Raw genomic sequence first — 56890 nt, forward strand, 5'->3', positions numbered from 1 at the left:
GAGGTTACGCATGTCCCGCACCTCTGATCCGTCCGATCCGCCCCGCGCGAAGGAGAGTTCCGCGGCCGGTCCGCTCGTGGACGCGCCGGACGGTCCGCACGGCCCGAGCAGCCCGCACGACGAGGAGCAGCGGCTGCGCGAGCTCGGCTACCGGCCGGTCCTGGCCCGCCGCATGGGCGGCTTCGGCAACTTCGCGATCAGCTTCTCGGTGATCTCGATCCTGTCCGGCTGCATGACGCTGTACGGCTTCGGCCTGGGCACCGGCGGGCCCGCCGTGATGCTGTGGGGCTGGGCCGGAGTGGGCCTGTTCGTGCTGTGCGTGGGGCTCGCGCTGGCCGAGGTCACCAGCGCGTATCCGACGTCCGGCGCGCTGTACTACATGGCCGACCGGCTCGGCGGCCGCCGCTGGGGCTGGTACACGGGCTGGCTGAATCTGCTCGGTCTGCTCGGTGCGATCGCCGGCATCGACTACGGCGCCGCCCTGTTCGCCGGGGCCTTCGCCAACCTCCAGTGGGGCTTCGAGCCGACGCCCGGCAAGACCATGCTGATCTTCATCGCGATCCTGCTGCTGCACGCCGTGCTGAACCTGTTCGGGGTCCGACTGGTCAGCGTGCTCAACTCGATCAGTGTCTGGTGGCACCTGGCGGGCGTCGCCCTGATCGTCGGCGCGCTGGCGATCGTCCCCGACCACCACCAGTCGCCGTCCTTCGTGTTCACCAAGTTCGTCAACGACACCGGCTGGGACAACCCCCTGTACGCGGCCGCGCTCGGTCTGCTGCTGGCCCAGTACACCTTCTGCGGCTACGACGCCTCGGCCCATCTGTCGGAGGAGACCTCCAACGCCTCGGTGTCGGCGGCCCGCGGCATCGTCCGCTCCATCTGGGTGTCGTGGATCGCGGGCTTCGTGCTGCTGGCCGGTCTCACCTTCGCCATCCAGGACTACGACGCCACGCGCAACAGCGCGACCGGGGTGCCGCCCGCGCAGATCCTGCTCGACGGCCTCGGCACGGACGGTGCGAGCGCGCTGCTCGTCGTCGTGATCATCGCCCAGCTGTTCTGCGGGAACGCCGAGGTCGCCGCCGCCAGCCGGATGGTGTTCGCGTTCAGCCGCGACGGCGCGCTGCCCGGGTCCGACGTCTGGCGCCGGGTCAGCAGCCGCACCCAGACCCCGGTCGCCGCCGTGTGGCTGTCGGTGGGGGTCGCCGCCCTGTTGGCGCTGCCGTCGCTGTACTCGGCGACCGCGTACGGCGCGGTCACGGCCATCAACGTCATCGGCATCACCCCCGCGTACGCGATACCGGTGCTGCTGCGGCTGCGCGCGGGCGACCGGTTCCGGCCGGGTCCCTGGCACCTGGGCCGGTGGAGCAAGCCGATCGGCTGGATCGCGGTGGTGTGGGTGGCCGGTGTGACGGTGCTGTTCTGCCTGCCGCAGGCGTCGCCGGTGACGGTGGACACGATGAACTACGCCTGCGTGGCCCTCGCCGTCGTCCTGGTCCTCGCCACCGTGTGGTGGTTCGTCGCCCGCCGCTCGTACGGCACGCCCACGACCGCCGCGTACGGCTCCGACCGGGAACAGGCCGAACTGGCCGAGGGGATCGTCTGAGGCCTTCCGGTCATACGGTCCGGCAGCCGCCGAAATCGGCCTGAGCTGCACGGGCTTGCGCCGGGTCCGGTACGAACTGACCCACCGGATACGGCAGGATGAGCGGTCGCGCCGTCCGCGCGAAAGACGCGGACGGCGCGTTCGCGCTCCCCGGAATCGAGCAGGTGACTACGTGACGAGACTTCACATCCGGCCGTCGGCGGCGGCTCACGCCGCAGATCGTCCCTCCGGAGGTGAGCGGTGAACCGCGCGGTGACGCTCGACGACCTGATGCTGGCCGGCATCGCCCTGGCGGCGGGTCTGCTGGGGGCCTTCATCTCCCGCACGCTGCTGAACTGGCTGGCCAAGCACGCCAAGCGCACCCGCTGGAGCGGCGACGACGTGATGGTGGACGCCCTGCGGACGGTGGTGCCGTGGGCCTCGCTCGCGGGCGGCGCGGCCGCCGCGGCCGCGGTGCTGCCGCTGACCCACACCGTGCAGCGGCACGTCAACCAGTGCCTGACCGTGCTGCTCATCTTCGTGGTGACGCTGTCGGCGGCGCGGGTGATCGCCGGACTGGTGCACACCGTCACCCAGTCCCGCTCCGGTGTCGCCGGATCGGCCACGATCTTCGTCAACATCACCCGGGTGCTGGTGCTGGCGATCGGCTTCCTGGTCGTGCTCCAGACGCTGGGCATCTCGATCGCACCGATGCTCACCGCCCTGGGTGTCGGCGGTCTGGCGGTGGCGCTCGCCCTCCAGGACACCCTGGCCAACCTCTTCGCCGGCATCCACATCCTCGCCTCCAAGACCGTCCAGCCCGGTGACTACATCCGGCTGACCAGCGGCGAGGAGGGATACGTCGTCGACATCAACTGGCGTCAGACGACCGTGCGCCAGCTCTCCAACAACCTGGTCGTCATCCCCAACGGACAGTTGGCGAAGACGAACATGACCAACTACACCCGGCCCGAACAGCACCAGACCGTGCTGGTGCAGGCCGGCGTCGCCTACGACAGCGATCTGGAACACGTCGAGCGGGTGACCATCGAGGTGGTCGCCGAGGTGATGACCGGGGTCGTCGGCGCCCTGCCCGACCACGAGCCCGCGGTGCGTTTCCACACCTTCGGCGACTCGCGCATCGGTTTCACGGTGATCCTCGGCGTCGGCGAGTTCAGCGACCAGTACCGGATCAAGCACGAGTTCATCAAGCGCCTGCACCGCCGCTACCGCGAGGAGGGCATCCGGATCCCGGCGCCGACGCGGACGGTGGCGTTGCAGCAGGGGTCGGTGGTGATACCGCAGCAGCGCAACCACGAGGTCGTGCAGGGGGAGGTCCCCCTGCACGACTGAGAGCTCGGAGCTCCATGAGCTCGGAGCTCCAGGCCTCAGAGAGTGGCCGAGTTGTCGTGGTGCCCGGCGGTCCGCTGCCGCGGGACGGCGAGGGACGAGGCCACCGGCGTGACCGTCCAGTCGGGGTGGTTCGGCATCCGCGGGGTGACGGTGCCGTAGAGCCAGTCCCGCAGGAAGCCGGTCAGGTCCTGCCCCGAGACCTCCGAGGCGACGGCGATGTAGTTCTCCGTCGTCGCCACGGAGTTGCGGTACCGGGCCAGGAAGGCGTGCTCGATCGCGTGGAAGACGTCCTCGCCGACCAGCTCGCGCAGCGCGTACAGCACCAGCACGCCGCCCACGTAGCGCTGGTTGTCGAAGAGGTTGGCCGCGTTCGGCGCGGCGACCGGGCCGGAGTCGTGGCGCCACTGGTCGCCGAGCGCGTAGGTCGCCTTCATCCGGGCCTCCAGGGTGGTCAGCCCCAGCGAGTCCGGCCAGCCGCGCTCGTAGCGGTACAGCAGGCCGTAGAAGTCGGCGTGGCCCTCGTTCAGCCACAGGTCCGCCCAGGTGGCCGGGGAGACGAGGTTGCCGAAGTAGGAGTGGACCAGCTCGTGCATCATGTGCGAGCCGATCTTGGACTCCGGCTGGAGCAGGTAGTTCGGCTTGTACAGCGTGAGGGTCTGGGTCTCCAGGCCGGTGAAGTCGAAGGCCGCCGGGTCGTCGGAGTTGCAGGGCAGCAGACCGTACGTCTCGAAGGGGTAGGCGCCCAGCCGGGCCTCCAGCCACTCCACCAGGCCCGGGGTGAGGGCGAGGGCGGGCTCCAGGGCCTCCGCCCGCGCGGTCGGCACGACGTCCCGCAGCGGCAGCCCGTGCGGTCCCTGCCGCTCCTTGACCACGTAGTCGCCGACGGTGATCTGCACCAGTTCGGTGGCCATCGGCGAGCCGGAGCGGTAGGTGGTCGCGGTGCGCCCGTCGGCCAGGTTCTCGGTGCACACCAGCCGGCCGCTCGCCACACCCTTCAGACCGGCGGGGACGGTGACGCGGAAGGTGAAGTCCGCCTTGTCCGACGGGTGGTCGTTGCAGGGGAAGACGGTGTGCGCCAGGTTGGGCTGGCCGGCCACCGCGAACCCGTCCGGGGTGACGACCCAGCCGGTGAGCGGCTGCGCGATGCGGCGCGGATCGGCGGAGTACGCCACGCGGACCGTGACGGGGGCGCCCTTGGGCAGCGGCCGGGCGGGCGTGATCCGCAGCTTGTGCTCCACCTGCTCGAACACCGCCTCGCGGCCGTCGACCTGGACGGTGCGTATGTCCAGGCCGAAGCAGTCCAGGGAGAAGCGGGTCAGCGCCTGGGTGGCGCGCAGTTCCAGGGCGGCCGTGGCGTCGACCAGCCGGGTGGTGGCGTCGTAGGCGAAGTCGAGGTGGTACGCGTGGACGCGGTAGCCGTCGTTGCCGAGGGTCGGGTAGACGGGGTCGCCGAGCGTCTCGGCTCCGGGCGTGCCGGGCGCGCCCGGCGCCCCCGGAGCCGCGTGGGCGCCGCCGCCCACGGTCAGCGCCACGGCGGTGCCGAACAGTGCGGCCGCCGGGGCCGTCACTCGGGTGCGATATCTCATGGTCAGCCTTCATTCGGGCGGCCGGGTGGTCGGCCCGGCCGTCGTGGGGATTCGGAAGACGATCTACTTCCAGGACCACACATTCGGCCGCTTCGGTTGCACGCCGGGACACGGAAGACGCCGGACCCCTGTCGAGCCGAGGCCGCTCACGAGATATCTTGATGTCGAGCAATGTTGCAGACGTGGAGCGGAGCACCGGTGACTGACTCGACCATCATCTACACACACACTGACGAGGCCCCGGCCCTGGCGACGTATTCCTTCCTGCCGGTGGTCCAGGCGTACGCCTCGCAGGCGGGCGTCACCGTGGAGACCCGGGACATCTCGCTGGCCGGGCGCATCATCGCCGTGTTCCCGGAGTACCTGACCGAGGACCAGCGCATCCCGGACGCGCTGGCGGAGCTCGGTGAGCTGGCCAAGACGCCCGAGGCCAACATCATCAAGCTGCCGAACATCTCGGCGTCGATCCCGCAGCTCAAGGCCGCGGTCGCCGAGCTCCAGGCGCAGGGCTACGCGCTGCCGGACTACCCGGACGACCCCAAGACCGACGAGGAGCGGGAGATCCAGGCCCGCTTCGACAAGGTCAAGGGCTCCGCCGTGAATCCGGTCCTGCGCGAGGGCAACTCCGACCGCCGTGCCCCGGCCTCGGTCAAGAACTACGCCAAGACCCACCCGCACCGCATGGGCGCCTGGTCGGCCGACTCGAAGACGAACGTCGCCACCATGGGTGTCGACGACTTCCGCTCCACCGAGAAGTCCGCCGTGATCGCCGAGGCGGGCACGCTGCGCATCGAGCTGGCCGGCGACGACGGCACCACCACCGTGCTGCGCGAGTCGGTACCGGTCCTCGCGGGCGAGGTCGTCGACGCCTCCGTCATGCACGTGGCCCCGCTGCGCGAGTTCCTCACCGCGCAGATCGCCAAGGCCAAGGCCGACGGCGTGCTGTTCTCCGTGCACCTCAAGGCCACGATGATGAAGGTCTCCGACCCGATCGTCTTCGGTCACGTGGTGCGCGCCTTCTTCCCGAAGACCTTCGCGCGCTACGGCGAGACGTTCGCCGCGGCCGGCCTGACCCCGAACGACGGTCTGGGCGGCATCTACAAGGGCCTGGAGTCCCTGCCCGAGGGCGCCGAGATCAAGGCGTCCTTCGACGCCGAGCTCGCCGAGGGCCCGGCGCTGGCCATGGTCGACTCCGACAAGGGCATCACCAACCTGCACGTGCCGTCCGACGTGATCGTCGACGCCTCGATGCCCGCCATGATCCGCACCTCCGGCCACATGTGGGGCCCGGACGGCCAGGAGGCCGACACCCTCGCGGTGCTGCCGGACTCCTCGTACGCCGGTGTCTACCAGGCCGTGATCGAGGACTGCCGCGCCCACGGCGCCTACGACCCGTCGACGATGGGCTCGGTCCCGAACGTCGGTCTGATGGCGCAGAAGGCCGAGGAGTACGGCAGCCACGACAAGACCTTCGAGATCCGGACCACCGGCACGGTCCGCCTGGTGGACCAGGCCGGCAACGTGGTGATCGAACAGACGGTCTCCGCCGGCGACATCTTCCGCGCCTGCCAGACCAAGGACGCGCCCATCAAGGACTGGGTGAAGCTCGCCGTCACCCGCGCCCGCGCCACCGGCAGCCCGGCCGTGTTCTGGCTGGACGAGACCCGCGCGCACGACGCCAACCTGATCGCCAAGGTCCAGGCGTACCTGCCGGAGCACGACACCGAGGGCCTGGACATCCGGATCCTCAGCCCGATCGAGGCGACCAAGCTGTCGGTGGAGCGCATCCGCCGCGGCGAGGACACCATCTCCGTCACCGGCAACGTGCTGCGCGACTACCTCACCGACCTGTTCCCGATCCTGGAGCTGGGCACCAGCGCCAAGATGCTGTCGGTCGTCCCGCTGATGGCGGGCGGCGGCCTGTTCGAGACGGGCGCCGGCGGCTCCGCGCCGAAGCACGTCCAGCAGCTGGTCAAGGAGAACTACCTGCGCTGGGACTCGCTGGGTGAGTTCTTCGCGCTGGTGCCGTCCCTGGAGCAGTACGCGACGGCCACCGGCAACACCCGCGCCCGGGTCCTCGCCGACACCCTCGACCGCGCCACGGCGACCTTCCTCAACGAGGACAAGTCCCCGACCCGTCGCGTCGGCGGCATCGACAACCGCGGCAGCCACTTCTTCCTGTCCCTGTACTGGGCGCAGGAGCTGGCCGCGCAGACCGACGACGCCGACCTGGCGAAGGCCTTCGCCGCGCTGGCCGAGTCCCTCGCCGCCGACGAGCAGAAGATCGTCGACGAGCTGAACGCCGTCCAGGGCAAGCCGGCCGACATCGGCGGCTACTACCAGCCCGACCCGGCCAAGGCCGCCGCGGTGATGCGCCCGTCCGCCACCTGGAACGCGGCGCTCGCGTCCATCGGCTGACGCGCCGGGCCCCCCGGGCCCGCCGTCGTCTGATCCGCAGTACCTGACTCCGCCCCGGCCGGCCTCGCGCCCGGCCGGGGCGGAGTCGTGTCCGAGGCCGCCGTGCCCGGCCGGGGCGCGGCCGGGGCGTCCCGCGCACCCGCCCCGTCGCGGTCGCGGTCGCGGTCGCGGCGGACTACCAGTCCCTGGTCCCGATGAGTTCCTCGACGTCCGCGTCCGGGAAGCCGTAGGCGTCGGCGACGAACCAGAAGTCCTCGGCTATCACCTCGCGCGCCACCGTCTCGATCTCGCTGTCGGCCGCCTCGAAGGCCGCCTGAAGGTCGTTGAACTCCTCGGTGGCTGCCTGGGTCAGGACGTAGAGCGCGTCCAGGTCGGCGGGGCGCTCGGCCTCGACGCGCTCGCACAGCCGCAGCAGGACCGCCCGGCCCAGGTCCACCACATGGTCTGGGTAGTAGTCCGAGCGGTACAGCCCGCGCAGGAACGGATGCGCGCTCACGCGCTGGTTGCTGATCGGCATGCTGCTGCCCGCCCTCTCCCGGCGTCCGATGTGACACCTTGATCGTGCACCACACCACTGACAACACCCCTGGAGCCGCCGTATGCCGCCCGCCGCACCGTCCTTCGAGCTGCTGCCCGGTGCCGACGAGTCGCCCGTGATCCTGCATGTGCCGCACTCCGCGCGGGAGATACCGGCCGCGGTGCGCGCCGGGATCCTGCTCGACGACCCGGCGCTGGAACGGGAGCTGGACCACATCACCGACGCGCACACCGCGCGGATCGCCGCCGAGGCGGCCCGGGCGTCCGCGGTGGCGCCCTGGCGGTTCGTCAACCGGCTGTCCCGGCTGGTGATCGACCCGGAGCGCTTCCCCGACGAGCGGGAGGAGATGCTCGCCGTGGGGATGGGCGCGGTGTACACCCGCACCACGCACCGGGAGGCGCTGCGGGCCCCGGACACCGACCCGGGGCCCCTGGTCGAGCGCTACTTCCGGCCGTACGCGCGGGCCATGACGGAGGCGGTGGCGGACCGGCTGGCCGTGACCGGGCGGGCCGTGATCGTCGACGTGCACTCCTACCCGGCCGAGCCGCTCCCCTACGAGCTGCACGGCGAGGGTCCGCGGCCGCCGGTCTGCCTGGGCACCGACCCCTTCCACACCCCGCCCGCGCTGCTGGCCGCCGCGCGGGAGGCCTTCTCCGGGTGCGGGGAGACGGGGCTGGACAGCCCGTTCGCCGGGACGTACGTACCGCTGGAGTTCTACGGCAAGGACGCCCGGGTGAGCGCCCTCATGGTGGAGATCCGCCGGGACACGTACATGACCGAGCCGGGCGGCCCGGCGGGGCCGGGGCTGCCCCGGCTCGCCGAGGCGCTGGCCGCCCTGGTCGACGCCGTCCCCCGCTGACCCGCGTCCCGACCGGGACGGACGGCCCCGCCCGGCCGTCCCGGGTCTCCGGGTCCGCGGGTCTCAGGCGCGCAGCCACTCCGTGACGACCACCTCTGCGCCGGTCCGCAGCCGCAGCGCGAAGGGACCGGCGGGCGGCGCGTCGCAGGTGAAGCGGCCCAGGTCGTCCGCGGTGAGCGGAGCGGCCGTGCGCGGGCCGCTGAGCACCTCGATCCGGGCCGTCTGCGGCGGCAGCACCTGCCCCATCAGGCCCTCGGAGGTCACCTCCACGTCCACGCTCAGCTCACCCGTGCGGAACGTCAGCATCCGCGGCGGGTCCATCACTCCCCTGACCGGAATGGCGTCGGTCAGCGAGTCGAAGGTCAGCTCGGCGATCCGGGCGTCGAGGTCGCGCAGCGCGAACGCCTCCATCGCGATCCGGTACAGCTCCCCCGGCACCGGGTCCAGGACGGCGGCGGCCCGGCGGAGTTCGTCCTCCAGCCGGTCGCAGTCCGGCCCGTCGTCGACCCCGTCCGCCGGGCGGTGGTCCGGTTCCTCGTCCGGCCCCCCGTCCTCGAACCCGTCCTCGTCGAAGTCGTGCCCGTCCAGGCCGTTCAAGCCGTTCATGTCGCCCATGTTCACAGCGCTCCCCGTGCGTCGAGTCGGGCCCGCAGCCGGCGCAGACAGCGCTGGCGCAACGGTCCGATGCTGCCGACGGCGATGCCCAGTGCCGCGGACACCTCCTGATAACTGGGTGGCTGCGCGGCCATCAGGACGCGCAGCAACTGCCTGCAGCGTTCGCCGAGTTCCTCGAACTCCTGCCAGACGTGCCGGATGCGCTCGCTCTCGGCGGCGGCCTCCTCGGAGTCGAGCACGGACTGCTCCGGCGTACGGTCCTCGCTGACCCGGTCGAGCAGTTGCGGATCGTCGGTCGGCATCAGCCGCTTCGAGCTCCTGATGACCTTCAGGCTCTCGTGCCGTGTCGTGCTCGCCAGCCAGGAACCGGCCTTGTGCGGTTCCCGGATCCGCCCCAGGTTCTGGGCGAACCGGAACCACACGGTCTGGTACACCTCGTGTCCGTCGGCGTCCGAGAGCCGGTGGGCTCGCACCACCGACCACACCAGGGGGCTGAGCCCCTCCACGAGCGCTTTCCAGGCCGCCGCGTCACCGTCGACGGCGGACCGGACGAGCGCGCCGACATCTGTACGATCCACGGCCCCACCCCTCGTGTACGGCAAGTCATCGTACGCCGTGGAAGGGGCGCCTCCGGCCCTCATGCGGGAGGCGCGAGCTGCACGACCGGCACCGGACGCCAGGTGGGCGGCCGCAGCGCCGGTACGTGTGCCCCGCGCACCTCGGCGAACCCGGTGTTCGCCGCGAGGAGCTGCCTGCGGGCCGCGCGCGGGTCGGACTCCTTGTGGGCGCTCATGTGGGAGGCGATCAGTCCGGCGGTGACCGGGGTGGCGAAGGAGGTGCCGCTCCAGTGCGCGAACCCCTCGAACATCACCTGGTCGGCCTTGCCGGGTGAGGTCTCCCGTTCCTCGCTCAACAGGCCGGTGTGGCGCGGTGACTGGCAGGTGCAGACGTAGGTGAAGCCGTACCGGCAGGCGTCGTACGTGGAGTGCCGGTACACGTACGGGACGGGTGCGTCGAAGCCGGTGAGGGAACTGGTGAGGCGCTCGCCGGGGGCGTAGACCTGCACCCAGGAACCGTGGTTGGTGAAGCAGGCGCCGAACTCGCCGTCCCCGCGCAGCGCTCCGACCGACAGCACGGTGTCCGCGTACTCGGGCAGGGAGGCGTAGGCGGCGGGCCAGAACGGGGCGGCGCTGGAGTTGTTGCCGGCCGCCGCGACCAACAGGGTCGGCTGGTCGCGCAGTTCGCGCATGAAGGCGTCCACGCCGAGCAGGCCGTCGGTGCGGCCGTTGCTGGTGCCGGCCGAGAGGCTGATGATGTCGGGCCAGCCGTCGCGGTCGACGGCCGCGAAGAGCGCGTCGCCGAAGTCGGACTCCAGGATGGCGCCCGCGTCGTTGAGCGTGTTCCGCACGGTGACGTCGGTGTTGGGCGCGACCGCGGCGACCAGGCCGGCGATGAACGTGCCGTGGCCCACGTACTGCTGGAGGACGCCCTGCTCGTCGGTCTCCCGGAGCTGTGGGTCTCCGTCGGTGTGGGCGAGCAGCGGGTAGGACCGGTGGTCGTGCATCAGGCCGGTGTCGATCACCAGCACGCCGACCGCGCTCCCCTGGTCGTACGTCCCCTCGGCCGGCGCGGGGTTGGGTGTCTGGGTGAGCGGGGCGGGCACGGGCTCGTCGCCGGGGCAGGCGTTGACGGCGATGGACACGACGTGGTTGCGGCTGACCAGCCGGCGGCCCGCGCGCCCCTCCGCCTCGCGCAGGGCGCGCAGGGCGCCCGCGACGGCGCGGTCGGCGCGCCGGTCGCCGTGTCCGGGGTCGCCGACCTGGATCCGGGTGATGCCGGAGCGGTTGGTGTCCGGGCCCGCGCGGCGCACGTGGTCGGCGACGAGACCGGTGGTGCCGGTGAAGTGCGTGCGCACGGTGTCCTCGACGAGGCGTGCCTCCTCGCCGTCGCGGGCGAGCACGACGCCCTTCTCGTAGATGAACTCGGCGGAGTCGTCCGGCCCCATCGCGAGGGGGACATCGGGGATCGAGCGCTGGATCTGGTCGAACTGCTCGTGGAATCGCTGCGGTGCCATGCGTGTCCTCCCACAGAGGTGGTGGTCTTCAATCAGAGTCGTGCGGTCGTTGATTGATACAGCGTCAAACGCCCGTTTCATGGTTCAAGGGGCTGCGGAGCACTACCATCCGTTGCGTGACAGCGGGAAGCGACTCGGTTCTCGAACTGCTGCCCATGGTGTTCGCCGCTCCCAACGACGCGGTGGCGCGGGCGGAGGGAGTACTCGGCACCGATCCGCCGCCGCTGCACGCCTCTGTCGCCCACCAGGTGATCGGCATCTGGCAGCGGGACTGGGGCGACATGCGGATCGCCCTGCGGCATCTGCGGCGTGCCCGGGACCTGGCGGCGCGCGCGGAGTCGGCCGAGCGGGAGGCGGACGTGCTGGGCACGCTCGGGGTGGCGCTCGTGCACGCGGGCCGTACCCGGCAGGGCCTGGCCGCCTTCGAGCGGGGGGTGGGGCGCGGCAGCGGACACACCCGGGCCCGGGTGCTGTACCGGCGGGCCTACGCCTGGTGGGTGCTGGGTCATCATCGTGAGGCGCTGGAGGACGTACGCAAGGCGATCCCGGTGCTGCGGCAGGCGGACGACGTCATCTGGACGGCGCGCGCGCTGACCCTGCGCGCCACCGTGCACCTGGCGCTGGGCGCGGTGGAGCGGGCGGACGCGGACTTCACGGCCGCCGAGGCGCTGTGGGACACCACCGGCCAGGAGCACGACAAGGCCGACGCGGTGGAGAGCCGGGGCCTGGCCGCGTTCCGCTCCGGGGACGTGCCCGTCGCGCTGCGGCTCCTCGACGAGGCCGAGGAGCGGTACGCGAAGCTCGGCACCCCGACGTTCATGCTCAACATCCGGCGCTGCGAGGTGCTGATGGCCGCCGGGCTGGCGCCGGAGGCGCTGGCCGAGGCGGACGCGGCGATCGGGGTGCTGGACGGGATCGGCGGGCAGTCCACGCGCAAGGCGGAACTGCTGCTCGGGGCCGCCCGGGCCGCCCGGCTGTCGGGCGACCCGCACACCGCGATCGCCCGCGCGGACCTGGCGGTACGGCTGTTCGCGGCGCAGCGGCGCGGCTGGTGGGAGACGCACGCCCGGCTGGTGCTGATCGAGGCGCGAGTGGCCGCCGGGCGCGGTTCGGGGCGGCTGGTCGCGGACGCGGCGGCGGTCGCGGACCGGCTGGCCGCCTTCGGCGCGCCGGCCGCGCCGGAGGCGTCGCTGCTGGCGGGCCGGATCGCGCTCGGTCTGGGCTGGACGGCGGACGCCGAACGGCATCTGGCCGTCGCGGCGCGCGGTCGGCACAGCGGGCCGCCGCTGGCGCGGGTGACGGGCTGGGCGGCGCAGGCGCTGAGCGCCCGTGCGGCCGGTTCCGGCCGGGGGGTGCTGGAGGCCTGCCGGCGCGGCCTGGACGTGCTCGACGACCACCGGATGACGCTGGGCGCCTCGGAGTTGCGGGCCCGCGCCACCGAGCAGGGCGCGGAGCTGGCGGCGCTCGCGCAACAGGCGAGCCTGGCCCGGGGCGGGCCGCGGCGGCTGCTGGAGTGGAGCGAGCGCTGGCGGGCCACCGTGCTGTCCGCGCCACCCACCCGGCCGCCCGCCGATCCGGCGCTGCTGAGCGGGATGACCGCCTACCGGGAGATCGCGGCGCGGGCCGAGGAGGCGCGCCGGGACGGGCGTCCGGTGCCCGCCCTGGAGCGGGAGCAGCGGCGGCTGGAGCGCGAGGTGCGCTCGCGGACCCTGCACATCCGGGGCGCGGACCCCGGCGGCGGCGACCGGTTCGAGCCGGACCGGCTGCTGCGACGGCTGGGCGACGACGTACGGCTGCTCGAACTCGCCGTGGTGGACGGGCGGGTGCATGTGCTGCTGTGCGCCCGGGGCCGGGTGCGGCGGTGGGCGGCCGGGCTGCTCGTGGACGCGGAGCGGGAGGCCGAGTACATCCAGGCGGGGCTGCGGCGGCTGGCGCATCCGGGGGCGGAGGGCCGGCTGCCGGTGGTGGAGGCGGCCGGGGCCCGGCTGGAGGAGCTGCTGTTCGGGCCCGCGGCGGGGCAGTTGGGCAGCGGGCCGGTGGTGGTCGTGCCGCCGGGCCGGCTGCACCGGGTGCCGTGGGCGTTGCTGCCGTCGCTGCGCGAGCGGGTGCTGAACGTGTCGCCGTCGGCGAGCAGCTGGCTGCGGGCCCGGGAGACCGCACCGCCGCCGGGCGGGCGTCATGTGCTGGTGCGGGGCCCGGGGTTGGCCACCGGCGGTGCCGAGGTGCCCGAACTGGTCGACCGGTACGGCACACCGGTCGTGCTGGAGCACGCCGACGCGCGGGTGCCACGGGTGCTGGAGGAGCTGGACGGTGCCGCGCTGGCGCACATCGCGGCGCACGGCACCTTCCGGGCGGACTCCCCGCTGTTCTCGTCGCTGCGGATGGCCGACGGGCCGCTCATCGTGCACGACTTCGAGCGCCTGGACCGCAGCCCGTACCGGATCATCCTGTCCAGCTGTGACACCGCACGGTTCGCCTCGGTCGGCGCCGACGAACTCCTCGGCCTGGTCACCGCCCTGCTGCCGCTGGGCACGGCCGGGGTGGTGGCGAGCAGCGCACCGGTCAACGACGCCGCGGTGGTGCCGCTGATGCTCGCCCTGCACAAGGGCCTCAGCACGGGCCTGAGTCTGGCCGAGGCCCTGCGCGACGCACGCGCGGCGCTGCCGGGTGACGCGCTGCACCAGGCCACGGGGTGGGCGTTCACCGCGTTCGGCGCGGCATGAACGCCCTTGTTCCCGTGGCTCCTTGGGGGATTCAGGCCGAACGGGGCTGCGGCTGCGGGCCGTCCGTGACGAGCCACGGCAGGGCGTCGCGGTCGCCGGCGCCGAGGCGGGCGTAGGCGCCGTAGAGATGGTTGCCGACCGTGCGGATGGAGAGGGTGAGCTGTTCGGCGATCTCGCGGTTGCTCAGGCCCGCCGCGGCGAGGGTGACGATCTGCCGCTGCCGGGCGGTGAGTTCGCCCAGGGCCAGTCCCGACAGGGCCGGGGTGCGGGCGCCTTGGCAGCGCCGGGCGAGTGCGGCGGCGCGAGCGCGTGAGGTGCGGGCGGCGCCCGGGGCGCGGTGGGCCCGGGCGGCCTGGGCGTGCGCCTCCGCCGCGAAGAGCAGGAAGCCGCGCTGTTCCAGGGCCCGCGCCGCGCGGTCCAGGGCGGCCGCGTCGCCGTGCGCGAGGGCTCTGGCGTGGACGGCGAGCACTCCGTCGGCGGGCAGGCGGCGGGCGGCCTCGGCCGGTGCGCCGAGCCGGACGGCCTCGTAGCGGGCGTACGGGTCACGGTCCCCGGGCACGTCGCGCAGGGCCTCGAGTGCGGCGGTGACGTCTCCGCGGGCGGCCGCCAGCCACGCCTGCGACGCCTGGTCGGCGGCGGCTTCGCTCGCGGTCGTGACATCGCCCGACTGGGCGGCGGCCAGGGCCAGTTCGCGGCGGCAGGCGAGGTCGTCCGGCGCGCCGCGCAGGCCTTCCCTGGCCCAGGCTCCGGCCTCGCGCAGACGGCCGCGCAGCCGGCAGAACCGGGCCCGTACGGCCGCGTGCCCGGGCGGCAGCGGTGCGCCCTCCGCCACCAGCCACTCCCCCACGGGGGCCGGCAGGTCCCGTACGTCCGCGTGGGCGATCCGGTGCTCCAGCGCGGCCGACTCGCTCGCCAGGGCGCGTTCCCGTTCCTGCGGGGTACGGGCCAGCCGCCCCGCCCGCAGCCGGCCGGCCGCGGCCCGCAGCACCGGGCCGTGCAGCGGGTGGGCGAGGCGGACGGCGTGCGCGGTCCCCGCGGGCCGGACGGCGCCCGCGCCGCCGGGAAGGTCGTCGGTCTCGGCACGGCCGTGGGTCTCGATCGGGTCGCCGGTCTCCATCAGGCCGTCGGTCTCGATCAGGCCGTCGGACTCGAGGCGTTCGAGGATCCGCAGGTCGAAGGTGTCGGCGGGCAGCGGGAGGGGCTCGGCGAAGGCGAGGCGGTCCAGGGTCTCGCGCTCGTCGGGGCAGGCGCGTTCCAGGAGCCGGGCGGTGCGTTCGCGGACGGCGGCGGTCACCGGTACCGGGCCGCGCCAGGCGCGCTCGCCGGTCTCCGGGGACGGAGTGAGGGCCCCCTGTGCGTGCAGCGCGCCGAGCAGTTCGCGCAGCAGTCGCAGATCGCCCCGGGACAGGCGGTGCAGCCGGTCGACGGTGAGCGGTTCGAGCGGGCCTCCGGCCCCCGCCACCAGCAACCGTGCGCTCTCCTCGGGGGGCAGTGGCGTCAGCGCGAGGCGGGGCAGCAGTTCGCCGGTCCACAGCCGGCTCACCGCGCCGGGGGCCGGGACGCCGTCGGTGGCGACGACCAGCAGCCGGGTGCGGCCGTGCACGGCCAGGTGATGGACCAGGGCGGCCGACACGTCGTCCAGCAGCTGGGCGTCGTCGACCATCAACAGCCGGGTGCCGGAAAGGAGTCGGACGGCCTGGTGCAGGGAGACGGTGTCCGGGAGCAGCGGCGCGAAGGCGGCCAGCGGAAGGTCGCGGGTCTCGGGGGTGCCGGCCACGCGGACGCAGCCGGTGCCCCGCACGGCCTCCGTGGCGAGCCGGGTCTTGCCGCAGCCCGCCGGGCCGGTCACCACGATGCCGGGGCGCCCGGCGGCCAGGGACCGCCTGACCAGCTCCAGTTCGTCCTCCCGTCCGGTGAACGGCCAGGGCGGTCCGAGGGTCTTGGCGTCCCGTTCGAAAGTCGTCACGAGGGTATGAGCGGGGATACTCACCCCTGATACAGGGCGACTTGAGTAGACCGCGACTCAGGTGTGCCGGGGTCGGTGCGCGGCAGGCTGTGCCCATGACCGCTCGCTACTGCTCCCTCGCGCAGCAGTCGGCAGCCGCCTTCCCGGCGGGGCTGACCGCCGAGCGGCTCGGCGCGCTCGTGGGCGGGCGGTCGATGTGGGTCAACGGCACGGTCGTGCACTACCACTTCTTCGACGGCGACGCCGACGGGTCCCCGATCGCCCTGCCGGGCAGCGGCGAGACCCGGTGGGTGTCGTGGGTCGGCGCCGAGGAGCAACGGGACCTGGTGCGCGAGTGCTTCCGGGAATGGCAGGACCTCGGCATCGGCGTTTCCTTCGTCGAGGTCGGCGACCGTTCGGAGGCCGAGCTGCGGATCGGATTCCAGTTCGGTGACGGGTCCTGGTCGGCCGTGGGCAAGGACGCGCTCCGCGTCGGTCTCAACGAGCGCACCATGAACTTCGGCTGGGATCTCACCGTGCCCGGGGAGCGCCCGACGGCACTGCACCAGATCGGGCACGCGCTGGGCATGGTGCACGAGCACCAGAGCCCGTTCGCCGGTCTGCACTGGGACGACGAGGCCGTGTACGCCGATCTGGCGGGCCCGCCGAACTTCTGGAGCCGGGAGACCACGTACAACAACATCCTGCGCAAACTGGACCCGGCCGAGGTGAACGGCACGGCCTGGGACCCGCTGTCGATCATGGAGTACCCGTTCCCGTCGGGGCTGGTCCTGGAGCCCGAGCAGTTCCGCGGCGGGCTGCACCCGCCCGGCGGGCTCTCCCCGCTCGACAAGGAGTTCGTGCTCCGCTGGTATCCGCCGGCCGGTCCCGGCCGGCCGCCCGCGCTGGTGCCGTTCCGTTCGGCGCCACTGCGGCTGGGCCCGGGCGAGCAGGCCGACTTCGCCGTCGAGCCGGCGGAGACGCGTACGTACACGGTGGGCACGTTCGGCGACAGCGACACCGTCGTCGTGGTGTTCGAGGAACGGGACGGGGAGCCCCGCTTCCTGGCGGGCCGGGACGACGGGGGCACCCCGCACAACGCGACGGTCCGGGCCCGTCTGGTCAAGGGCCGCCGTTATTTCGTCCGGGTCCGTCTGTACTCCGTCAGGGGGTCGGGCGAGACGGCGGTCATGTGCTGGTGAGCACAGGACCGGCCTGACCCGGACGCACGGACCGCGGTCCGGCGCCGGGGGAAAGGGGCCGGTGACGTCACCTTCGGGGGAGGGAGACGTCACCGGCCCGCCGACGTGTCGGCGCCCTCAGATCCGGTCGGTCCCGGCCGCCGCGTGGGCGGCCCAGTCCAGGATCTGGACGGCCGAACCGGCGGCCTCCAGGCCCCGGCAGTGGGCGTGGTGGCGGCGGGCGATGCCGTCGAGGTCGAGGTGGGCGCCGAAGGCCGGGTGGGCGGTCAGGCGCCGGGCGTAGGCCCACAGGGCGGGGTGGTCGACGAGCCGGTGCACGGCGGCGGCGTCCAGATGGTGGCGGTGCACGGTGTCGAGGGTCACCAGGGTCACCCACAACTCCACGTCGGCGGCGGTCGGTCGGTCGCCGGCCAGCCAGGTGCGGCCGGCCAGCCCGCGCTCCAGCGCGCCGAGCGCGGCCAGCAGGGTGTCCAGGGCGGCGGCCCGCTCGTCCTCCCCGGCTCCGGCCCGTCCGGCGTGCTGCGCGGCCTCGTCGATGCCGGACACGGACGGCCACTCGGCGGCCTCGGTGCCGCTCGGGTAGAGCGAGGGTCCGTCGCCGCCGAAGCCGCGGGCCAGGTCGCGCATGATGTCCGGGGCGTGGGTGCTGACGATCCGCCCCGACCAGTCGTCGGCGAGCACCGGCGCCAGGGCCGGTCCGGTGTAGCGGTGGGCGCTGGCCTCGTACAGCGGGCGCAGTGCGGTGTGGCCGCCGTCGGGGTCGTCGGGGACCGCCGGCAGCCAGGTCACCGGGCAGGCCTCGGAGAGGTCGAGCAGGCTGTGGGTGACGGCGATGCGCAGCCCGTCGGGACATGCGGTGGACAGGTGGAGCCGGTAGCGGCGCGGTACGGCGTAGTGGCCGCTGCGCGCGTCGCGGCCGAGGCGGCCGCGGAAGGCGGGAGCGAGGCGGGCGGAGGGCACGGCGGCGAGCGGTGTGACGGTCATGACTCTCCCCGAGAGCGATCGCGCGACGGACGCGCGGCGGAAGCGACGTCGGACGGGCGGCCCGGTGCGCTCGGACGGCAGGCCGCGGAAGGCGGGTGCCGGGGCGTGCGGGGCCGGCTCAGACGGGTCGGCCGATCGCGCTGCAGACGCGCTGGAGGTCGATGTGACGGCGGGAGGTCAGAAGGGGCGTGGGGCGAGGCGGCGAGGACGGCGAACGGCCCGCGTGCGCGGTGACCGGTCCGAGGCAGCCCATGTTTCCCTACCTATTCACTAGGATTCCTATCGGGAGTGTCGGTCCGCCGTGGGCCGTCGTCAAGGGGGCGTTCACCAGGCGGGCACGGGAAAACCCCGGGGCGCCTGGATCGCGCCCCGGGGTGTCCCGCTCGGCTCAACTGTCGAAGTCGACGGTCAGTTTCTCCGACACCGGGAAGGTCTGGCAGGTCAGGACGTAACCCGCGTCGACCTCGCCCGGTTCGAGGGCGAAGTTGCGGCGCATGTCGGCCTCGCCGTCGGTGACCAGCGCACGGCAGGTGCCGCACACCCCGCCCTTGCAGGCGAAGGGCAGGTCGGGGCGGGTCAGTTGGGCTCCGTCGAGGATGGTGCGGCGACGGGAGAGGGCCGAGGTGGTGGAGCGGCCGTCGAGGGTGAGCGTCACCTGGCTGACGGGTCCGTCGGCGGCGTCGGTGTCCTCGTCGTGCCGCACCTCGCGGACCGGTTCGTCGTCGGCGTAGAACAGCTCCTGGTGGACGCGCTCGACCGGTACGCCGAGGCCGGCCAGCACCTCCTGGGCGTCCCGGACCATGCCGTGCGGGCCGCACAGCCACCAGTGGTCGGCGCTCTCCACGTCGACGAGCGCGCCGACCAGCGCGCGCAGCCGGTCGGCGTCGAGCCGGCCCGAGAGCACCTCGGCCTCGCGCGGCTCGCGGGAGAGCACATGGGCGAGCTGGAAGCGGCTGGGGTACAGGTCCTTCAGGTCCGCCAGTTCGTCGGCGAACATCACGGACCCGGTGCGCCGGTTGCCGTAGAAGAGGGTGACCCGCGAGCGGGAGTCGGCGGCGAGGACGGACTCGGCGATGGACACCATGGGCGTGATGCCGGAACCGGCGGCGACCAGGACATGGTGGCCGGGCTCGGTGAGGTCGGGGGTGAACGCGCCGGTGGGCGCCATCACCTCGACCGTGTCGCCGGGGCGCACCTCGCGCACCAGCCAGGAGGAGAACAGACCGCCGGGCACCACGCGCACCCCGATCCGCGGCACGGAGCCGGCCGGGGAGCAGATGGAGTACGAGCGGCGCTCGTCGCGTCCGTCGATCTCGCGCCGCACGGTGAGCGACTGGCCCGGGGCGAACGCGAACTCCTCGGCGAGTTCCTCGGGGATCTCGAAGCTGACGGCGGCGGCGTCCTCGCACAGCGGCTGGACGGCGGCGACCCGCAGCGGGTGGAAGACCGGACGGCGGCGCGGACGCGGACGTACGGCCGCCGAGGCGGGGGCGGTCGGGGCCATCAGATCTCCTTGACGTACTCGAACGGCTCGCGGCAGGCGAGGCAGCGCCACAGCGCCTTGCACGACGTGGCGGAGAACCGGGAGGTCTCCTCGGTGTCCGCCGCACCGCAGCGGGGGCAGGGCACGGCCGTGCGCCGGGTCGCGGACAGCACCAGCGGCACCGGGCCGGAGGCGGCGCGCCCGGGGGCGGCGCCGGGCGGCGCGATGCCGTGCTCGGCGAGCCTGCGGCGCCCCTCTGGGGTGATCCAGTCGGTGGTCCACGGCGGGTCCAGGACGGTACGGATCTCCACCCGCGCGAATCCCGCGGCACGCAGCCGGGCGGCCACGTCGGCGCGCATCTCGGCCATCGCGGGGCAGCCCGAGTAGGTCGGCGTCAGGCTGGCGACGACCGTACCGTCCTGCGCCACCTCGACGTCGCGCAGGACGCCGAGGTCGGCCAGGGTCAGCATGGGCAGCTCCGGGTCCGGCACCTGCGCGGCGATCCGCCGGGCGCGCCGGACGTCCGTGGGCGGGGTCGCCGTGGTCACCATGTCGCCTCCGGGTGGGCCCGGGCCACGCTCTGCAACTCGGCGAGCAGCGGGGCGAGATGCTCGGTGCGGTCGCCGTCGCGCCCGGCTCCGGGCAGCGGTTGCACGTCCGGCAGCGCGAGGCCGGCGGCGTCGAGCACCTGCCCGAGCACGGCCGTCACCTCCTCGCGTACGTCCGCCGCGTCGATCCCGAACCCCGGGCCGGTGGCGAGGAGTTCGTCCACGTACGGGAAGACGTCGGCGAGGGCGGCGCGCATCCTGCGGTGCGACTCGTCCGTGCCGTCGCCGAGGCGTACGGCCCACTCGGCCGCGTACTGCCGGTGGTAGGCCAGCTCCTTGACGCCCTTCGCCGCGATCGCCGCGAGCACCGGGTCGGCGCAGCCGGCGAGCCGCTCGAACAGGGCGAGCCGCCAGGCGGACAGCACCAGCAGCCGTACGACGGAGAACGCGAAGTCCCCGTTGGGCAGTTCGGCCAGCCGTACGTTGCGGAAGGCGTCCGCGTCGCGGAAGTAGGCGTAGGCGTCCTCGCCCCGCCCGCTGCCGTCGACCTGGCCGCAGCGCGCGTACAGCAGCCGGGCCTGGCCGAGGAGGTCGAGGCCGATGTTGGCCAGCGCCACCTCCTCCTCCAGCTCGGGGGCACGGGTGGTCCACTCGGCGAGCCGCTGGGCGGACACCAGGGCGTCGTCGCCGAGCGCCAGGCAGCAGGCGGCCAGCGCGGCGGCGTCCACACCGTCCGGCACGGAGGTGTCCACGCCGTGCAGCGGGTCCTCGAATCCGGTGCCGAACGCCCAGCGGGCGTCGTCCTCGTGTCCCTCGGCGAGGGTCAGGTAGACGTGGTCGTCACTCATGCCCTGCTCCTCAGATGTGCGGGACGTCGTCGGGGATGTCGTAGAAGGTCGGGTGGCGGTAGACCTTGTCCGCGCTGGGCGCGAAGAACGGGTCCTTCTCGTCGCGGGTGGAGGCGGCGATGTGCTCGGAGCGCACCACCCAGATGCTCACCCCTTCGTTGCGCCGGGTGTAGAGGTCGCGGGCGTGGGTCAGCGCCATCCCGTCGTCGGCCGCGTGCAGCGAGCCCACGTGCACATGGTTGAGGCCGCGCTTGCCGCGTACGAACACCTCGTACAGGGGCCAGTCCTGCTGTGTCATGCCGCCGTACCTTCCTGAACCCGCTTGTTCCGCTTCGCCGCGTGGGCGGTGGCCGCCTCACGCACCCAGGCGCCCTCGTCGTGGGCGGCCCGGCGGCGCGCGATCCGCTCGGTGTTGAGCGGGCCGTCGCCCTTGATGACCCGCATCAGCTCGTCCCAGTCCGGGGTGCCGAAGTCGTGGTGGCCGCTCTCCTCGTTCCAGCGCAGGTCCGGGTCGGGCAGCGTGACGCCGAGCTTCTCGGCCTGCGGGACGGTCATGTCGACGAACCGCCGGCGCAGCTCGTCGTTGCTGTGCCGCTTGATCTTCCAGGCCATGGACTGCGCCGAGTTGGGGGAGGCGTCGTCCGGCGGCCCGAACATCATCAGGGACGGCCACCACCAGCGGTCCACCGCGTCCTGGACCATCTCGCGCTGGGCGTCGGTGCCGCGCATCATGGTCAGCAGCAGCTCGTAGCCCTGGCGCTGGTGGAAGGACTCCTCCTTGCAGATCCGCACCATGGCGCGCGCGTACGGCCCGTAGGAGCTGCGGCACAGCGGCACCTGGTTGCAGATCGCCGCGCCGTCCACGAACCAGCCGATCACCCCGACGTCGGCGAAGCTCAGGGTCGGGTAGTTGAAGATCGACGAGTACTTCTGGCGGCCCTCGATCAGCTTCTCGGTGAGGTCCGCGCGGTCCACGCCCAGGGTCTCGGCGGCGGAGTACAGGTACAGGCCGTGGCCGGCCTCGTCCTGGACCTTGGCGAACAGGATGGCCTTGCGGCGCAGCGACGGCGCGCGGGTGATCCACTCGCCCTCCGGCTGCATGCCGATGATCTCCGAGTGCGCGTGCTGCGCGATCTGCCGGACCAGCGTCCTGCGGTAGCCCTCCGGCATCCAGTCCCGGGGCTCGATCCGCTGGTCGCGCGCGATCGTCGCGTCGAAGTGCTCCTGGAGGCCCTCGGGGGCGGGCGTGGAGTCTGTCGTGGTCATCTGCACCAGCTTCCCAACCGACCATTCGTTCGGTTCCAGTGTGCCTGTTCCTTCCCGGCCGGGCAAGACCTTGACAGTCGACGGCGGTGCGGGATTACGTTGGCGGTGCGCACGCTAACCGAATGTTCGGTCGGTTCACAAGGTGGTGAGATCGTGACGCAGGCCCGTGACACGGCCCTCGGCCCGGCGGAGGAGATGTTCGCCGCGGACGAGGCCTCCCGCGGTCTCGGCATCGAGTTGCTGGAGGTCGGTACGGGAAGCGCCGTGCCGCGGATGACCGTGACCCCCGCGATGGTCAACGGGCACCGCATCGCCCACGGCGGCTATCTGTTCCTGCTGGCGGACACCGCCTTCGCCTGCGCCTGCAACAGCCACGGCCCCGTGACCGTCGCGGCCGGCGCCGACGTCGACTTCGTCGCGCCCGCGTACGAGGGGGACGTCCTCGTGGCCACGGCGACGGAGCGCACCCGGTTCGGCCGCAGCGGTCTGTACGACGTGAGCGTGCTGCGCGGTGACGAGGTGATCGCGGAGTTCCGCGGCCGCAGCCGCACCGTGCGCGGCACGCAGCCGGATCGGTCGCAGCCCGATCGATCGAGCGGCGACCGGTCGCAGCCGGTTCGATCGCAGCCGGTTGGAGCGCAGCCGGTTCGAAGCACACAGAGCAAGGAGTCGCGATGAGCAGCGCAAGCGGACTGACGGGCCCCGCGGCCCCGGGCGGCGGACGGCTCGGGGACCCGGTCCCCGGCGAGCTGCTCGACGACGGCGAGCGCCTGACCCGCGAGCAGCTGCGCGAACTCCAGCTGGAGCGGCTGCGCGCGACGCTCCGGCACGCCTACGACAATGTCGAGCTGTACCGCAGGAAGTTCGACGACGCGGGCGTCAAGCCCGACGACTGCCGCAGCCTGGCGGACCTGTCCCGGTTCCCCTTCACCACCAAGGCCGACCTGCGGGACACCTACCCCTTCGGCATGTTCGCCGTGCCCATGTCGGAAGTACGCCGGGTGCACGCCTCCAGCGGCACCACCGGACGCCCCACGGTCGTCGGCTACACCGAGAACGACCTCTCCGTCTGGGCGGACGTCGTCGCCCGCTCGATCCGCGCCGCGGGCGGCCGCCCCGGCCACAAGGTCCACGTCTCCTACGGCTACGGCCTGTTCACCGGCGGTCTCGGCGCGCACTACGGCGCCGAACGCGCCGGCTGCACGGTGATCCCCGCCTCCGGCGGCATGACCGCGCGCCAGGTGCAGATCATCCAGGACTTCGAGCCCGAGATCATCATGGTCACGCCGTCGTACATGCTCACCCTGCTCGACGAGTTCGAGCGGCAGGGCCTGGACCCGCGCGACAGCTCGCTGAAGGTCGGCATCTTCGGCGCCGAGCCGTGGACGGAGGAGATGCGCCGCGAGATCGAGGAGCGCCTGGACATCCACGCGGTGGACATCTACGGGCTGTCCGAGGTGATGGGCCCGGGTGTCGCGCAGGAGTGCGTGGAGACCAAGGACGGGCTGCACGTCTGGGAGGACCACTTCTTCCCCGAGGTCGTCGACCCGATCACCGACGAGGTCATGGCCGAGGGCGACAGCGGCGAACTCGTCTTCACCTCCCTCACCAAGGAGGCGCTGCCGATCATCCGCTACCGCACCCGGGACCTGACCCGGCTGCTGCCCGGCACCGCCCGGCCCGCCTTCCGCCGGATCGAGAAGATAACCGGCCGCTGCGACGACATGATCATCCTGCGCGGGGTGAACGTCTTCCCCAGCCAGATCGAGGAGATCGTGCTGCGCACCCCCGGAGTGGCCCCGCACTTCCAGGTGCAGCTCAGCCGGCGCGGCCGGATGGACCACATGGTGGTGCGGGTCGAGGCCCGTCCCGGCGCCGGTCCCGAGCAGCGCGAGGCGGCCGCCCGGACGATCGCCCAGGGGGTGAAGGACGGGGTCGGTGTCACCGTGGAGGTGACGGTCGTCGACCCGGAGACCCTGGAGCGCTCGCTCGGCAAGCTCCGCCGGGTCAAGGACCTGCGGGAACAGTGACCGCCCGCGGCCGCGCACCGACCGCGTGCGGGCCGCACACGGGCCGCACGTGAAGAGGGTCCCCGCGGACTTCCGTCCGCGAGGACCCTTCGCACCGTCGGGACGACAGGATTTGAACCTGCGACCCCTTGACCCCCAGTCAAGTGCGCTACCAAGCTGCGCCACGTCCCGGTGCGACCCACTCGGTACGACTCGTCCGGCGAACCGCGTGATCACGCAGGTCAACACTACCGTACGCGCACAGGTGCCTGCGCCGGGGCGCCGACCGCGAGACCGCCGACCGCGGGTCCGCGGGCCCCGGAGCTCCGACCCGCTGTACGCGGCCGTGGTCCGCCGGGCCGACTCGCGCGCCCGGGTCCCGTCCTCGCCGCCCGCGATGTCCGCCGCACCCCAGGCCTGCCGCCGGTCTCGTCACACCCGTCCCGTAACACTCGTTCCGTAACGCGGGTCTCGGGCCGCGCGTCTCGTGCCCGAGAACCCGTCCGTGCACATGGCTGTCACTCTTCGCCGTCCGCCGCTACAACCTGGGGGCACACGGATCGCCGTCGCCGCAGCGTTGGAGGTACGGACATGAGCGGGCGGGACTTCTCCGGCCGGGCGGGCACCGCGTTCGTCGCGGGCGGCACCGGCGCCGTCGGGGCGGCGGTCGTCCGGGTGCTGGCCGAGCGCGGGAGCGACGTGACGTTCACCTACCGCAGCGACGCGACGGCGGCGCGGGACCTGGTGGCGCAGGGTGCGGCGCACGGCGGACGGGTCCGCGCGGTGCGGCTGGACCTGCGGGACGAGACTGCCGCGGCCGCCGCCGTGTCCGAGGCCGCCCGGACCCACGGCGGACTGCACACGGTGGTGTACGCCGCCGGGCCGCATGTGCCGATGCTGCATCTGAGCCGGGTCGCACCGGGGCAGTACCGGGCCCAGTTGGAGGGCGACGCGGTGGCGTTCTTCAACCTGGTCCACCCCTGCCTGCCGCTGCTGCGGGAGAGCCGGGGCGGCATCGTCGCGGTCACCACGGTCGCCACGCGCCGCTTCCCGGTGCGTGACGGGCTGTCGTCGGGGGCGAAGGGGGCGGTCGAGGCGGTGGCGCGGGCGCTGGCCGCCGAGGAGGGACGCTACGGCGTCCGCGTGAACTGCGTCGCTCCCGGCATGCTCACCGACGGCATCGCGGCGCGGCTGATCGACTCCGGGGACCTCGACGAGCGGGCCCTGGCCGCCGCCCGGCGCGCCATCCCGCTGCGCCGTTTCGGCGAGGCGGGGGACATCGCGGAAGCGGTCGCCTTCCTCGCCTCGGACCGGGCCGGGTTCATCACGGGACAGGCCCTGGGGGTGGACGGCGGATACAGCGTATGAACGGCGGACCGGACTATCGTCCGGCGCCCGCGGAAGCCGGCACACACCCCTTCCCGGTCAGTTCAAGATCGCCCCCCGGAATTCCCCCGCGGCCGTCGCACGAGGGGAAAGGGCACCTCGATCCGGACATGCCGCACCAAAGAAAGTTCCATATTCACCTATCGGTGTTTCGGTGATGTGTGAGGGGAGTGAACGGCTCGGCACCAGCAAGGAATTGCTCCGATTTCCGACGTCCCTTCCGCTGTCCGCGACTGACCGAATCAATGCGCCCGCATACTGCCCCGCTGGTTCAACGTTGACCAGTCAGTAATAACGGGGCTACCTTTCAACGCGTTTCGAGCAGGCTCTCCCTATTCGGTGTTCCCGGGTCGCCTCGGGTCCGGCCGGAATCCGACGCGCCGCCATCGTTGTCGTACCGCACCCCCCACCACGCAGTCTCAGCCTGATTCGGAGAATCATGACGTCTGCCGTGCGTTCCGAGGACATGATCATCGGCATCACCCCGTTCGGTGAACCCGACGCCGGGCTCGCGGCGGCGGTGTGCCGGGCCGGCGGGCTCGGCGTGCTCGACCTGGGCGACGGGGACCGAAGATCCCGTGACGCCCTGGGACGCCTGCGCCGACTGGCGCCGGGCCCGTTCGGGGTCCGGGTCGACGCCCGCTGCCGGCTGGACCCCGCCGACCTCGCGCCGGGGACCGGTGGCGCGGGCCGGCCGGACACGGTGGTGCTCGCGGCGAACGCGCCGTGGCGGGCCGAGGACCTGACGGCCGGCCACCGTGTGCTGGTGGAGGTCACGGGCCTCGACGAGGCACGCGCCGCGGTCCGCGCCGGAGCGTACGGGCTGATCGCCCGCGGCAGCGAGTGCGGCGGGCGGGTCGGTGAACTGAGCGTCTTCGTCCTGCTCCAGCAGCTGCTCGCCGCGCCCGGCATATCGCTCCCGGTCTGGGCCTGTGGCGGGATCGGCCCCAGGACGGCGGCCGCCGCGATGGCCGGCGGGGCGGCCGGGGTCGTCCTGGACGACCAGCTGGCGCTGCTGGCGGAGTCGTCGCTGCCGGAGGCGGCCGCCGCGCGGCTGCGGTCCCTGGACGGTTCGGAGACGGTCGTACTGGCCGGTCATCGCATGCTGCCGCACCGCGGCCCGGACGCGCCGCGCGTCACCGGCACCGACCCCGCGGCGGTGGCCGCGGCACTGGGCGCGCGGGATCCGCGCACCCGGTTGCTGCCGGTGGGTCAGGACGGCTTCCTCGCGGCCCGGTTCGCGCGCCGCTTCGGTGATGTGCGCCGGACCGTGCGCGCGCTGACCGACGCGGTGCGCGAGGCCGTGGACGACGACGTGGCGGCCGGGGCGCTGGGCGCGGGCTCCCCGATGAGCCGGGCGCTCGGCACCCGGCTGCCCGTCGCGCAGGGGCCGATGACCCGGGTCAGCGACCGGGCCGAGTTCGCGGCCGCGGTCGCCGCGGACGGCGCGCTGCCGTTTCTCGCCCTGGCGCTGGCGGACGGCGAGCGCACCCGGGCGATGCTGACCGAGACCCGGGCCGCCGTCGCCGGGCGGCCCTGGGGTGTCGGCGTCCTCGGCTTCGCGCCGGAGGAGGTACGGACCGCCCAGCTGGAAGCGGTACGGGAGCTGCGGCCGACGCACGCCGTCATCGCGGGCGGGCGCCCGTCCCAGGCGCGGGCGCTGGAGCGCGACGGGATCCGTACCTTTCTGCACGCGCCCTCGCCGGGGCTGCTGCGGCAGTTCCTGGAGGCCGGGGCCCGCCGGTTCGTGTTCGAGGGCTCCGAGTGCGGCGGGCACGTCGGTCCGCGCGGCAGCTTCCCGCTCTGGGAGGCGCAGCTCGCGGTACTGGAGGACTTCCTGGACGCGGCCGACGGCAACGACGGCAACGGCAGGAACAGCGGACGTGGCCGCAACGACGGGAACGGCGGGAACAGCGGGCGTGGCGGCGACGGCGGGCATGACGGCCGGGACGGGCGTGGCGGGAACGGCGACAGCGCGGCCGAGACGCTGGAGGTGTTCTTCGCGGGCGGTGTGCACGACGAGCGCTCGGCGGCGATGGTCGCCGCCCTCGCGGCCCCGCTGACCGCGCGCGGGGTCGCCGTCGGGGTCCTCATGGGCACCGCCTACCTGTTCACCGAGGAGGCGGTCGCGCTCGGCGCGATCCAGCCGCTCTTCCAGCGCCGGGTGAGGGCCGCCGAGCGGACCACCCTGCTCGAGACCGCGCCCGGCCACGCCACCCGCTGCGTGCCGAGCCCCTTCACCGCCGGATACCGCGAGCACGAGGGGCGGCTGCGGTCCGCGGGCGTGCCCGACCGGCGGGTCTGGGAGGAGCTGGAACGGCTCAACATCGGGCGGCTGCGCCTGGCGAGCAAGGGCGTCGACCGTGACGACGGCGGGGCGCTCGGGCCGGTCGGCGAGGAACGTCAGCTCACCGACGGCATGTTCATGGCCGGGCAGGTGGCCGTGCTGCGCTCGGCCACCACCACGGTCGCGGCGCTGCACCGGGCGGTGACCACCGGGGCCGCCGGGTTCCTGGCGGAGCGGACGGCACGGCTGCGCGACCGGCTCGACGCCCGCCCGGGCGGCTCCGGGTCCCGGGAGCCGGTGCTGCCCGCGCCGCTGGACGTCGCGGTGGTCGGGATGGCCTGCATGTTCCCCGAGGCGCCCGACCTGCCCACCTTCTGGGCGAACGTGGTCGGCGGCCGGGACGCGGTCGGCGAGGTGCCGCCCGAGCGCTGGGACCCGGCCGTGCACTACGACGCGCCGGGCACCGACGGCACCGCCTCCGTCGGTGGCGCCACCCCCTCCAAGTGGGGCGGCTTCCTGCCCCGCATCCCCTTCGACCCGCTGCGCTACGGCATCCCGCCGGCCTCCCTCGGCAGCATCGAGCCGGTCCAGCTGCTCTCCCTGGAGGCCGCCCGGCGCGCCCTGGAGGACGCCGGATACGGCGACGGGGGACGGGAGTTCGACCGCTCCCGCACCTCGGTGGTGTTCGGCGCGGAAGCGGGCAGCGACCTGTCCAACGCGGCCACGCTGCGCGCCGTGCTCCCGTCGTACCACGGGCGCGTCCCCGAGGGCCTGGACGGCCAGTTGCCCCGGCTGACCGAGGACTCCTTCCCGGGCATGCTCGCCAACGTGATCTCCGGGCGGATCGCCAACCGGCTGGACCTCGGCGGCGCCAACTTCACCGTCGACGCCGCCTGCGCCTCCTCGCTGGCCGCGGTGGACGTCGCGTGCAAGGAACTCGTCGGCGGCACCAGCGACGTGGTGCTGTGCGGCGGCGCCGACCTGCACAACGGCATCAACGACTACGCCCTGTTCGCGTCGGTGCACGCGCTCTCCCCCACCGGCCGCTCCCGCTCCTTCGACGGCTCGGCGGACGGCATCGCGCTCGGCGAGGGTGTCGCCTGCGTCGTACTGAAGCGGCTCGCGGACGCCGAGCGGGACGGCGACCGGATCTACGGGGTGATCAAGGGCCTGGGCAGTTCCAGCGACGGCCGGTCGCTGGGCCTGACCGCGCCCCGCCCCGAGGGTCAGCGCTCGGCACTGGTGCGGGCCTACCGCAACGCGGGGGTCTCACCGGCCGACGTCGGGCTCGTCGAGGCGCACGGCACCGGGACCGTGGTCGGCGACCGCACCGAACTGACCGTACTCGGCGAGGTGTTCGGCGAGGCGGGGGCCAAGTCGGGCAGCTGTGTGCTCGGTTCGGTCAAGTCGCAGATCGGGCACACCAAGTGCGCCGCCGGGCTGGCCGGGCTGATCAAGACCGTGCTGGCGCTGTACACCGGGGTCCGGCCGCCCACCCTGCACCTGGAACACCCCAACGCGGCCTGGGACGCGGACAGCAGCCCGTTCGTCTTCCACACCCGGGCCCGGCCCTGGGCGGCCCCGGCACGACAACGGCTGGCCGGTGTCAGCGCGTTCGGGTTCGGCGGGACCAACTTCCACGTGGTGCTCGGCGCGTACGCGGACGGCACGGCACCGGCGCAGGCGCTGGACGTCTGGCCGGCCGAGCTCTTCGTGTTCCGGGGCCGGGACACCGCGGCGGCGCACCGGGCCGTCGAGGAGCTGCTCGGGGCCGCCGAGACCGAGGGCCGGCCGTGGCGGCTGCGCGACCTGGCGCTGAGCGCGGCCCGGCGGGCCGACGTCTGCCCGGATCCGGCGCGGGTGGCGGTCGTGGCCGCGGACGTGGACGAACTGGTCGGGCGGCTGCGGCAGGCGCTGGCCGGGGAGCACGATCCGGCGCACGGCGTCCACCTCGCCGACCCTCCCGCCGCCCGTCCCGCCCAGGACCCGGCCGAGGGCAAGGTCGCCTTTCTCTTCCCCGGCCAGGGCAGCCAGCGCCCCGGCATGCTCGCCGACCTGTTCGTGGCGTTCCCCGAGCTGCGCCACTACCTCGAACTCGGCGCCGACCAGGCGGGCCCGCTGTACCCGCCCGCCGCCTTCGACGACGGCGCACACGACCGGCAGCGGGCGGCGCTCACCGACACCCGGGCCGCACAGCCCGCCCTCGGCATCACCGGCCTCGCCGCCCACGCCCTGCTCACCACGGCCGGGGTGCGGCCGGACATGGCCGCCGGACACAGTTACGGCGAACTGGTCGCCCTGAGCGCGGCCGGCGCCCTCGACCCCGAGACGCTGCTCGCGCTCAGCCGCGAACGGGCGGCGGTGATCCTCGCGGCCGCCGGGGCGGACCACGGAGCGGACCCGGGCACCATGGCCGCGGTCACGGCCGGTGCCGCCGAGGTCACCGAGGCCCTGCGGGCGGCGGGGGCCCCGGCCACGGTGGTCGTCGCCAACCGCAACGCGCCCCGGCAGACGGTGATCTCCGGCCCGGCCGACGACGTCACGGACGCCGTACGGCTGCTGCGCGAGGCGGGGTACGGCGCCCAGCGCATCCCGGTGGCCTGCGCCTTCCACAGTCCCCTGGTCGCCGCGGCCGGCGAGCGGTTCGCGGCGGCGCTCGCGGCCCGGCCGGTGCGCGCGCCGGAGTTCCCGGTCTGGTCCAACCGCACCGCGCGGCCGTACGCCGCCGACCCGGACGCGGTACGGGCCGAACTCGCCGCGCAGATCGGCGCCCCGGTCGGGTTCGTCGAACAGATCGAGGCGATGTACGAGGCGGGGGCGCGGATCTTCGTCGAGGCCGGTCCCGGCTCCGTGCTGACCCGGCTGGTCGGACAGATCCTCGGCGACCGGCCGCACCGCACGGTGGCCTGCGAACCGCACCCGGACACCGGACTGCGCGGCTGGCTGGACGCCCTGGCCCGACTGGCCGTCGCGGGGCTGCCGGTGCGCACCGGACCGCTGCTGCGCGGCCGCGACGCCGTCGACGCGGTGCGTACGCCGGTGCCGAGGCGCCCCGGCTGGACGGTCGACGGACAGTTGGTGCGCACCGCCGCCGGAGACCTCCTTCCCGGTGCGCTGGCACCGGCCCGACGAGTCGTGGAGACGACTGTGCCGACGAACCCCCCGCACGCGGTCCCGTCCGACCGGGACGGCCACCACGGTCAGGACCGTCAGGACGCCCAGGACGCGCTGATCGCCGAATTCCTGCGCACCAGCCGCGAGATGATCGCCGCCCAGCGCGATGTGCTGATGACCTATCTCGGAGCGGCGGCCGGGGAGCGGATCGCCGCGCCGCCCGCTCCCGGCCTCCCGTCACCCCCGCAGGCCGCCGCGCCGCTGGTGGAGCCGCCGCGTGTGTCGGTGCCTTCGCCCCAGCCACCGCCGGTCACCGAGCCCCCGGCGGTCGCCGGGCCCGACGTCCGGCAGTTGGTCCTGGAGATCATCAGCGAGCGCACCGGCTATCCCCTCGACATGATCGAGCCCGATCTCGACCTGGAGGCCGACCTCAGCGTCGACTCCATCAAGCGGGCCGAGATCGCCGGTGAACTGGCCCGGCGCCTGGGCGCCGGGAACGGCGCGGACCTCGCCGGTCTCGACGACGCCGAGCTGGAGGAACTGGCGAAGGCACGGACGGCCGCCGCGGTGACCGACTGGCTGACCGCACGGCTCTCCGGGCCCGCCGGGGCGGTCGAGGCGGTCGAGGCGACTGAAGCGACCGAGGCGACCAAGGCGGCTGAGGCAGTCGAGGCGACCGAGACAGTCGAGGTGCACGACGCGGATGTACACAACGCGGCGGTGAGCGGCGAGGCGCCCAAGCGGTATCTGCTGCGGACGGTGCCCCTCGGGCCGGAAGGCGGTGCGGCGGATCCGACGGCCGAACTGTCCGGGACCCGGTGGGTCGTCCTCGGCGACGCTCCCGAGATCGGCGCCCGGCTCGCCACGCACGGCGCCGACGTCGTCGTACGCGACCGGGACCATCTGCTCACACAGGACGACGGCCGGGTGGACGGGGTCGTGTATCTCGTGACGGGTGACACTCCGGTGCTGCCGGACGCCTTCCCGGTCCTGAAGGCCGCCCTGGCCCGGGGACCGCACCGGCTGCTGGCCCTGCGGCCCGCCCACGGGGACGCGCCGGACACGGTGGCGGCGGGGCTGCGCGGCTTCTTCCGCACCGTGGCGCGCGAGTATCCGCTCACGGTCGCGCGGACGGTGGAGGTGGCGACGGCATCCGCCGCCACGGACCCGACGACCGTCAAGAACTCACCGGTCGCCACGGACCCGACGACCGTCAAGAACTCACCGGTCGCCACGGACCCGACGACCGTCAAGAACTCACCGGTCGCCACGAACCCGACGACCGGCACCGGCACGCCGACCGTCGCGGAGGCGCTGTTGCTCGCGGACGCGCTGGTCGACGAGGTGTGCGCGCCCGGCCGCCCCCCGGTCGTGCTGCGCCGCCCGGAGGGCCGGTTCGGTCTGGAGCTCGCCGAGGCACCGCTGGGCATTCTCGGCAGCACCGGCGCCGGGCCGGCTGGTGCGGGGGCGGCCGAGGCCGCCGCGCTCGGTCTGGACCGGGACGCGGTGGTCCTGCTGGCCGGCGGGGCCCGCGGCATCACCGCCCAGTGCGCCGCGGCCCTCGCCGCGGCGGCCGGGTGCCGGCTCGAACTGCTCGGCAGGACGCCCGCGCCGGACGGCCCGGAGGACCCGGACACGGCTGCCGCCCGCACCCCGGCCGCCCTGCGCGCGGCGCTCGCCGCCCGCGGCGGGGCGACACCGGCCGCGATCAACCGGACCGCCGAACTCCTGCTCGCCCAACGGGAGATCACCGCGACACTGACGGAGCTCACGACGCTCGGCAGCCGGGTCCGCTACCGCTGCGTCGACTTCCGGGAGCCCGAGGCGGTGCTCCAGACGGTGAAGGAGATCCACGCCGAGCACGGCCGTCTCGACGGCGTCGTGTACGCGGCCGGGGTGATCGAGGACCGGGTGATCGCCGAGAAGACCGCCGAGTCCTTCCAGCGGGTCTACGGCACCAAGGCGACCGGCGCCGACGCCCTGCTCACCGCGCTGGAGGAGCTGCCCGACGGGCCCGCGTTCAGTGTGCTGTTCGGCAGTGTCTCCGGCGTCCTGGGCAACCGGGGCCAGGCGGACTACGCGGCCGCCAACGACGCGCTCCAGACGCTCGGCGCGGCCTGGGCCGCCCGCACCGGGCACCGGGCGCTGACGGTGCACTGGGGACCGTGGGCGCCCGCCGACCGGCACGGCGGCATGGTGGGACCGGAGCTGGCCCGCGCCTACGGCCGTCGGGGCATCCGTCTGATCGACCCCGAGGAGGGCACCGCGGCCCTGCTGCGTGAGCTCGCCTGGGGCGACCCGTCGGCCACCGCCGTCGTCTACACCGCCTCGGGCTGGTGAGGGCCCAGGTGACGGGTCCCGCGGAAGGTCCCGCCCAGGGTCCGGCAGTCGCCATCGTCGGCATGGCGGTGCTGCTGCCCGGCGCCCGGGACCTCGAGGCGTACTGGCGCAACCTGCGGGACGGGGTAGACGCGATCGGCGAGGTGCCGCGGGACCGGTGGGACGCCGGGTACTACCGTCCCGGCACCGCCTCCGCACCGGCCGTCGCCGACCAGGTGTACTGCCGCAGGGGCGGGTTCGTGGACGCGTCGGCCGAGGTGGAGGTGACCCGGTTCGGGATCATGCCGAACTCGGTGGCCGGCACCGAGCCCGACCAGCTCATCGCGCTGCACGTGGCCGCCGCCGCCCTCGCGGACGCGGGCGGCGCGGACCGGCTGCCCGACCGGCGGCGGGTCGGCGTCGTCCTCGGCCGGGGCGGCTACCTCACCCCCGGACTGGTCCGGCTCGACCAACGGGTGCGCACGGCAGGCCAGTTGGTGCGCACTCTGGGCGAACTGCTGCCCGACCTGACGGACGCTCAGCTGGAGCGTGTGCGCACGGCCTTCACCGACCGGCTCGGGCCCGACAGCCCGGAGTCGGCGATCGGTCTGGTGCCCAACCTGGCCGCCTCCCGGGTGGCCAACCGGCTCGACCTGCGCGGCCCCGCCTACACCGTGGACGCCGCCTGCGCCTCCTCGCTGGTCGCGGTCGACCAGGCGGTGGGCGAACTCGCCTCGGGCCGCTGCGACCTGATGCTCGCCGGAGGGGTCCACCACTGCCACGACATCACGCTGTGGAGCGTCTTCTCCCAACTGCGCGCCCTCTCCCCCAGCGAGCGCATCCGCCCGTTCCACCGGGACGCCGACGGCATCCTCGTCGGCGAGGGCACCGGTGTCGTCGTACTGAAGCGGCTGGCCGACGCCCGGCGCGACGGCGACCGGGTCTACGCGGTGATCCGGGGCACCGGGGTGGCGAGCGACGGCCGGACCGGGGGCCTGGTCAACCCCGATCCGGAAGGTCAGGCGAGCGCCGTGCGGCAGGCGTGGCGGGTCGCCGGACTCGACCCTGCCGCGCCCGGCTCGGTCGGGCTGCTGGAGGCGCACGGCACCGCGACCCCGGCCGGCGACCGAGCCGAACTGGCCACGCTCGCGGCGGTGTTCGGCCCGGCCGAGGGATCCGGGGCGGACCGCGCGGTGATCGGCTCGGTGAAGTCGATGATCGGGCACACCATGCCGGCCGCCGGGGTGGCCGGGCTGGTCAAGGCCGCCCTCGCGGTGCACCACGCGACGCTGCTGCCGACCCTGCACTGCGACGACCCGCATCCGGCGCTGGCCGCGACCCGCTTCCGTACGCTGGAGGAGGCCGTCCCCTGGGAGAGCCCGCCCGGCGGGCCGGTGCGACGGGCCGCCGTGAACGCCTTCGGCTTCGGCGGGATCAACGCGCACGTCGTGCTGGAGGAGGAACCGGCGCCCGCCGCGACGGCGCACGCGCCGAAGGCCGCGCACGCGGTGGTGCGGGTGGCCGAGCCCGAGCGGGTCCTGCTGCTCGCCGCCGACGGTCCCGAACGGCTCGCCGCCCTCCTGGACACCGACGACGACTCGGTACGCGCGGCCGGCCTCGACCCCACGCTGCCGCATCCGACCGCGGGCCCGGCCCGGCTCGGCGTCGTCGACCCGACCGCGAAGCGGCTGGCCGTGGCCCGCCGGGCGGTCGGCCGGGGCCGCCCCTGGCACGGCCGGGGCGACGTCTGGTTCCGGCCCGGTCCGCTGCTCGGCCCCGGCCACGGCAGACTCGCCTTCGTCTTCCCCGGCCTGGAGGGCGAGTTCACCCCGCGCGTCGACGACGTGGCCGCGCACTTCGGGCTGCCCGGCACGGTGTCCGGCGGCGATCGCGTCGGCGACGTGGGCCTGCACGGTCTCGGCGTGGTCGCCGTAGGACGCCTCCTGGACGCCGCGCTGCGTCGCACGGGCGTGGTCCCGGACGCGGTCGCCGGGCACAGCGTCGGCGAGTGGACGGCGATGACGGTGGCCGGGCTGTACTCCGGGGACGAGGTCGACGCCTTCATGGCGGACTTCGACCCGGACTCGGTGACGGTGCCGGGGCTGGCCTTCGGCGCCGTCGGCGCGCCCGCGGAGCGGGTGCTGGCCGCCCTGGAGCGGGAATGGGCGGGCGCCGGTCTGGTGCTCTCCCACGACAACGCGCCGGGCCAGTCGATGGTGTGCGGACCGGACGCGGCGGTCGAGGCGTTCGTACGGTCGTTCCGGGCGCGCGGGGTGCTCGGCCGGGTGCTGCCGTTCCGGTCCGGCTTCCACACGCCGATGCTGGCGCCGTACCTCGGGCCGATCAGACGGGCGGCGCGGCGCTTCCGGCTGCATCCGGCGACCGTCCCGGTGTGGTCGGGGACGACCGCGGCGCCGTTCCCCGAGCGGGAGTCGGAGGTAAGGGAGTTGTTCGTCCGGCATCTGCTGGAGCCCGTGCGCTTCCGGCAGTTGGTCGAGGCCCTGTACGCGGCGGGGCACCGGACGTTCGTCCAGGTGGGCCCCGGGCAGCTCGCGTCGCTCGTGGACGACACCCTGGGCGGCCGCGACCATCTGGCCGTGGCCGCCAACTCCCCGCACCGCACGGGCCTCGCCCAGTTGCGCCGGGTGGCGGCCGCGCTGTGGACGGCGGGGACGGCCGTGTCCCCCGCCCTGCCGCCCGGAACCCGTACGGGCACCGTCACCGCGACCGGGCCGGGATCCACCACCGCGACCGGGCCGGGATCCACCACCGAAACCGGGGCTGGATCCTCCGTCGCAACCGGGCCGGGATCCTCCGTCGGCCCGCTGCCGTCGCGGCCGCCCGTGCGGCTCGACCTCGGCGGGGCGCTGGTCTCGCTCGAAGGACCGGAACTGGCCGGCCTGCGCGCCGAGTTACGGGCGTCACCGGCGGCCCCCGCCTCCGCCACCCGGTCCGTGCTGGGCGCGCTCACCGATCGATTCCCCGTCGCCGCCGAGCTGGACGCCCTGCTGCGCGACACCGCGGACACGGCTGCCGCGCTGATCACCGCGCGGCCAGCTCCCCGCTCCCGACCGACCGGCCCACCCGCTCCCCCGGCCTCCGCCGCCGGGCCCGGCCCCGCCTCCGCCTCGGCCCCCGTGTCCGTCACCGGGACGTGGACCCCGGGCGGCGGCGGCCTGCCCAAGACGAGCACCGGCGTACGGACGTCGGTCGTCCGCGTCTCGCCGGAGACCATGCCGTACCTGCTCGACCACTGCTTCTTCCCCCAGCGGCCCGGCTGGCCGGACGTGGCCGACCGCTGGCCGGTGGTCCCGGCGACCACGATCGTGCAGCACCTGATGGACGCGGCCCGGCAGGCGGCGCCGGGCAGGGTGCCGGTCGCGGTGCACGGCGCCCGGTTCGAGGAGTGGCTCACGGCCACCCCCGCCGTCGACGTCCAGGTCACCGCGGAGCCGGTGGCACCGGACCGGCTCGCGCTGTCCTTCGGCCCCCGGGCCCGCGCCACCGTGGAGCTCGCCGACGGCTATCCGGCCCCGCCGCCCGCCCGCTGGCGGACCGACCCCGCGGGCGAGCGCGCGCCCGGCCACACGGCCGCCCAACTGTACGGCGAGCGCTGGATGTTCCACGGTCCGGCGTTCCAGGGGGTGACCGAGCTCTCCGCGCTCGGCGAGCGGCACATCCGCGGGGTCATCACCACCCCGGCCGCGCCCGGCGCCCTGCTGGACAACGTCGGCCAGCTCCTCGGCTACTGGATCATGGCGACCCGCGCCGAGCGGACGGTCGTGTTCCCGGTCGGGATGCGGGAGATGCGCTTCCACGGCCCGCATCCGGCCCCGGGGACGCGGGTGGCATGTCTGGTGCGGGTCACCTCGCTCACCGACACCGTGCTGGAGGCCGACGTACAGCTGTCGGTGGCCGGTGTGGTGTGGGCGGAGCTGCGCGGCTGGCAGGACCGCCGGTTCGACAACGACCCGCACACCCGGCCGGTGGAGCGCTTCCCGGAGCGCAACACCCTGTCCGAGATGCGTCCGGGCGGCTGGTCGCTGGTGCACGAGCGGTGGCCGGACCTGGCGTCACGCGACCTGATCATGCGCAACTCGCTCGGCGGGGCGGAGCGTTCGGAGTACGCCAGGCACGCGCCGCGCGGCCGTAGACAGTGGCTGCTGGGCCGGATCGCGGTCAAGGACGCCGTACGGCGGTGGCTGTGGGACCACGGCGAGGGCCCGGTGTTCCCGGCGGAGCTGCGGGTGCACAACGACGACGTGGGCCGTCCGTACGTCACCGGGGTGCACGGCCGCGAACTGCCCCCGCTGGACGTCTCGCTGGCCCATCGCGCGGAGGCGGCCGTGGCGATCGTACGGCCGCACACGCCCGCTCCCGGGCCGGGCATCGACATCGAGGAGGTCACCGCCCGCGACCCGCAGGCGGTGGCGAGCGTGCTCGGCGCGGACGAACTGCGGCTGCTGCACGGGCTGTGCGCGGCCACCGGGGACTCCGAGGCGCTGTGGTTCACCCGGTTCTGGGCCGCGAAGGAGGCGGTGGCCAAGGCGGAGGGCACCGGCTTCGGCGGCCGGCCGAGGGACTTCGTCGTGCTGGAGGCGTCCCCGGCCGGGGACGCGCTGGCCGTCTCGGGGCGCCTGGAACGCGCGTACGCGGTGCGGTGCGCGCCGGCCGTGAACCCGCCCGGACTGACCGAGCGGGCCTATGCCGTGGCCTGGACCACGGGACCGATCGGTCCGACCGGAATCCCCCACGAGGAGGAGTACGCCCGATGAACGCCACCCCCCGCCCCGCCGACGCGGACCCGGTGCCGCGACAGGAGACGGTCCTCGCCGAGATCGCCGGACTGCTCGCCCGGCTCGTCGAGGACGAGTACGGCCCGGACGACGTCGAGATCGGCATGACGACCACCTTCAACCGCGATCTGGAGCTGGAGAGCATCGACCTGGTGACCCTGTCGGGACTGCTGGAGGAGCGGTACGGCGGACGGGTCAACTTCGCCGAGTTCCTGGCCGGGATGGAGTTCGACGAGATCATCGAGCTCACCGTCGGGCGGCTCGTGGAGTACGTGGTGAGCAGCCTGAAGGCGGCGGAGGCGAGCTGACGCATGGCGATGGTCGACATCGGCGGACTCCGGTTGCACGTACAGCGCCTCGGCCCCCGGGACGGCCGTCCGGTCACCGGCACCGCGGTGCTCGTCCACGGTCTGCTCACCGACAGCCTGGCCAGCTACTACTTCACCGTGGCTCCCGCGTTCGCGGCGGCCGGCCTCGACGTCGTCATGTACGACCTGCGGGGCCACGGCCGCAGCGAACGGCCGCCCGACGGCTACGGCCTGGACCACGGCATCGACGACCTCCAGGCGCTGCTGGACCGGCTGGCGGTGACCGGGCCGGTGCACCTGGTCGGCAACTCCTACGGCGGCACGATCGCCTTCGGCTACGCGGCCCGCCATCCTGGGCGGGTGGCCAGCGTGTCCCTGATCGAGTCCGAACCGGCCACCGCCGCCTGGGCGTCGAAGCTCGGCGGCATCCTCGACCGGGTGACGACCGAGCTGGCGCACAACGAGCCCGACGCGCTCGCCTGGATCAGCGCCCACCGGGGCCACAACACGGCGCGGCTGGCCCGGGGCGCGGCGCGGCTCGCCCGGGACACCACCCTCGGCAAGGACATCCCGGCCAGCCGGGTCCTGACGGAGGAGCGGATCGGCGCGGTGCGCTGTCCGGTGCTCGGCGTGTACGGGGGTGAGTCCGACCTCGCCGAACTCGCGCCCTGGCTCCGCTCGTTGCTGCCGGACTGCCGGACCGTGGTGGTGCCGGGGCACGAGCACTCGGTACTGGTGGAGGCGGCGGGGACGGTGGGCGGCCACGTCCTGGCGCTGATCCAAGGGGCCTCGGCGGCCCAGTGGCCGGGGGTCGGTGCGTCGTGAGCGGATTCCTGTTCGTGGTACCGCCGTTGGTCGGGCACATCAACCCGGCCGTCGGGGTCGCCGACCGACTGCTCGCGCGCGGTCACCGGGTGGCGTGGGCCTGCCCCGACCCCGCCCTGGTGGGACGCCTCGCGGGCGACCGGGCCCGGGTGTTCCCGTGCGCCGGGCCGGTACCGGGGGCGGGCGAGGCGCGACGGCCGCCCGACCTGCGGGGTCCCGAGGCGCTGAGGTTCCTGTGGGAGTGGTACCTGCTGCCGCTGGCCGAGGCGATGGCGCCGGGCGTACGGGCGGCCATCGAGGCGTTCGGCCCGGACGTGGTCGTCGCCGACCAGCAGGCCTTCGCGGGTGCGCTGGTCGCCGAGCGGGAAGGGCTGCCGTGGGCCACCTCGGCGACCACCTCGGCCGAGTTCGCCGACCCGCTGGCGGGGCTGCCGAAGGTCGGCCAGTGGCTCGGGGAGCGGCTCGCCGGGCTGCGCGCGCGGGTCGGGGACCCGGCGGGCGACACCGACCCGCGGTTCTCGCCGTATCTGGTGCTGGCGTTCAGCACGGCGGAGTTCGCCGGTCCGCGGGCGGCCGCGCGGGGCGGCCCGGTCCACTGGGTCGGCCCGTCCGTCACGGCCCGGCCGGAACCGTCCGCCTTCCCCTGGGAGTGGCTCGACCCCGGCCGGGCCGCGGTGCTGGTGACCCTGGGCACCGCGAACACGGACGCCGGCGGCCGCTTCCTCGCCGTCTGCCGGGAGGCCCTGCGCGCACGGGCCGACCGGGTGCAGGCGGTCGTCGTCGACCCGGCGGGCACCCTGGGCGCGGACCACGCCCCGCCCCCGGACGGCACCCCGACCTCGTACGGCATCCCGACCCCGTACGGCACCACCCGGGCCGCGGACGGCACCCCGACCCCGTACGGCCCCGACAAGGATCTGCTGGTCCTGCCCTCCGTGCCCCAACTCGCCCTTCTGGAACGGATGGACGCCGTGGTCTGCCACGCCGGTCACAACACCGTGTGCGAGGCGCTGTGGCACGGGGTCCCGCTCGTGGTGGCGCCCATCCGCGACGACCAGCCGGTGGTGGCCGGGCAGGTGGTGGACGCGGGAGCGGGCGTCCGGGTCAGGTTCGGGCGGGTGACCGCAGCGCGGCTGGGCGCCGCGCTCGACTCCGTGCTGCACGAACCCGGGCACCGTGCCGCCGCCGAGCGGATCGGTACGGCCTTCCGCGCCGCCGGGGGCGCGCCCGCGGCGGCGGACCGTCTCGAACAACTCGCCAGGGAGAGCCGATGAGTGAGCACACCGAGCAACCGGCCGCGCAGCAGGCCGGGCAGCCGGACGGAGCGGCCGCCGAGGAGCCGGACCGGACCGAGCGGGTGGCCGCGCTGCGCCCCGGCTACCTGGCCGAGCTGGCCGAGGGCCCGGAGCGTTTCTTCGAGCCGCCGCGCACCACCTGCCCCTGGTGCGGCGCCGGCCGGCTCACCACCCGCCTGCGCACCACCGACCTGCTCCAGCACAAGCCGGGCCGGTTCGTCCTCGACCGGTGCGAGGCCTGCGGGCACGTCTTCCAGAACCCCCGGCTGAGCGAGGCGGGGCTGGAGTTCTACTACCGCGACTTCTACGACGGCCTCGGCGAGAAGAAGCTCGGCGACACCTTCGGCGGCCGCACCGGGATGTACCGGGACCGCGCCGAGTCGATGCTGCCGTACGACCCCGCCCCGAAGACCTGGCTCGACGTCGGCACCGGGCACGGCCACTTCTGCGCGACCGCCCGCGAGGTGCTGCCCGGCACGGAGTTCGACGGGCTGGACTTCACCGACGGCGTCGAACTCGCCGCCGCCGAGGGCCGCGTGGCGCACGGCTACCGCGGCGCCTTCCCTGACGTGGCACCGCAACTCGACGGCCGGTACGACGTGGTGAGCATGTTCCACTATCTGGAGCACAGCACCGACCCCGAGCGGGAACTGCGGGCCGCGTGGCGGGCGGTGCGGCCCGGCGGCCATCTGCTGATCGAGGTCCCGGACCCCGAGAGCCGTTACGCCCGGCTCCTGGGCCGTTGGTGGCTGCCCTGGCTCCAGCCGCAGCACCTGCACTTCGTGCCGGTCGCCAATCTGCGCCGTCGGCTGACGGACCTGGGGTTCACGGTGGTGGCGGAGCAGCACGCCGAGCCGCACGACCCGGTGGACCTGCTCGCCGCCGTATGGCTGGCGCTGGACCACGCCGCCCCGCGCGAGGACGCGCCCTGGCTGCCGCGGCCGCCGGACGCGCTGCGCCGGGCCGGACGGGTGGCGCTGCTCGTCGCGGGGATCCCGGCGCTCGTCCTGGGCACGCTGCTGGACCGGTTCGCGGTCCGCCCGCTGTCGCACCGGCTGGGTCTGTCCAACGCCTACCGTCTGGTGGCCCGCCGGGACTGACCCGGGCGGCGGCGCGCGGCCCCCGTACCGCCCGTCCCCACCCCCGAAAAGCGGGACGGGCGGTACGGGGGCCGGACCCGGACGGCCCCCGCCGCCGACCCGCTCAGCCGAGCTTCGGCGTCATGTCCAGTTCGGCGTAGACCTTGTCGTGGGTGTCGCGCACGACGACGCGTGAGACGTCGAAGCTGTTCCAGTCGCCGACCGCCGACAGGTCGATGGTGGCGTACCAGACGCCCCAGCCCGGCTTGCCCGGGAGCTCCAGGAGCTTGCCGTGCGCGACCCCGGCGGTGGTGTGCACCGTGACGCGGGAGGCGGTGCCCTTGCCGCCGTAGTACAGACCGGAGAAGAGGTAGTGGGTGCCGGCCCCTTCCGACTGCATCGACACACCCGGCCGACTACGGTCGATGTTCCCGTCGACCACGCTGCGGAACTGCGGGTCGGGGTCGTCGGCCGTCGTCCAGTGCTTGCCCTCCTCGGTCAGCCAGAACTCGGCGGTGCCGGGCACGACGACGTGCTCTCCCGGGGCGACGATCCGGGGCGTGGCGGCGGCCTTCCACGCCACCGGCTCCGCCGATACGGACGCCGTACGGTCCGGCGAGACGGCGTGCGCCACCGTGGGGCCGCCGATCAGGGCGGCGGCGACCACGGCGGCGGCCACGTGCTTCTGGATCCCGGTCATGGAATGAACAACTCCTTGCGGTATGACCGACGTTCGGACGGGTGGAGGGCGCCTCTCCACTCGTCCAGACCACCGATGTCCGCCGATCGGTTGCCCGTGCCCCGGCCTGAACCCCGCGTCCGGCTCCGGCTATTCGGCGGTCGCCGGCAGGGCGACACCCAACTGCCCGGCACGCTCGGTGAGGTCGCGCCAGACCTTCGGCGCGACCGGCACACCTCGCGCGGCCCGGTCCGCCGCCACCGCGGCGCTGCGCTCGCCGGGGTAGTACACGCCGTCCGCGCCGTCGGCCGTCGGCAGGCCCTTGAGGGTGCTCAGGGTGTCGTCGACCGCTGCCGTGAAGCCGTCCGTGCCGCCGAAGGCCGCCGGGTCGAGCGCGATGAGCAGCGCGTTCTGGCGGTGCCTGCGGCCGGCCGGGTCGTCCGAGTGGAAGGCGGCGAAGATCGGCGCGCCGACCAGCACGCTGGTGAGCAGTTCGAAGGCGAGGGACATGCCCGAGCCCTTCGCGCCGCCCAGCGGCAGCGGCATGACGGCCTGCTCGGGGTCGGTGGTGGGGGTGCCGTCGGCGGTGGCGGCGGCGCCCTCGGGCAGCGGGGTGCCGTTCGCCTTCGCCTGGCGGATCCTTCCGAGCGCGATGGTCGCGGTGGCCATGTCGAGGAGCAGCGGGGCGTGGTCCTCGGCGGGTACGGCGACGGCGAGCGGGCTGGTGGCCACGGCGGCGCCCTTGACGCCGGTGTAGCCCATGTTCGGCATGCCGGCGACGAAGCCGATCCCGACCAGGCCCTGCTCGGCGATCTTCGAGACGTAGTAGCCGATCGCCCCGGTGTGCACGGTGCCGCGGACGCCGACGGCGGCCACACCGTTGGTCCTGGCCCGGTCGGCCGCCTCCGCCGCGGCCGCGGTGAGGGCCACCGGGCCGGGGGCGCGGTCGGCGTCCAGGACGGCGGCGGCCGGGGTGGAGGCCTCGATCCTGATCCGCGCGTCGGCGTTGGCCACGCCCTTGGCCAGCAGGTCGAGGTAGGCGGGGACGCGGGCGATGCCGTGGGACTCGACTCCGCGCAGCGCCGCCCAGACCGCCACGTCGGCGGTGGTACGGGCGTGTTCGGGGCCGAGGCCGCCCTTTTCGAGGAGGGCGGCGAAAAAGGCGCGCAGGTCGTCGGCGGGGACGCGCACCTTCGCCGCCTTGGTGGTCGGGGTGTCGGACATGGTGGCGGGTGCCTCCTGGTTCAGCGGGTGACGAGGACGTCGACGACGGCGGTGGTTCCGTCCGCCACCGCCTTGAGCGCGCGCTCCAGGGCGGGCGTCAGCGCGTCGGGGGTGTCGACGGTCTCGGTGTGCATCCCGAACGGCTCGGCGAACCGCGCGAGCCGGGGCAGCCGGTGCAGATCGGTGCCCAGCCATTCGCCGGTCTCGGCGGCCGCGCCCTCGGGGTAGAAGCGGCGGTGGTTGAGATTCATCGACTTGTAGACACGGTTGTTGAAGATCACGATCAGCACCGGCAGGTCGTAGGCGCGGGCGGCGTCGTACGACGGGATCACCGGGTTGTAGGTGAACGCGCCGTCGCCGACGGTGAGCACCACCGGCCTCTCCCGCACGGCGAGTTTGACGCCGAGGGCGACCGCGATGCCCTGGCCGAGTCCACCCTGGACGTAGAAGTACGAGTCCGGGTCCTCGGTCCGCAGATGGCGTCTGACGACGCGGCTGTGGGTGATGGTCTCGTCGACGACGACCGCGTCCTCGGCGTCGAGCAGTCGGCGCAGGGTGGCGGCGACGAACACCGGGTCGACGCCCCGGTCCTGCTCGGCCCGGGCCTCGGCGGCGGCGATCGCGGCCTGCTCGTCGGCGTGCCGGCGTTCCTGCTCGGCGCGCCGCGCGGTGACGGCGGCCACGTCGAGGTCCTTGGCCCGCTTGGCCAGTTGGCGCAGGGTGTTGGCTACGTCGCCCTCGAGGTAGCGGTCGGCGAACAGCACCTGGTAGGCGACGTGCGGACGTTGCGGGACCTCGTCGATGACGACGACCTGCGCCGTGGCGGGGCGCCGGGACGGCGGGTAGAAGGGGGCCCGGCAGTTGACCAGGAGGATCAGGTCCGCCGTGTCCATCCAGGGGCCGATGTCGCTGCCCGCGTGCAGCGGATGGGTGCGCGGGAAGTTGGCGCAGACCGCCGAGTCGGGTTCGACGACCGGGATGTCCCAGGCCTCGGCAAAGGCCACCAGGGCCTCGAAGCCGCCCGCCTCGCGGCCGGCCGTCTCGGTGACGATCACCGGGTTGGCCGCCTCGCGGATCATCCGGGCGACCGCGTCGGCCTCGTCGGGCGAGCTGTGCGTGGAGCCCGGCGCGACGACGGGCTTGGCCTCGCGGCCGTCCCACTCCTGGAGGAGGATCTCCAGCGGGATGTTGAGGTAGGCCGGGCCCGCGGGTGCGCGCCAGGCGAGCTCCGCCGCCCTGCTGATCATGGTGGGCAGGGTGTGGACGCTGGCGGCCTCGTTGGACCACTTGGTGAACGGCCGGGCGACGCCGTGCGGGCCGCCGACGATCGACAGGTTGCGGTACCACTGGCCGCCCGGGTCGTGGCCGGGGGCGTCGCCGTAGGTGGTGGACTCGGAGGAGGCGACCACCATCGGCACGCCGGCCAGCAGCGCGCCGTGCACGGCCGTCGAGCCCTGGAGCAGGCCGGGGGCCGCGTGCAGCAGCACCCCCTGCGGGCGGCGGGTGACCAGCCCGTAGCCGGTGGCCATGCCGACCGCGACGGTCTCGTGCGTCAGGTCGAGGTACTCCGGCGCGGGTTCCGCGTCACGGTGGCGGCGGGCCAGGGCCTCCCACACCGGGGCCCACTCGGACCCCGATGAGCAGAAGAGGTAGTCGGCGCCGACGGCGTTGAAGGCGGAGACGACGGCGTCACCGCCGTCGACGCCCGGCATGTCGTTGCTGTCCGTCATCTCTGGTGTGTCCTCAGCCCTCGATCGGCCAGTTCAGGACCTCGGAGATACCGCGGCCCATGATCCATTCAAGCTCCTCGGGCGTGAAGTCCCAGTGCTTGGTGAACTGCTCGATCGTGTCGGTGTAGGTGATGCCGTGACCGAGCAGGCGGGTGATGTCGGTGCCGTAGAAGCAGCGCTGCGGGCCCATCTTGTCGACCATCTCGCGCACGTACTTCTGGATGTTGTGGTTCGGGAACGGCTGGGTGGAGTAGCCGGGCAGCGCCGAGACCTTGACGTAGATGTTGGGGTGGGCGGCGAGGTCGGCGGTCTCCTGGACCCAGTAGCCGATCGCGTCGTCGACACAGCGGGCCATGATGCCCATGTGGTCGATGATGATCTTCAGCTCGGGGTGCCGGGCGGCGATCTCGCCGAGCTCGCGCTTCCAGATCGGGGCGTGGACCATGGTGGGGATGCCGAGCTCCGCGGCGACCGGCCAGTACCAGTCGTTGGTGCCGTCGATCATCCAGTTGCGGTCCTGCGGCCGGTGGAAGGTCAGGCGCGTGCCCTTGACGTGCGGGTTCTGCGCGAAGTCCGCCAGCAGGGCCTTGCCCTCCTCGGGCTTGTCCTGCGGGATGCGGGCCATGATGCCGAACCGGTCGGGGTGCGCCTCGCAGGCCTCCAGGGCGTAGTCGATGCGGTCGCCCTCCCAGGACGGCGGCAGGATCAGTGCCCGGTTGACGCCGGCCTCGTCCATCAGCTCCAGGGCCTCCTCGTAGGAGAAGGGGTCCTCGCGGTGGCCGTTCAGGCGGATCCGCTCGCGGGCGCCGGGGACCCAGGGGCGGTCCGGGGTCTCTTCCTTCCAGATGTGGATCTGGGTGTCGACAACGAACATGCCGCTACTTCTTTCTCTTCGCGGAGCGGGGGGTGGGGCGTTGCTGAGGGAACGCTAGGCGGGCCGTGAGGCCTTGCGGAGCCCCTGGGAGCGCAAGCTGTTGTTGCGCGAAATCACGCTGTACGCAGGGCATTCGTTGAATGCGTGGGCGTACGCGAAGGCGCCGGGCATCGCCCGGCGCCGGGTCGTACGTCACCCCTTGCCGTGCCGGGCGTCACCCGGCACGGCGTGGGGCGTCAGGCGTCGCCGAGGGCCGCGTCGGCGATGTGCTCGGCGATGGCCATGGAGGCCGTGGCGGCCGGCGAGGGGGCGTTGCGCACGGCGGTGATCCGGCCCACCCGGTGGATGCGGAAGTCGTCCACGAGGGTGCCGTCGCGGTCCAGGGCCTGGGCGCGGACGCCCGCGCCGCCGCGGACCACGTCCCGGACGCCGACGCCGGGGACGTAGTGCCCCGCGTCCCTCATGAAGGCCGCCGCGGAGAACGATCCGCGGTACTCCTTGATGCCGGTACGCCAGTGCCGGGCCGCCATCCGCCAGGTGCCGGGGTAGGCGGCGAGGCCGAGCAGGTCCCGGGGGGAGATCCGGGTGCGCCGGTAGCCCTCCCGGGCCAGCGCCAGGACGGCGTTGGGCCCCACCTCCACCGTGCCGTCCACCCGAGGGGTGAAGTGCACCCCGAGGAAGGGGTAACGCGGGTCGGGCACCGGGTAGACGAGGCCCCGCACCAGATTCGTGCGGTCCGGTCTGAGCAGCATGTACTCGCCCCGGAAGGGGACGATCCGCGGCTCCTGCCGGTCGTGCGCGAGCCCGGCGACCGTGTCGGACTGGAGTCCCGCGCACAGGATCAGCCGGTCGACGCGCACCCGCTCCGCCGCGGAGGTCACGTCGATGCCGCCCGGTGCCTCGGTGATGCCGGTGACCCGGAAACCGAGCCGCACCTCGCCGCCGCAGTCGGTGACGTCCCGCGCGAACTCCCGGGCGATCGCCGGGTAGTCGGTGATGGCGGTGCGTGGGGAGTGCAGGGCGGCGATGCCTCCCGCGTGCGGCTCCAACTCCTTGATCTCGTCCCGGGAGATCCTCCGCAGGTCCGGCACGTGGTTGTTCCTGGCCCGCTCGTAGAGGCTGTCCATACGGCCGAGTTCGTCCTCGCGGACCGCCACCACCAGTTTGCCGATCTCCCGGTACGGCAGCGCTCGGTCCTGACAGTACTCGCGCAGCAGGGACACCCCGCGCACGCACAGGGCGGCCTTGAGGCTGCCCGGCGTGTAGTAGAGGCCGGCGTGCACCACGCCGGAGTTGTGGCCGGTCTGGTGGAGCGAGACCTCCTGCTCCTTCTCGAACACCACGACGCGGGTGCCGGGGCGGCGCAGGGCGATCTCGCGGGCCGTGGCCAGGCCCACGATGCCGGCCCCGACGACGCCGATCGTCTCGTCGGCCATGGGCGTCCTCCTCTCTTCTCCGCTTGCTCGCTTGCTCTCCGACGTCTTGCCGTCTTGCCGTCTTGCTCTGTCGCTCTGTTGCTCTGTCGCTTTGTTGCTTCGTTGCTCTGTTGCGGCGTGTCCGGCGGGTGTTCAGGCGCCGAAGTGGACGGCGACCGTCTTGACCCGGGTGGAGAAGCGCAGGACTTCCTCCCCCTGCTCCTTGTAGGCCGTGCCGGAGTCGTGGAAACCGCCGAAGGGCAGGTGCACGTCCCAGCCGGTGGTCGTGGTGTTGACCGCGATCTGGCCGCACTCGGCCTCGTCGGCGAAACGGTACGCGGCGCCGAGGTCGCGGGTGAAGACGGCGGCGGCGAGCCCGAACCCGGAGTCGTTGACCGCCTCGACGGCCTGCTCGAAGCCGTCCACGACGCGCACCGCGAGCACCGGTCCGAAGACCTCCTCGCGCCAGATCGCCGTCTCGGGGGTGACGTCGGCGAGCACGGTCGGCCGGACGTAGCAGCCGTGCGCACGCTCTCCCTCGGTGTCCGCGCCGCCGCCGGTGAGGACGACGGCTCCCTGCCCGACGGCCCGGTCCAGGTCCGCGAGGACGCTGTCGCGCTGGCGGGGGCTGGACAGCGGGCACAGGGTGGTGGCCGGGTCCGTGCCCGGTCCGACCGTGAGCGTCTCGACCTCGGCGACCAGGAGACGGGTGAACTCCTCGTACACCGGCCGCTCCACGATCACCCGGCTGGTGGCGGTGCAGCGCTGGCCGGCCTGGCCGAAGGAGGCGGCGACGACCGCCTTCGCGGCGGCCGGCAGGTCGGCGTCGGCCAGCACGACGGAGGCGTTCTTGCCGCCGAGTTCGCCCTGGAAGCGGACGTTGCGGTCGGCGAGGCGGCGACGGATGCGGTCGCCGACGGCGTTGGAGCCGGTGAAGGTGACCCCGGCGATCCGCGGGTCGTCGAGGAGCGCGTCCTCGATCAGCGCGGTACGGCCCGTGACGACGTTGAGGACCCCGGCCGGCAGGCCCGCGTCGTGCAGGGCGCGGGCGAAGTGCAGTCCGGACAGCGGGGTTTCGCCGGCCGGCTTGAAGACGGCCGCGTTGCCGGCCGCGAGCAGCGGGGCGAGCTTGCGGGCCGGGGTAATCAGCGGGTCGTTCCACGGGCTGATCACCAGGATCACGCCGATGGGCTCGCGCTGGGTGTGGGTGCGGGTGTCCGGGCGGGCGTCGTGCAGCAGGGTGCCGTAGCCCTGCCGGGCCAGTCCCGCGTAGTAGTCGAGGAAGTCGGCGGCCTTCCCGGCCTCGCCCCGGGCCTCGGCCAGGGTCTTGCCGTTCTCGGCGGTGACGTCGGCGGCGATCTCCGCCAGCCGCTCGCGGATCAGCCGTGCCGCCCCGGTGAGGATCCGGGCCCGCTCGAAGGGGCTGGTGCGCCGCCAGTCGGCGAAGCCGCGCTCGGCGTGGTCGTAGGCCCGGGTGACGTCCTCGGGGCCGAGGGCCGGGACACGGGCGAAGGGGGTGCGGACGTCGGCGGGGTCGTGGACGTCGATCCATGCGCCGGTCGCCACCCACTCTCCGCCCGAGAGCGCTTCCACAGTACGCAACGAGATCACTTCCTTGGTCGGCCGCGGTGCGGGCGGTGCGGGCTGGACACGTGGTCCGGACCGGGCGGTCCGGCCGGGCGGCCGTGGGGGCCGGATGCGACAACACACCATGTCGGGGCGGGTGCACCAGCTCCGCGACGGCAGGCAATGCTTGCGCCGCGCGCGGGTCGGCGCCGGCGGGATCCGTGCTGGAATCGGCGGGCCGGACGGCCCGTGCGGGGCCGCCGGGAGCCGATGACCGTCCGAGTACGACCCGAATACCACCCGAGTACCACCCGAGGAGAGACAGCCATGGCCTACGCAGTCGTCGCCCACTACCGCTGCGCGCCCGCCGACGAGGCCACGGTGCGCGCCGCGCTGCTGAAGGCGCGGGAGTCCACCCGTGCCGAACCGGCGAACCTGCTGTACGAGGTGCACTCCGTGGCCGGCGAGCCCGGCGGCTTCCTGCTCTACGAGCGGTACGCCGACGAGGCGGGCTTCGAGGCGCACAAGGCGGCCGGGCACTTCAAGAAGCTGATCGTGGAGACCGTGTGGCCGCTGCTGAGCGACCGCACGGTCACCTTCGCCGAGGTCCTCTGAGACCGGCGGGGAAGCCGGAGGGAGGGAGCCCCGCCGGGCCCCCTCCCTCCGGCCGCGTACCGCCCCGGATCAGAACTCGTTGCCCCACACGTAGCGGGCGAGGGTCTCCACCAGGACGAGCTTGCGGCGCTGGTCCTCCGCGCCGAGCAGCGGCCGCGCCGCCACGTCGGCGAAGCCGCGGGACGGGCAGACGGCCGCGTCCTCCAGGTCCTTGAACTCCCCCACGGCGTCGATCCGTTCCATCATGGAGTCGATGTCCTCCAGGTCCGGCACGGTCGCGTCCACCACGCCGAGGCAGATGTCCCGGTCCTCGGGCAGCGCCCTGAGCAGGTCCAGTTCGGCCTCGGTGCCCCGGTCGAGCGGCAGCACCCAGCGGTCCACCGGGACCTCGGAGTACAGCCGTTCGGCGCGGGCCCGGTCCACCGTGGCAGGCGCCGCCCAGCCCGGTGCGAGGGCGATGCGTACGCCCTCCGGGCGCCGGTCCAGACGTACCGCGGCGGCCTCCACGGCGAGCGCGTCCTCGAAGGACAGGGCGCCGGGGCTGTCCGGGTCGGTGGCCAACTCGCCGAGCAGCAGCGGGTTGTCGAGCTGGATGACGCGTACGCCCTGGGCGACCAGCAGCTGGATCTCCGCGTGGACGATCTCCGCGAGGGCCTCGCCGAGCTCGCGGGCCGAGGCCACGCCGAGGCCCGGCTCGAACGTGGTGGCGGCCAGATAGGCCGGTGACGGCAGGGTCGCCTTCGCCGCGATCACCGTCAGTTCGGTGAGCCGGGCGGCCCACTCCCCGAGCAGCGGCCCGTTGGCCTTGGGCAGGGCCTCGGCGACCCAGCGGACCAGACCGTCGGCGTCCTGCTCACCGGTCCGGCGGAAGCCGGAGACCCCGTCGAGGACGGCGCCGCGGAAGTCCTCGCGGGGGAAGTGGCCGTCGGTGACGACGGTGGAGCGCAGCCTGCGCTGGAACACCACCGCCTCCTGGACCGCCTTGAGTTCGGCCGCCGCCAGGGCGTCCGCGTCACCCGCGCCGCGGGCCGCGGTGAGCTCCGCGGGGCGCACCAGGCTGCCGTGGTGGTCGATGCGGTAGTTGTACGTGTCCGCCATGGGTCAGTCCTTTCCGGGCCCGGCCGGCTCGCCCGCGACGCCCCAGGCGGCGAACTCCAGCTCGTAGCCGAGGGATGCGAGGACGTCGTCGGCGAGCTGCTGGTCCTCGTCCGCGGTGCCGCCGGCGATGCCGAGGCCGCCGATGATCTCGCCGTCCTTCTTGATGGTGACGCTGCCCTCGGCGGCCATGATCGGCAGTGCCGCGCCGGGCAGTTGGGAGAGCTGGGAGAAGAAGACCGGCTGGCTCTCCTGCCACTTCTTCAGCATCGTGCCGGGGCGCTGCATCACGGCCGCGGTGTACGCCTTGGCGCGGGCGATGTCCGGGGTCAGGGGGCGGGCCCCGTCGGGCCGGCGGATCGCCACGACGAAGCCGCCGGCGTCGACCACGGCCACGCTGACCGCCTTGCCGAGGGCCCGGGCGCGGTGGTGGACGGCGGCGATGATCTCCTCGGCCGCTTCGAGGGTCACGTTGCTCATACGGTGTCCTTCGGGACGGTCAGGGTGCGGCGCAGCCGGGCGATCGCCGCGTTGTAGGCCCGGGGCGTCTCCCAGTACATGGAGTGCGGGGCGCCGGGGACGATCTCCAGGTGCGAGCCGGGCAGCAGTTCGTGCGCGCGGGTGACAGTCTTGACGCCGAGGACGGCGTCCCGCTCGCCGGCCAGGAAGGCGACCCGCACTCCGGAGTCGCGGATGTCGTCCAGGGACGGTCCGTCGGTGTCGAGGTTGCGCAGGTCCTGCATCCGGGCGACGTTGAAGGTGCCCATCTGCTGGAAGAGGAAGGTGAGGTCGGCGCGCTCCCGCTGGAACCGCTGGGTGAGCAGGCGGTCGATGACGGGCAGCTTGACCGCCTCGGCGCGGTCGGCGGCGGCCAGTTCCCTCAGCTCGGGGTGGCTGATGCCGCCCAGGGAGTGGCCGAGGACGACGGAGGCGACGCGTTCGGGGCGCAGCAGGGCGGCCCGCAGGGCGGCGACGGAGCCGATGGACTGGCCGACCAGCATGGCGTCGGTCAGGTCCTCGGCGTCGAGGACGGCGACCACGTCGCCGGGGAAGTCCTGGCCGTCGAACTCGGGCATGGAGGAGTCGGACCTGCCGAAACCGCGCAGGTCCACGGTGACGACCGTGAACTCCTCGCGCAGCGCGGCGACCTGCTGCCACCAGGCGGCGTGGTGGCCGCCGCTGCCGTGCACGAACAGGATGGCCGGACCGCTGCCGTGGCGCTCGTAGTAGATGGAGGTGCCGTCGGAGTCGGCGAGGGGCATGGGGAGGAACTCCTAGCAGATGACGGTCAGTTGGGGCGCTTGGCGTGGTAGACCAGTTCGATCATGGTGTGGTCGGGGTCGTGGATGTAGCAGAACTTCGACTGGTTCTCGGGGCGTTGGATCGGGCGGGTGTGCCGGATGCCGAGCTCCTCGAGGTGGGCGAGGAAGTCGTCCCAGTCGTCGACCTCGACGGCGAAGTGGTAGGGCGCCATGCGCTCCATCTCCTCGACCGGGGTGAAGTGCAGGTCGAAGTTGCCGCGCGTCATCAGCACCACGCGGGTGTTGGACTTGGGCATGATGCGCTTCATCCCGAAGACCTTCGTGTACCAGGCGGCGGTCCGGTCGGGGTCGGTGGTGGGGAAGTTGACGTGGTGGATGTAACGGGGTTCTGCGCTCATGGCCGTTTCCCTTGCTCCTCTTCGAGTTGTACGGGGTTGGACAGCGTGCCGATGCCGCTGATCTCGACCTCCACGGTGTCGCCGGGCGCGAGCCCGCAGGTGGACTCGGCGCCCATCCACAGCACGTCCCCGGGCAGCATGGTGTTGTGCCTGGTGATCTCGACGATGTAGTCGAAGGGGTCGAAGACCATGTCGCCGGTGGGGAACGCGGCGCGTACCTCGCCGTTCACCCGGAGCGTCGTCGTCTGGGCGAGGGCGTCGACGTCCGTCTCGATCCAGGGCCCCATGGGTTTGAAGGTGTCGCTGTTCTTGCTGCGCCAGAACGTGCGGTCCTGGTGCTGCCAGGTGCGGGCGCTGACGTCGTTGCCGATGGTCCAGCCGAAGACGGCCGCGCGGGCTTCGTCGTACGTGGCGTGGCGCAGGGTGCGGCCGATGACGGCGACGAGTTCCGGCTCGGCCTCGAAGCGGCCCTCCACCTCGGCGGGTCTGACGATCGGCGTGCGGTGGCCGGTGAGCGCGTTGTTGGCCCGGTAGCCGACCTCGGGCCGCTCGGGCACGACGGCGGCGGCGTTGCCCAGCCGGGCTGCGTGTGCGATGTGCCGGGGGTAGTTCATGCCGACCGCGTAGAACACGGGCGGCACGACGGGCGGCAGCCAGACGGCGTCGGCGCGGGGCAGGACCCCGAGGACCTCGGGGTCGGTCTCGATCGGGGAGCCGGACAGCAGCTCGACGTCCTCCTCCCCCACCCGGGCCCACATCGCGCGGCCGCCGGCCGAGACACGGGCGTACCTCATGGCACCAGCAGGTGGGAGACGCGCTTGGTGACGAGGTACGCGTCCAGCGCCTCGGGGCCGCCCTCGCGGCCGTAGCCGCTCTCCTTGACGCCGCCGGAGGGGGCCTCGGAGACGGATCCGCCGCAGTGGTTGACGGAGAGGATCCCGGCCTCGAGGCCGGCCACCAGCCGCTCGGCGGTGGCCGCGGACTCGGTGAAGGCGTAGGCGGCCAGTCCGTAGGGCAGGGCGTTCGCGATCGCGAGCGCCTCGTCGAGGTCGGTGAACGGGACGATCGGCGCGAGCGGCCCGAACGGCTCCTCGTGCATCAGTTCCGCGTCGGCCGGTACGCCGGTCAGGACGGTCGGCGCGAAGAAGTAGCCGGGGCGGTCGAGGCGTTCGCCGCCGGTGCGGATCTCGGCGCCGCGCGCGACGGCGTCCGCGGTCAGGCGCTCCATGGCCTTCAGCCGGCGCTCGTTGGCCAGCGGGCCCATCGTGGTGCCCTCGGCGAGCCCGTCCCCGACGACGACGGCCTCGGCGGCCCGTACGAACTCGGCGGTGAAGGCCTCGGCGGCGCTCTCGTGGACCAGGAAGCGGCTGGGCGAGGTGCACACCTGGCCGGCGTTGGCGAACTTCGCCTGCGCGGCCCGGCGGGCTGCCTTCACCGGGTCGGCGTCCGCGCAGACGATCACCGGGGCGTGGCCGCCGAGCTCCATCAGTGAGGGCTTCATGACCCGGCCCGCGTGGGCGGCGAGCAGCTTGCCGACGGGGACCGAACCGGTGAAGGCGACCAGGCGGACGGCCGGGGCGTCGATCAGGTGGGCGGACACCTCGGCCGGCTCGCCGAAGACGAGGTTGAGGACCCCGGCGGGCAGGCCCGCGTCGGCGAAGCAGGCGACCAGGGCGGCGGCGGTGGCGGGGGTCTCCTCGGAGGCCTTGATGACGATCGAGCAGCCCGCGGAGAGCGCGGAGGAGATCTTCCGCATCGGGCCGCCGGCCGGGAAGTTCCACGGTACGAACGCGGCGACGGGGCCGACCGGTTCGCGCCGCACGGTCAGCAGGGTGCCGGGCTCGGAGGGGATGACGCGGCCGTAGGCGCGGCGGGCGTCGTCGGCGTGCCAGCGCAGGGTGTCGGCGACCCGGCGGGCCTCGCCGGTGGCCTCGGCCAGCGGCTTGCCCTGCTCCAGGGTCATCACCCGGCCGACCTCGGCGGCGCGCTCGGTCAGCAGGTCGGCGGCGGCGTGCAGGATCGCGGTGCGCCGGGCTATGGGCGTCTCGCGCCAGGTCCGGAAGCCGGCCGTCGCGGCGTCGAGCGCGCGGTCCAGGTCTGCGGGGGTGGCCAGCGGTACTTCCCCGATCACCTGCTCGGTGGCGGGGTCGACGATCGGGGCGGTACGTCCGGTGCCGCCCTGGCACCACTCGCCCGCGATGTACATGCGGACGGCGGGGTAGCCGTGGTCGGTGGTCATGGGTGGGTGCCCTCTCAGGAGCGAGCTGGGGCCCGGCCCGCGGGCCGGGGGTGGGTCAGGACGCGGGGGTGGGGTCCTGCTGGTCGCGGTTGGTGCGCAGCGCCCAGATGTGGTGGGGCGGGGTGGTCTCGTGCACCCGGGTCTCGTAGGTGTCGTCGACGCGGTCCATGTCGGCCGCGTACTCGACCCGGCCGCCGCAGGGGGCGTGCAGGAAGCGGAAGACGTTGGAGCCGACGGTGTGGCGGCCGAGCCGGCGGGCCTCCCGCCACCCCTGGTCGATCATGTGGTTGCCGCCCTCGATCACGTCGTCGAAGCCGGGGACCTCGTAGGCGATGTGGTTGACGCCCGCCTTGTCGGGGCGGTGGCACAGCAGCATGGTGTGCTGGTCGTCGTCGCCGGGGGCCTGCATGAACACGCCCATGGGCTCGACCACGTCGGTCGGGCGGAAGCCGAGGCGGCCGGTGTAGAACTCGACGGCCTCGTCCTTGCCCTGTTTGGGGATGTTGAGCGCGACATGGCACATGCGCAGCGGGCGCACCCGGGTGATGGGCGCCAGCGCGGTGTTCCAGCGGTGGACGCTGCCGAGCGCGTTGGCGGGCCGGGGCTCGACGGTCGCGGGCCGCGGCCGGGCGAGGGTGAGGCCGACGCCGAAACCGGTCTCGTCGACGGTGTGGTGGACGCCGTCGGCGCCCTCGCGCACCGGGCGGTCCTTCGCCACCGCGGCCACCAGCCGCTCCAGCTCCTGCGTGGTGTCCACGCCCCAGACCACCTCGCGCAGGGTGGGGCCGCTCTCCACCGGCGGCGGCAGCAGGGTGCCGGGGTCGGTGTCGAGGTGGAGGGTCTGTCCGGTGAGCGTCTCGAACACCGCGTGTTCGCCGGTCCGTTCCAGCGGGAACAGACCGAAGTCGTCGAAGAACCGGGCGCATTCGTCGAGGTCGTCGATGCTGTAGGTGACCGATTCGATTCTCTGGATTCCCATGGATTCCTCGTTTCCGGGTCGCCTGGCGAGCGTAGATTTCGGGGCGCGAGGGCCTCAATGGCCCGACCTCCACGGAGTGCGCAATCGTTTCTTGCGCGGTCGGCCCGCGCGCTCGCGCTTTCGCGCCACCGCGCTTTTCGTACGGCCGTCACCGCAGCGCGGGGAACGGATTGCGCGCGAACCAGTCGGCGAGGAATTCCAGGAACACGCTGATCTTGCGCGGGGTGTCCTGTCCCGGACCGTAGATCGCGTAGAGCGGGCGGTCGGGCACCGCCAGTTCCGGCAGCAGCACCTGGAGGGCGCCGGAGACGAGGTCGTCGTAGGCCGGCCGCTGGGGCAGCAGTGCGATGCCCCGGCCGTGCACGGCGGCCTTCTGCAGGGCGATGTAGGAGTTCGACGAGAACGCGATGTTGCGGATCTTGTGCAGGGTGCTCGCGTGACCGTGCCCGATGCGCCACACCGGGTCGTTGACGTGCACGAGGCAGTCGTGCGCGGCGACGTCGTTCGGGTGCGCGAGGACACCGTGCCTCTTGATGTAGTCCTGCGAGGCGCACAGCACGAAGGGCAGCGAGGAGATCTTCTTCAGGCGGACGCTGGAGTCCCGTAGGTCCCGGGTGTGGAAGGCGACGTCGAATCCGCCGTCCAGGAAGTCGTAGGTGCGGTCCGACATCCCGCCGAGTTCGAACCGGACCTGGATCTTCGGGTGGGCGGCGGAGAAGGCGGCGATGGCGTCGCCGAGGTCCAGACTGCCTATCCATTTGGGGCAGATGATGCTGAGCGTCCCCTCGGCCCGGTCGTGCAGCCGGGCGATGCCGGCGTCCTCGGCCTCGATCTCCTCCAGGATGCGGGCGGCGAACTCCGCGTACCGCTGTCCGGGCTGGGTGAGGCTGACCGAGCGGGCGGTGCGGTTGACCAGGCGGACCCCCACCTGGCGTTCCAGCTCGGCGACGTGCCTCGACACCAGCGAACCCGACGAGCCCAGCTTCTTGGCGGCCCCGCTGAAGCTGCCCACCTGGGCCACGGTGACGAAGCTGTGCATGAGGAGCAAGCGATCCATGTTTCCTCCGGGGACCACTCCCTGTCCGGCCCGCGCCGGGACAGGGGGCAAAGGGGTCGCCGAACCCCGCCGGAATGTCCTGACAGCGGCTCCACCAGGACATCTCGACGACTCGACGGACGTGCGGCTCGGACGTGCGAGTCGGGCACCGGTGACCGGTGGGGGCCCGGCGGCAGGTCCGGTGGGGCCTACTTCGGGCAGTACTGCGGCGCCTCGCTCAGGTTGTCCTCGGTGACCAACACAAGAGGAATGTTGGCAATCTTGTCAACCTTCTTCTTGGCAAGGAGGGCGACCGCGTCCTTGACCGCGGTCTGC

The 56890-nt window shown here is 73.7% G+C and carries 44 protein-coding genes and 1 tRNA gene (1 of these 45 only partly in view); 16 read left to right on the forward strand and 29 right to left on the reverse strand.

The features are described 5' to 3' along the window. Positions 1 to 10: 10 nt before the first annotated feature. Together ACZ60B_RS06910 and ACZ60B_RS06915 are read left to right on the forward strand one after the other, a co-directional pair. Complete coding sequence (locus ACZ60B_RS06910) at positions 11 to 1603, forward strand: amino acid permease (RefSeq protein ID WP_469384848.1); 1593 nt, start codon at positions 11 to 13, stop codon at positions 1601 to 1603. A 240-nt stretch (positions 1604 to 1843) separates the two neighbouring features. Next, positions 1844 to 2935: a mechanosensitive ion channel family protein gene (locus tag ACZ60B_RS06915; protein ID WP_469384850.1), complete on the forward strand. Its 1092-nt coding sequence runs from the start codon at positions 1844 to 1846 to the stop codon at positions 2933 to 2935. Between the two features lie 35 nt (positions 2936 to 2970). Here the strand turns inward: ACZ60B_RS06915 and ACZ60B_RS06920 are convergent, their stop codons facing one another. Further along, a complete protein-coding gene (locus ACZ60B_RS06920) occupies positions 2971 to 4521 on the reverse strand; it encodes a M1 family metallopeptidase (protein ID WP_469384851.1) in 1551 nt (516 codons plus the stop codon). 198 nt (positions 4522 to 4719) lie between these two features. Between ACZ60B_RS06920 and ACZ60B_RS06925 the strand changes: the two genes are divergently transcribed. Next, entirely contained in the window at positions 4720 to 6939 is a 2220-nt protein-coding gene (locus ACZ60B_RS06925; RefSeq protein ID WP_469384852.1) for an NADP-dependent isocitrate dehydrogenase, read from the forward strand. Positions 6940 to 7114: 175 nt separating this feature from the next. Here the strand turns inward: ACZ60B_RS06925 and ACZ60B_RS06930 are convergent, their stop codons facing one another. Continuing rightward, positions 7115 to 7456: a DUF5713 family protein gene (locus ACZ60B_RS06930; RefSeq protein WP_469384853.1), complete on the reverse strand. Its 342-nt coding sequence runs from the start codon at positions 7454 to 7456 to the stop codon at positions 7115 to 7117. Between the two features lie 82 nt (positions 7457 to 7538). On the opposite strand from ACZ60B_RS06930, the gene ACZ60B_RS06935 reads away from it, so the two are divergent. Next, the gene (locus tag ACZ60B_RS06935) at positions 7539 to 8336 is read left to right on the forward strand and encodes an N-formylglutamate amidohydrolase (RefSeq protein ID WP_469384856.1); all 798 of its coding nucleotides are present in this window, start codon (positions 7539 to 7541) and stop codon (positions 8334 to 8336) included. A gap of 63 nt (positions 8337 to 8399) precedes the next feature. Here the strand turns inward: ACZ60B_RS06935 and ACZ60B_RS06940 are convergent, their stop codons facing one another. From ACZ60B_RS06940 to ACZ60B_RS06950, 3 genes are read right to left on the reverse strand one after another with little or no spacing between them, the layout of a single operon-like run. Further along, entirely contained in the window at positions 8400 to 8942 is a 543-nt protein-coding gene (locus ACZ60B_RS06940; RefSeq protein ID WP_469384858.1) for a hypothetical protein, read from the reverse strand. An 11-nt stretch (positions 8943 to 8953) separates the two neighbouring features. Further along, positions 8954 to 9592 (reverse strand): RNA polymerase sigma factor, encoded by a 639-nt coding sequence (locus ACZ60B_RS06945; protein WP_469384859.1) that lies wholly within the window; start codon positions 9590 to 9592, stop codon positions 8954 to 8956. Next, complete coding sequence (locus ACZ60B_RS06950) at positions 9589 to 11025, reverse strand: S8/S53 family peptidase (protein WP_469384860.1); 1437 nt, start codon at positions 11023 to 11025, stop codon at positions 9589 to 9591. Before ACZ60B_RS06950 ends, ACZ60B_RS06945 begins: the two co-directional genes overlap by 4 nt. A 155-nt stretch (positions 11026 to 11180) precedes the next feature. Here ACZ60B_RS06950 and ACZ60B_RS06955 point away from each other — a divergent pair, with 155 nt between their 5' ends. Further along, positions 11181 to 13748, forward strand: a complete 2568-nt coding sequence (locus ACZ60B_RS06955; RefSeq protein ID WP_469385075.1) for a CHAT domain-containing protein — start codon at positions 11181 to 11183, stop codon at positions 13746 to 13748. A 31-nt stretch (positions 13749 to 13779) separates the two neighbouring features. Here the strand turns inward: ACZ60B_RS06955 and ACZ60B_RS06960 are convergent, their stop codons facing one another. Further along, on the reverse strand, positions 13780 to 15714 hold the full coding sequence (locus ACZ60B_RS06960; protein WP_469384861.1) for a LuxR C-terminal-related transcriptional regulator: 1935 nt from the start codon (positions 15712 to 15714) through the stop codon (positions 13780 to 13782). Positions 15715 to 15809: 95 nt separating this feature from the next. Between ACZ60B_RS06960 and absR1 the strand changes: the two genes are divergently transcribed. Beyond that, positions 15810 to 16895 (forward strand): beta-glucuronidase AbsR1, encoded by a 1086-nt coding sequence (absR1, locus tag ACZ60B_RS06965; RefSeq protein ID WP_469384863.1) that lies wholly within the window; start codon positions 15810 to 15812, stop codon positions 16893 to 16895. A gap of 117 nt (positions 16896 to 17012) precedes the next feature. On the opposite strand, the gene ACZ60B_RS06970 is transcribed toward absR1, so the two are convergent. The 7 genes from ACZ60B_RS06970 to paaA form a co-directional block, all read right to left on the reverse strand. Continuing rightward, positions 17013 to 17879 (reverse strand): glutathione S-transferase C-terminal domain-containing protein, encoded by an 867-nt coding sequence (locus ACZ60B_RS06970; protein WP_469384865.1) that lies wholly within the window; start codon positions 17877 to 17879, stop codon positions 17013 to 17015. A 118-nt stretch (positions 17880 to 17997) separates the two neighbouring features. Further along, positions 17998 to 18132: a putative leader peptide gene (locus ACZ60B_RS06975; RefSeq protein WP_469384867.1), complete on the reverse strand. Its 135-nt coding sequence runs from the start codon at positions 18130 to 18132 to the stop codon at positions 17998 to 18000. Positions 18133 to 18267: 135 nt separating this feature from the next. Continuing rightward, positions 18268 to 19383: a 1,2-phenylacetyl-CoA epoxidase subunit PaaE gene (gene paaE / locus ACZ60B_RS06980; RefSeq protein ID WP_469384869.1), complete on the reverse strand. Its 1116-nt coding sequence runs from the start codon at positions 19381 to 19383 to the stop codon at positions 18268 to 18270. Beyond that, complete coding sequence (paaD, locus tag ACZ60B_RS06985) at positions 19383 to 19913, reverse strand: 1,2-phenylacetyl-CoA epoxidase subunit PaaD (RefSeq protein ID WP_469384871.1); 531 nt, start codon at positions 19911 to 19913, stop codon at positions 19383 to 19385. Before paaD ends, paaE begins: the two co-directional genes overlap by 1 nt. Continuing rightward, on the reverse strand, positions 19907 to 20758 hold the full coding sequence (gene paaC, locus ACZ60B_RS06990; RefSeq protein ID WP_469384872.1) for a 1,2-phenylacetyl-CoA epoxidase subunit PaaC: 852 nt from the start codon (positions 20756 to 20758) through the stop codon (positions 19907 to 19909). Before paaC ends, paaD begins: the two co-directional genes overlap by 7 nt. A 10-nt stretch (positions 20759 to 20768) precedes the next feature. Beyond that, on the reverse strand, positions 20769 to 21056 hold the full coding sequence (paaB, locus tag ACZ60B_RS06995) for a 1,2-phenylacetyl-CoA epoxidase subunit PaaB (protein WP_392608395.1): 288 nt from the start codon (positions 21054 to 21056) through the stop codon (positions 20769 to 20771). Then, complete coding sequence (gene paaA / locus ACZ60B_RS07000; RefSeq protein WP_469384874.1) at positions 21053 to 22024, reverse strand: 1,2-phenylacetyl-CoA epoxidase subunit PaaA; 972 nt, start codon at positions 22022 to 22024, stop codon at positions 21053 to 21055. Before paaA ends, paaB begins: the two co-directional genes overlap by 4 nt. 195 nt (positions 22025 to 22219) lie before the next feature. On the opposite strand from paaA, the gene paaI reads away from it, so the two are divergent. Both paaI and paaK read left to right on the forward strand, forming a co-directional pair. Further along, positions 22220 to 22702, forward strand: a complete 483-nt coding sequence (gene paaI / locus ACZ60B_RS07005) for a hydroxyphenylacetyl-CoA thioesterase PaaI (protein ID WP_469385077.1) — start codon at positions 22220 to 22222, stop codon at positions 22700 to 22702. Continuing rightward, entirely contained in the window at positions 22699 to 24054 is a 1356-nt protein-coding gene (gene paaK, locus ACZ60B_RS07010; protein ID WP_469384876.1) for a phenylacetate--CoA ligase PaaK, read from the forward strand. Before paaI ends, paaK begins: the two co-directional genes overlap by 4 nt. A gap of 97 nt (positions 24055 to 24151) precedes the next feature. Here the strand turns inward: paaK and ACZ60B_RS07015 are convergent. Then, positions 24152 to 24225, reverse strand: a tRNA-Pro gene (locus ACZ60B_RS07015). Positions 24226 to 24624: 399 nt separating this feature from the next. On the opposite strand from ACZ60B_RS07015, the gene ACZ60B_RS07020 reads away from it, so the two are divergent. The 7 genes from ACZ60B_RS07020 (at position 24625) to ACZ60B_RS07050 (ending at position 41463) form a co-directional block, all read left to right on the forward strand. Next, a complete protein-coding gene (locus tag ACZ60B_RS07020; RefSeq protein ID WP_469384878.1) occupies positions 24625 to 25401 on the forward strand; it encodes an SDR family NAD(P)-dependent oxidoreductase in 777 nt (258 codons plus the stop codon). A gap of 457 nt (positions 25402 to 25858) precedes the next feature. Then, entirely contained in the window at positions 25859 to 33160 is a 7302-nt protein-coding gene (locus ACZ60B_RS07025) for an SDR family NAD(P)-dependent oxidoreductase (protein WP_469384880.1), read from the forward strand. Positions 33161 to 33222: 62 nt separating this feature from the next. Beyond that, complete coding sequence (locus ACZ60B_RS07030; RefSeq protein ID WP_469384881.1) at positions 33223 to 37914, forward strand: type I polyketide synthase; 4692 nt, start codon at positions 33223 to 33225, stop codon at positions 37912 to 37914. Next, positions 37911 to 38243, forward strand: coding sequence for an acyl carrier protein (locus ACZ60B_RS07035; RefSeq protein ID WP_469384883.1), 333 nt, complete (start codon positions 37911 to 37913; stop codon positions 38241 to 38243). Before ACZ60B_RS07030 ends, ACZ60B_RS07035 begins: the two co-directional genes overlap by 4 nt. 3 nt (positions 38244 to 38246) lie before the next feature. Beyond that, entirely contained in the window at positions 38247 to 39068 is an 822-nt protein-coding gene (locus ACZ60B_RS07040; RefSeq protein ID WP_469384885.1) for an alpha/beta fold hydrolase, read from the forward strand. Then, positions 39065 to 40342, forward strand: a complete 1278-nt coding sequence (locus tag ACZ60B_RS07045; protein ID WP_469384887.1) for a glycosyltransferase — start codon at positions 39065 to 39067, stop codon at positions 40340 to 40342. Before ACZ60B_RS07040 ends, ACZ60B_RS07045 begins: the two co-directional genes overlap by 4 nt. Positions 40343 to 40425: 83 nt before the next feature. Beyond that, on the forward strand, positions 40426 to 41463 hold the full coding sequence (locus ACZ60B_RS07050) for a class I SAM-dependent methyltransferase (protein WP_469385079.1): 1038 nt from the start codon (positions 40426 to 40428) through the stop codon (positions 41461 to 41463). Positions 41464 to 41566: 103 nt separating this feature from the next. On the opposite strand, the gene ACZ60B_RS07055 is transcribed toward ACZ60B_RS07050, so the two are convergent. The 6 genes from ACZ60B_RS07055 to ACZ60B_RS07080 all read right to left on the reverse strand — a co-directional run bounded on the left by ACZ60B_RS07055 (position 41567) and on the right by ACZ60B_RS07080 (position 48975). Then, positions 41567 to 42142, reverse strand: coding sequence for a hypothetical protein (locus ACZ60B_RS07055; RefSeq protein ID WP_469384888.1), 576 nt, complete (start codon positions 42140 to 42142; stop codon positions 41567 to 41569). 129 nt (positions 42143 to 42271) lie between these two features. Continuing rightward, positions 42272 to 43345 (reverse strand): Ldh family oxidoreductase, encoded by a 1074-nt coding sequence (locus tag ACZ60B_RS07060; protein WP_469384890.1) that lies wholly within the window; start codon positions 43343 to 43345, stop codon positions 42272 to 42274. Between the two features lie 20 nt (positions 43346 to 43365). After that, a complete protein-coding gene (locus ACZ60B_RS07065; protein ID WP_469384892.1) occupies positions 43366 to 45075 on the reverse strand; it encodes a thiamine pyrophosphate-dependent enzyme in 1710 nt (569 codons plus the stop codon). 13 nt (positions 45076 to 45088) lie between these two features. After that, on the reverse strand, positions 45089 to 45949 hold the full coding sequence (locus tag ACZ60B_RS07070; protein WP_469384893.1) for an amidohydrolase family protein: 861 nt from the start codon (positions 45947 to 45949) through the stop codon (positions 45089 to 45091). Positions 45950 to 46185: 236 nt separating this feature from the next. Beyond that, positions 46186 to 47385 (reverse strand): L-2-hydroxyglutarate oxidase, encoded by a 1200-nt coding sequence (lhgO, locus tag ACZ60B_RS07075; protein WP_469384895.1) that lies wholly within the window; start codon positions 47383 to 47385, stop codon positions 46186 to 46188. Positions 47386 to 47517: 132 nt separating this feature from the next. After that, complete coding sequence (locus ACZ60B_RS07080; protein ID WP_469384897.1) at positions 47518 to 48975, reverse strand: aldehyde dehydrogenase family protein; 1458 nt, start codon at positions 48973 to 48975, stop codon at positions 47518 to 47520. Between the two features lie 282 nt (positions 48976 to 49257). Here ACZ60B_RS07080 and ACZ60B_RS07085 point away from each other — a divergent pair, with 282 nt between their 5' ends. Beyond that, positions 49258 to 49545 (forward strand): putative quinol monooxygenase, encoded by a 288-nt coding sequence (locus ACZ60B_RS07085; protein WP_469384898.1) that lies wholly within the window; start codon positions 49258 to 49260, stop codon positions 49543 to 49545. A 69-nt stretch (positions 49546 to 49614) separates the two neighbouring features. On the opposite strand, the gene ACZ60B_RS07090 is transcribed toward ACZ60B_RS07085, so the two are convergent. From ACZ60B_RS07090 to ACZ60B_RS07130, 9 genes are all read right to left on the reverse strand, one after another. Further along, entirely contained in the window at positions 49615 to 50643 is a 1029-nt protein-coding gene (locus tag ACZ60B_RS07090) for a uroporphyrinogen decarboxylase/cobalamine-independent methonine synthase family protein (protein WP_469384900.1), read from the reverse strand. 3 nt (positions 50644 to 50646) lie between these two features. Next, the gene (locus tag ACZ60B_RS07095) at positions 50647 to 51120 is read right to left on the reverse strand and encodes a GlcG/HbpS family heme-binding protein (RefSeq protein ID WP_469384902.1); all 474 of its coding nucleotides are present in this window, start codon (positions 51118 to 51120) and stop codon (positions 50647 to 50649) included. Continuing rightward, complete coding sequence (locus tag ACZ60B_RS07100) at positions 51117 to 51902, reverse strand: alpha/beta fold hydrolase (protein WP_469384903.1); 786 nt, start codon at positions 51900 to 51902, stop codon at positions 51117 to 51119. The genes ACZ60B_RS07095 and ACZ60B_RS07100 overlap by 4 nt, the downstream gene beginning before the upstream one ends. A gap of 26 nt (positions 51903 to 51928) precedes the next feature. Then, entirely contained in the window at positions 51929 to 52300 is a 372-nt protein-coding gene (locus tag ACZ60B_RS07105; protein ID WP_469384905.1) for a VOC family protein, read from the reverse strand. Beyond that, the gene (locus tag ACZ60B_RS07110; protein WP_469384907.1) at positions 52297 to 53094 is read right to left on the reverse strand and encodes a fumarylacetoacetate hydrolase family protein; all 798 of its coding nucleotides are present in this window, start codon (positions 53092 to 53094) and stop codon (positions 52297 to 52299) included. Before ACZ60B_RS07110 ends, ACZ60B_RS07105 begins: the two co-directional genes overlap by 4 nt. After that, a complete protein-coding gene (locus ACZ60B_RS07115) occupies positions 53091 to 54539 on the reverse strand; it encodes an NAD-dependent succinate-semialdehyde dehydrogenase (RefSeq protein ID WP_469384909.1) in 1449 nt (482 codons plus the stop codon). Before ACZ60B_RS07115 ends, ACZ60B_RS07110 begins: the two co-directional genes overlap by 4 nt. Positions 54540 to 54594: 55 nt before the next feature. Then, on the reverse strand, positions 54595 to 55518 hold the full coding sequence (locus ACZ60B_RS07120) for a VOC family protein (protein WP_469384910.1): 924 nt from the start codon (positions 55516 to 55518) through the stop codon (positions 54595 to 54597). Positions 55519 to 55666: 148 nt separating this feature from the next. Then, complete coding sequence (locus ACZ60B_RS07125; protein ID WP_469384912.1) at positions 55667 to 56575, reverse strand: LysR family transcriptional regulator; 909 nt, start codon at positions 56573 to 56575, stop codon at positions 55667 to 55669. Positions 56576 to 56763: 188 nt separating this feature from the next. Next, positions 56764 to 56890: the 3' portion of a sugar ABC transporter substrate-binding protein gene (locus tag ACZ60B_RS07130; RefSeq protein ID WP_469384914.1), read on the reverse strand. 824 nt of this gene lie beyond the right edge of the window; the window shows 127 of its 951 coding nt (coding positions 825–951); the start codon falls outside the window, past its right edge; its stop codon occupies positions 56764 to 56766.

It is taken from the genome of Streptomyces sp. NPDC104096 (assembly GCF_055584385.1).

Excerpts from the sequence above, each read along its gene's own strand:
- ACZ60B_RS06910 (WP_469384848.1), top strand. The coding sequence starts at position 11 with ATGTCCCGCACCTCTGATCCGTCCGATCCGCCCCGCGCGAAGGAGAGT.
- ACZ60B_RS06920 (WP_469384851.1), bottom strand. The coding sequence starts at position 4,521 with ATGAGATATCGCACCCGAGTGACGGCCCCGGCGGCCGCACTGTTCGGC.
- ACZ60B_RS06930 (WP_469384853.1), bottom strand. The coding sequence starts at position 7,456 with ATGCCGATCAGCAACCAGCGCGTGAGCGCGCATCCGTTCCTGCGCGGG.
- ACZ60B_RS06935 (WP_469384856.1), top strand. The coding sequence starts at position 7,539 with ATGCCGCCCGCCGCACCGTCCTTCGAGCTGCTGCCCGGTGCCGACGAG.
- ACZ60B_RS06940 (WP_469384858.1), bottom strand. The coding sequence starts at position 8,942 with ATGAACGGCTTGAACGGCCTGGACGGGCACGACTTCGACGAGGACGGG.
- ACZ60B_RS06945 (WP_469384859.1), bottom strand. The coding sequence starts at position 9,592 with ATGAGGGCCGGAGGCGCCCCTTCCACGGCGTACGATGACTTGCCGTAC.
- ACZ60B_RS06950 (WP_469384860.1), bottom strand. The coding sequence starts at position 11,025 with ATGGCACCGCAGCGATTCCACGAGCAGTTCGACCAGATCCAGCGCTCG.
- ACZ60B_RS06955 (WP_469385075.1), top strand. The coding sequence starts at position 11,181 with ATGGTGTTCGCCGCTCCCAACGACGCGGTGGCGCGGGCGGAGGGAGTA.
- absR1 (WP_469384863.1), top strand. The coding sequence starts at position 15,810 with ATGACCGCTCGCTACTGCTCCCTCGCGCAGCAGTCGGCAGCCGCCTTC.
- ACZ60B_RS06970 (WP_469384865.1), bottom strand. The coding sequence starts at position 17,879 with ATGACCGTCACACCGCTCGCCGCCGTGCCCTCCGCCCGCCTCGCTCCC.
- ACZ60B_RS06975 (WP_469384867.1), bottom strand. The coding sequence starts at position 18,132 with ATGGGCTGCCTCGGACCGGTCACCGCGCACGCGGGCCGTTCGCCGTCC.
- paaE (WP_469384869.1), bottom strand. The coding sequence starts at position 19,383 with ATGGCCCCGACCGCCCCCGCCTCGGCGGCCGTACGTCCGCGTCCGCGC.
- paaD (WP_469384871.1), bottom strand. The coding sequence starts at position 19,913 with ATGGTGACCACGGCGACCCCGCCCACGGACGTCCGGCGCGCCCGGCGG.
- paaC (WP_469384872.1), bottom strand. The coding sequence starts at position 20,758 with ATGAGTGACGACCACGTCTACCTGACCCTCGCCGAGGGACACGAGGAC.
- paaB (WP_392608395.1), bottom strand. The coding sequence starts at position 21,056 with ATGACACAGCAGGACTGGCCCCTGTACGAGGTGTTCGTACGCGGCAAG.
- paaA (WP_469384874.1), bottom strand. The coding sequence starts at position 22,024 with ATGACCACGACAGACTCCACGCCCGCCCCCGAGGGCCTCCAGGAGCAC.
- paaI (WP_469385077.1), top strand. The coding sequence starts at position 22,220 with ATGTTCGCCGCGGACGAGGCCTCCCGCGGTCTCGGCATCGAGTTGCTG.
- paaK (WP_469384876.1), top strand. The coding sequence starts at position 22,699 with ATGAGCAGCGCAAGCGGACTGACGGGCCCCGCGGCCCCGGGCGGCGGA.
- ACZ60B_RS07020 (WP_469384878.1), top strand. The coding sequence starts at position 24,625 with ATGAGCGGGCGGGACTTCTCCGGCCGGGCGGGCACCGCGTTCGTCGCG.
- ACZ60B_RS07025 (WP_469384880.1), top strand. The coding sequence starts at position 25,859 with ATGACGTCTGCCGTGCGTTCCGAGGACATGATCATCGGCATCACCCCG.
- ACZ60B_RS07030 (WP_469384881.1), top strand. The coding sequence starts at position 33,223 with ATGGCGGTGCTGCTGCCCGGCGCCCGGGACCTCGAGGCGTACTGGCGC.
- ACZ60B_RS07035 (WP_469384883.1), top strand. The coding sequence starts at position 37,911 with ATGAACGCCACCCCCCGCCCCGCCGACGCGGACCCGGTGCCGCGACAG.
- ACZ60B_RS07040 (WP_469384885.1), top strand. The coding sequence starts at position 38,247 with ATGGCGATGGTCGACATCGGCGGACTCCGGTTGCACGTACAGCGCCTC.
- ACZ60B_RS07055 (WP_469384888.1), bottom strand. The coding sequence starts at position 42,142 with ATGACCGGGATCCAGAAGCACGTGGCCGCCGCCGTGGTCGCCGCCGCC.
- ACZ60B_RS07060 (WP_469384890.1), bottom strand. The coding sequence starts at position 43,345 with ATGTCCGACACCCCGACCACCAAGGCGGCGAAGGTGCGCGTCCCCGCC.
- ACZ60B_RS07065 (WP_469384892.1), bottom strand. The coding sequence starts at position 45,075 with ATGACGGACAGCAACGACATGCCGGGCGTCGACGGCGGTGACGCCGTC.
- ACZ60B_RS07070 (WP_469384893.1), bottom strand. The coding sequence starts at position 45,949 with ATGTTCGTTGTCGACACCCAGATCCACATCTGGAAGGAAGAGACCCCG.
- lhgO (WP_469384895.1), bottom strand. The coding sequence starts at position 47,385 with ATGGCCGACGAGACGATCGGCGTCGTCGGGGCCGGCATCGTGGGCCTG.
- ACZ60B_RS07085 (WP_469384898.1), top strand. The coding sequence starts at position 49,258 with ATGGCCTACGCAGTCGTCGCCCACTACCGCTGCGCGCCCGCCGACGAG.
- ACZ60B_RS07090 (WP_469384900.1), bottom strand. The coding sequence starts at position 50,643 with ATGGCGGACACGTACAACTACCGCATCGACCACCACGGCAGCCTGGTG.
- ACZ60B_RS07095 (WP_469384902.1), bottom strand. The coding sequence starts at position 51,120 with ATGAGCAACGTGACCCTCGAAGCGGCCGAGGAGATCATCGCCGCCGTC.
- ACZ60B_RS07100 (WP_469384903.1), bottom strand. The coding sequence starts at position 51,902 with ATGCCCCTCGCCGACTCCGACGGCACCTCCATCTACTACGAGCGCCAC.
- ACZ60B_RS07105 (WP_469384905.1), bottom strand. The coding sequence starts at position 52,300 with ATGAGCGCAGAACCCCGTTACATCCACCACGTCAACTTCCCCACCACC.
- ACZ60B_RS07110 (WP_469384907.1), bottom strand. The coding sequence starts at position 53,094 with ATGAGGTACGCCCGTGTCTCGGCCGGCGGCCGCGCGATGTGGGCCCGG.
- ACZ60B_RS07115 (WP_469384909.1), bottom strand. The coding sequence starts at position 54,539 with ATGACCACCGACCACGGCTACCCCGCCGTCCGCATGTACATCGCGGGC.
- ACZ60B_RS07120 (WP_469384910.1), bottom strand. The coding sequence starts at position 55,518 with ATGGGAATCCAGAGAATCGAATCGGTCACCTACAGCATCGACGACCTC.
- ACZ60B_RS07125 (WP_469384912.1), bottom strand. The coding sequence starts at position 56,575 with ATGGATCGCTTGCTCCTCATGCACAGCTTCGTCACCGTGGCCCAGGTG.